Source organism: Paludisphaera rhizosphaerae (assembly GCF_011065895.1).
Lineage (GTDB): Bacteria > Planctomycetota > Planctomycetia > Isosphaerales > Isosphaeraceae > Paludisphaera > Paludisphaera rhizosphaerae.
This window is the reverse complement of the sequence record NZ_JAALCR010000023.1, coordinates 57,672-106,491: the sequence shown is the minus strand read 5'-3', so window position 1 is coordinate 106,491 and position 48,820 is coordinate 57,672. Positions and strand designations below refer to the sequence as shown.

Here is a 48,820-nt window from a genome sequence, read left to right as displayed (position 1 = left end):
ATGGCTGACTTGCAGTGACACGCTGGCCCAACGACCCGTTCACGCCCTGAAGGTGTCCCGATGGCGAAGAAGAAGGCCGCATCCTCCCCCGCGTCGGTCCCCGTGGATTCCCACAAGCACGTCGCCGATCGACGGGCCAACATCCCCACGCGGGAGACGGCCGCGTTCGGCGAGGACGGGATCGGCCGGGCGGTCTACAACCGGGACCGCTCGCTGGACCCTCAGCTCGTCTGGAAGGGGAAGGACGAGCAGGACGCGACCCCGCTGGAGGTCCCCACGGTCCCGCTCCACGTCCAGGAGAAGATCCACCCCCAGGCGATCGTCGAGGATCTCAAACGCCGGGCGAGCCTGGCCGGTTCCGGCCCCGCCGCGGCGAAGCAGCTCGACCTCTTCGCCGACTTCAACGGCCTGGACGACTTCGCCCAGAAGCTGGAGTTCTACCAGCACGACCAGCACTGGACCAACCGCCTGATCCTCGGCGACAGCCTCCTCGTCATGGCCAGCCTCGCCGAGAAGGAACGACTCCGCGGCCAGGTCCAGTGCATCTACTTCGACCCCCCCTACGGCATCAAATTCGGCAGCAACTGGCAAGTCTCCACCCGCAAACGCGACGTCAAGGACGCCAAGGCCGAAGACCTCACCCGACAGCCGGAGCAGATCAAGGCCTTCCGTGATACGTGGGAGTTGGGGATTCACAGTTATCTGACGTACATGCGGGATCGATTGACGGTTGCACGCGAGTTGCTGACTGAAAGCGGTAGCATTTTCGTGCAGATCGGTGATGAGAATGTTCACTTGTTACGATGTTTAATGGATGAGATTTTTGGCAGCGAGAATTTCGTTTCGCTGATTTCATACAAGAAGGCGGCAGGACTAGGGGCCGAACGTCTATCCAACGTTTGCGATTATCTCGTTTGGTACTCCAAAGACCTATCACACGTAAAGTATCGTCCCTTATATCTACCTCGTGATCTGGGATCAGATGAGGCAGACCATTACTCGAACGTCGAGGATTCACAAGGCAACCGGCGTCCTGCACGAGCTGGGGATGCCGCACTTGAAGGAGAAAGCATTCGACATTTCAGGCCCCAGCTGCTCACTTCTCAGCGGCCCTCGGGCGAGGGCGATCTGAAGGTCTTCGAGTTCGAAGGAAAAAGATACTCGCCAGGGGCTGGGACATTTAAGTCAGATTTCAGAGGGTTAACCCGCCTTTCACATGCCGGCCGCCTGCTGCCCACCGGTAACAGCCTGAGCTATCTTCGCTATCACGATGATTTCCCGGTTTTTCCGCTCATGAATGCCTGGATGGACATAGGTGGCGTGCAAAGTCGCAGTGATCCGAAAGTATATGTTGTCCAGACATCGGCCACAGCAATACAACGCTGCATCCTGATGACAACCGATCCAGGCGACCTCGTCCTCGACCCCACCTGCGGAAGCGGGACGACGGCTTACGTCGCCGAGCAATGGGGGCGGCGGTGGATCACGATCGACACCTCGCGGGTGGCGTTGGCGCTGGCACGGACGCGGCTGATGGCGGCCCGGTTCCCGTATTACCTGCTGGCCGATTCGGTCGAGGGCCGCAAGAAGCAGGCGGAACTCTCGGCCGAGATCCCCGACCCCGCCGCGCCGGCCCCGCGGCGCGACCTGCACCGGGGGTTCGTCTACCGGACGGTGCCGCACGTCACGCTCAAGAGCATCGCCAACAACCCGGACATCCAGGAGGGGATGACCCGCGAGCAGATTGACAAGGCGATCGCCCGCCACGCCGAGAGCGAGACGCTTTACGACCAGCCCTATGAGGACAAGAACGTCGTCCGGCTGACCGGCCCGTTCACCGTGGAGAGCCTCTCCCCCCACCGCAACCTCCCCACCGTGGAGACGCCCGACCCGGTCGCCACGATCCCGCCCCCGTCGGTGTCGAACCCGACGTTCGGCCAGATGATCCTGGACAACCTCCGCACGGCCGGCGTGAAAGGAACGGATAAGTCCCAGCGCATCGCCTTCGCCCGCCTCGACCCGTTCCCCGGCGAATACATCCACGCCGAAGGCGAGACCACCACCGGCGCGTCCGTCCGCGTGAGCATCGGCCCCGAGTTCGGCACCATCGGCGACGCCGACATCAAGAAGATCGCCGTCGAGGCCATGAAGGGGAGCCGCTGCGACTTCCTGCTCATCTGCGCCTTCGCCTTCGAGGCGAGCGTCCACGAGCAGACCGCCGAGCTGACCAAGGAGATCCGCCTCGGCAAGACGAGCATCCTCCCCGTCCGCATGAACCCCGACCTGGCGATGGGCGACGAACTCCTCAAGAAGACGGGCGCCGGCAACCTGTTCACCGTCTTCGGCGAGCCCGACCTCGAGCTGAAGCGCGCCGAGGACGGCAAGGTCGTCGTCGAGATCCGCGGCGTCGACGTCTTCGATCCCTCAACGGGCGCCGTGCGCACCGGCGGCGTCGACGACGTCGCCTGCTGGTTCATCGACACCGACTACGACGACCAGAGCTTCTTCGTCCGCCACGCGTATTTCCTCTACGGCGGCAAGAACTCGACCGAAGGCCCCTACGACAAGCTCAAGAAGGCCCTCCACGCCGAGATCGACGAGGCCGAATGGTCCAAGCTCTACAGCGCCGTGAGCCAGCCCTTCGACCCGCCCTCGACGGGGAAGATCGCCGTGAAGGTCATCAACCACTTCGGCGACGAGGTTCTCAAGGTCTACAACGTCTCCGCGGCGAAATAGCCTTCGCCTGAATCCGCCACGCCCGGCCTGATCAGCGGCGACGCCCCCGGGCGGCGGCTTCCTTGTCCTCGGCGACGACGACGCGGTCGAGGCGCGGGGTCAGCTTGTCGATGTTGAAGATCATGTACGGGACGTTGCGCTCCACGAACTCGTAGAGCACGACGTCCGGCTTGTAGTCGCCGATGGTCTTGGGGATGACGTGGTGGTCCCAGATGAAGACCGACGTGCGGAAGTCCTCGGCCAGGAAGTCCATCAGTGCTTCCATGTACGAGTCATGGAAGACCAACGCCTTGGGGAGCGAGGCGTCGTCGGTCTGGTACATCTTCGGAAGGCCCCGACGGCTGGGGACCGGGGTGGTGTCGTAGGGGAACGGCACCGTCTTCGCCTTCGGCTGCCTGAGCTTCACGTGGTAGACCCGCTCACGAACCCAGGGATCCAGCTTCAGCATCATCGTGAGGTCCCCCGGACGCTGGATCTTGACCGTGTCCAGATCGGTCATCTGAAGGGCGCGGATGGACGGGAAGACCTCCTGGAGCCGGTCAGTGACAGCGCCGTAGCCGACGAACGCGCCGCGGGCGTTCCAGTGGGTGTCGTCGCGATAATACAGCGGCTTCCCCTCGTGCTCGGGCGCGTTCTTGGCCCGGAGCAGCGCCGGCCGCATGTCGATGAACTCGACGTCCCCCTTCGCGGTCAGGTAATCGAGGAACTGGTCGGTGACGCTGGGGTTGTCGAGCGGGGCCATCCAGTCGGGGGTGAACTCGGAGTAGACGGTGGTCTTGTCCGGGGCCACGACGAAGATGAATTTCGCCCCCAGGCTCTCCGCCCAGGCCTTGCGCGAGAGCAAGAACTTGTGCATGGCCTGGACGCGGGCGTCGGTGAGCGGCCTCATTCGACGCTGCTTGACGACCTCATGCCCCAGGTCGTAGGTGGGGACGACCGGATCACCCGCGTAGAACAGCGAGCCATGCTTACCGAGGACCACCTGGGGATTCGTGGAGACCCCTAGCCCCCAGACGCGAGCCCGCGAGTTCATCGAGACGAGCGACGGCCTTCCGGCGAACTGATCCTCAAAGAACGACCGGAACTCTTGAACATAGGCCGACGGCTCCGAGAACAGCCTGTGGATCGGCGGCCGGCTCTGCAGGTTCCGATTCTCGCCCCGAGCGCCCTTCGCCGCCGGATCCCGTATGAGGGCCAGCGACGGATAGACGAGGATCGCGAAAACCCCGACGATCAGCAGGACGTCGGCTCGACGATTCGACGGCCTGGGATGAGAAAGGTCGTTCATGGATCAGAACCGGAAATAGATGAAGGGGTTGTAGCTTTTCTGGGCGACGAAGCTCAGGCAGAGCGTCAGGAGCAGACAACAACCCGCGACCCGCGCCAGGCGGATCGGAGCCGGGGCGAACGTCCCCCAGCGCTCCTCCAGCCGCTCCTCGAAGGCGTACAGCCCCTGAAGCAGCCGGCCGGGGAGCGGAGTCGAGAAGAGGGCGGCCAGGACCAGCAACAGCACGATCTCGGCGTCCATGTACAGCCCGACGTTGTAGCGAAGCCCCTCTCCCGTCCCCAGGCCGCACATCGCTCGCAGCAACCCGCCGGCCTCGGAGAGGGTCTCCATCCGGAAGATCACCCAGCCGGCCATGACGACCAGAGCGAGATAAACGTGCTGCAACGGTCGCCAGAGCCGCTCCACGACCTTCGCCAGGCCGAGCCGCTCCACCACGAGGAACGCCCCCTGGTACAGCCCCCAGACGATGAACGACCAACTCGCCCCGTGCCAGAAGCCGCAGAGCAGAAAGACCACCATCAGGTTGGCGTACGTCCGGAAAGCCCCATGGCGATTCCCCCCCAGTGGGATGTAGACGTAGTCGCGGAACCACGAGGAGAGCGAGATGTGCCACCGCCGCCAGAAGTCGGTGACCGAACGCGCCCAGTAGGGGTGGTTGAAGTTCTCGTGGAAGCGGATCCCGAACATGTGCGCCAGGCCGATGGCCATGTCCGAGTAGCCGGAGAAATCGAAGTAGATCTGGAACGTGTAGCAGACGGTCGCCAGCCAGGCCAGGCCCGCGTTCAACTCGCTGGCGGGCAGGGTCAGGACAAGATCGGCCGTGGCCGCGAGTTGGTTGGCGATCAGCAGTTTCTTCGCCATGCCGCCGAGGAACCGTCGAATGCCGTAGGCGAACTCGCTGGTCGTCAGCCCCCGCGACTTGAGTGCGCCGGAGACGTCCGCGTAACGGACGATCGGCCCGGCGATCAGGTGAGGGAAGAGCATGATGTAGAGGGCCAGGTCGAGCGGGTTCCCCTCGCGACGGATCGTCCCGCGGTAGACGTCGGTCAGGTAGGAGACCGTGTGGAAGGTCAGGAATGAGATCCCCAGAGGCAGGGGGATCGTCCCAACGTCGATCGTCGGCAGGCCTGCCCAGGCCAGGGCCGAGTCGAGGTTCGCCACCAGGAACGTCGCGTATTTGAAGTAGAGAAGGAGCGCCAGGTTGGCTGCGACCCCCGTCGCCAGCGTGAGCTTCCTTGCCAGCGGACGTTGCAGATAGCCCAGCAGCAGCCCAAAGAGGTAATTGACCGTGATCGACCCCAGCATGAGGACGACGAATCGGCCCTCGCCCCAGCAATAGAACAGCAGGCTGACGCCGAGCAGCCAGGCGTTCCTCAGCCCCGGCCGCAGCGCGGCGTGGACTAGAACCACAATCGGTAGGAAGAGAAAGAGGAACGTCGGCTCTGTGAACAGCATCGAGTCACCTTCCCTGGAGACGATGCAAAATCCGCCCGCGGTCTCCGATCGACGCGAACCCGGTCGGCGCACGAGCCCCCAGGCGCGAAGGTTCTAGCCCAACGCCGTCGAACCGGCAAGTCGGATTGCGAGCCCCGCGTGCGAACCAGCCTCCGGATGTTCGGCAGAAGTCGCCCGCTCTCGATTCTCCTATGAATCCGCAACCGAGCCCTGGATACGATCCACGCCTGTCGTTCTCGGGATGAAGTTGGAGCGTCGTACCGCTCGGCCTGCTTCTCGCGGCTCGTCGGCGGCTGTACAATCCGGGTCGACCTCAGGTCGGCGGAAAGTCGCCCGATCCACTCCGAAGACGTCCCCGAAGGGAGCAGTCATGTCCTCGCGAAACCTGTTTGACGGGGCGGTCAGCCGCCGTTCGTTCCTCGGCGGAGCCGCGACGGCCGCCGCGCTCGCCGCTCTACCGAAGGTCAGCTTCGGGGCTCCGGCGGTTCGGCCGAACTCGGTCTTCGGCGGCGTGCGGATCGGCGTGAACACGTACAGCTACCGAGGCGAGATCACCTCGGCCGAGGATACCCTCAAGGCCCTCATCGTCGACGGCCTCAGCGAGGTCGAATTGAAGGAGACCCCGATCCAGGCCTACACCGGGCTGTCGGGCGTCGGCCTCAAGTGGCCCAAGCTGACGGACTCCGAGCGCGAGACCATCCTCGCCAAGTGCGCCGCCCTGCGCAAGATGTACAACGACGCGGGCGTCAACATCCACGTCCACAAAATCCCGTTCGGGACGACGGACGAGGCGATCGACATGAACTTCGAGATCGCCAAGGCCCTGGGCGCGGTGGGAATCACGCTGGAGCGGAACGACGCGATCGCCAAGAAGCTCGCGCCGTTCGCCGACAAGCACAAGATCTATCTCGGCTTCCACAACCACACCGAGAACTACCCGAAGCTCGACGACGACGCGTTCCTCGGCCTCAGCCCCTACGTCGGGCTGAACGTGGACATCGGCCACTACTTCGCCGGGACCAAGGGGAAGTCGCCGATCCCCGTCCTGGAGAAGTATCACGACCGGATCGTCAGCCTGCACCTGAAGGACCGCACGGCGGACCAGAAGAACCTGCCGTGGGGCCAGGGCCAGACGCCGATCAAGGAAGTGCTCCAGCTCATGAAGAAGGAGAAGTGGACCTTCCCCGCCGACATCGAGCTGGAATACAAGGTCCCCGCCGGCTCGACGGCCGTGGCCGAAGTCGCCAAGTGCGTCCAGTACTGCAAAGAGGCCCTGGCCTGAGGGTGTCTCGCGTCTGAGAAACCGTCTGAACATCGAGGCGCGGCGATGTACCCGTCTTCCCCCCTGGAGGGGGAAGACAGACCGCGCAGCAGTAAGTTGAGGGGGACGACCGGCGCGGGATCGAGAATGACCCGTCGGCACCACGTCCGACGCCGGTCGTCCCCCTCATCCGGCCCTACGGGCCACCTTCCCCCTCCAGGGGGGAAGGCCGTCGTCGAGGAGACCCGCTCCCGATCAGGTGATCGACTGGACTTCCATCGTCTGGCCTGTATTGATGACGGACTTCGCGCCGTCGGGGTCGGTCACAGTGATGAGAACCTGATAGGTACCGGCCGGCACCGTCTTGACCAATCGCCTCGCGCCGAGATTGACGCGAGTCTGCTTGCCGGCGGCCTTGAGCCGGACGTTCGCCGTGGTGGAGGCGATCGTGACGTCCTCGCCCACGCCCGACGTCGGCGAAAGGACCAACTGGACCCGTTCCTTCTGGGAGACGGGCCCCGAGGCCGCGGTGAGCGTCACCTGCGTCTGCAGCTTCAGCCACCAGCCGGCGATCGCCGAACTGGGAATCATCCCCCGCGCCGTCGCCGTCACGTCGGATGTGGGAGTAGCGGCCGTCGTGGAGGAGGAGGTGGTGGTCGACGTCGTCGTGGCCGAAGTGTCGGCGACCGTGGAGGTCGCGGCGACGTCCGTCGTCTGCGAAACGGCCGCGACGTTCACGACGAACGACTCGGTCGCGGTGCTACCGTCCGATCCATAACCGACGACGGTGATCTTCGCGGTCCCGGCCGAGACCGGCGTCACGACCAGGTTGTTCCCGTCGAGGGACGCCGTGGCCACCGTGGGCGTATCGCTGGCGGCCGAAAACGCCTCATTGGCCATCGTCACGTTCTTGATGAGGACCAGGTTCGACCCCTGGACCGTCGATCCGGCCGTGTAGTTCAGCAACGGGGCCGAGTCGAGCGGCGAGGAGAGCGTGCTGCTCGACGGCACCGGCACGTTCGAGACCGCGTCCATCACCGCCAGTCCCGAATCGCCGACGACGTGCCCGAACACGGTGAAGCCGCCGTTCTGGTTGTCGAGGTTCGAGGCGTTCGAGTCCGACTCGTTGAAGAAGAACTGGCTGGTTGCGCTGTTGGGATCCCCCCCCATCTTGGCCATCGCGATCGTCCCGCGCACGTTCGACGCGCTGAACTCGTTCTGCACGGGCGAATCCGTCGCCGTGGTCGTGATGCTGTTGGTCGACGAGAGCTGATACCCGCCCGCCTGCCAGACGAAGCCGGGGACCGACCGGTGGACGATCGAGTTGGCGTACGCCCCCTTGTTGACGTAGCTCTCGAAGTTCGCGACGGTCTGCGGCGTCGTCGAGGGCGTCAGCAGGACGGGGATCGTCCCCAGCGACGTGTTGAAGAGCGCGAAGTTGGAGGCTCCCGACGAGTCGTCGAAGTGGGTCGTCAGGTCGACGGTCGCCGCGGCCGCACCGGCGGTCGCACTGACGTCCGGCAACGGGGTCGTCGCCGCGATCGTCAACAGGGCTCGGGTCTCCAGGCTCTCGACCTGGCCCAACGTCCGTGGGCGACGGGGTCGCGACTGCTTCTTCATCGACCGTACTCCAGATTGCTCGTAGGGCCTGGCGTACGGAGATGCAGCGACGAGGGAGCTTCAGCCAGGAGGCTTCATTTCAAAAGACGACATGGGGATGGACCCGCCGAACGACGCCGGCGACCATGCCCGAAACACGATGTGGTCCCCGATGAATACCGTTGATCGCGTTTCGAGGACAGCTCAGTTTCCATCGACGATCCCGCGCCGAACCGCGCGCGAATTCTCCCCCCAATTCGGACCACCCTTACAAAGCACCCGATCCTGGGCCATGGTATTTGATGGAGGGCCCAACGTCATCCGCACGCAGCGACGGGGACCGAAGCCCAGAAGCCCGAGAGCGAAAAATGGTCGATCGAACCCAATCCCGGCCGCACGATCTCGCTTCCAAGAGCCGAACTCCACAGCGTTTGCGTCCGATGGGTCGAATCGCGGCGTGTGGAGAACGAACCCAACGTCAGATACCGGCGACGATTCGCGACCTGATCGGCTTCCGATCCAACGCAGGGCTCTTCCTGTCCCTGCTGGTCGTGCTGCACCTGGGGATGACGCCCGGCGCGATCGGCGAGGAGCCGTCGAAGGCGCCGACCTCCGCCCTGGAGTTCATCGACACGAGCATCGAGAACGCGTCGCCGCTCTGGTACGAGGTCGACGCCGATGGCGTGGTCCTCGTCCATCTCATCTATGACCATGAGCGGGCGTCGCCGAACCGGGCGGCAGGTCACATCCACTTCAAGATCGTGGCGAAGCCGGGAGCCACGCTCACGCTCGAGTTCAAGAATCTGGACAACGTCTGGAACGGCCGGCCGGGCTCGGTCGCGAACGAGTTGAAGTCGGCCGTCGTCTCACCGGACGGTCGCACGTGGAAACCTGTTGCGCTCTCAGCCCTCCCCGGCGACCGCGTTCGGCTGACCGTGACGATGCCGGGGCCCGAGTTGCACGTGGCCCGCTGCGAGCCCTATCGGCTCTCCGACCTCGACAAATGGCTCGACTCGATCCGGGGAAACCCGCTGGTGGCGATTGAGACGATCGGCCAGACCGTCGAGGGCCGCCCGCTGGAGATCCTTCGCGTGGGCAAGGAAGACGCGCCGTATCGAGTCTTCCTCCGCGCGAGGGCCCATCCCTGGGAGCCGGGGGGCAACTGGGTCCTCCAGGGGCTCGTCGACCGGCTCCTGAAGGGGGACGCCGAGGCCCAGAAGTACCTGTCGAATTACTGCGTCTACGCCCTGCCGATGGCCAACAAGGACGGCGTCGCCCGGGGACGGACTCGGTTCAACCTGCTGGGGAAGGACCTCAACCGCAACTGGGACCAGCCAGCCGATCCAATCCTTGCGCCGGAGAACCATGCCCTGGAGTCGTGGCTTGAAGCCTCGATCAAGGCCGGGAAACGCCCACATCTGGCTCTCGAACTGCACAACGACGGCCGCGGCCTGCTCCACATCAGCCGGCCGCCCGTCCCGGACCTTGCCCGCCACCTCGACCGGATGAAGACCCTCGAGGAACTCCTGCGGAAGGAGAGTTGGTTCACCGAGGGGAGCACCAGCCCCGAGTTCCGCAACGCGGGGACGCTCGGCGACGGCTGGCTGCAACGGTTCGGGGTCGACGCCCTCGTCCACGAGTTGAGCTGCAACTGGATCGCCGGCCTCAACGACTACCCAACCGCCGCCAACTGGAAGCTCTACGGAGAGCAACTGGCCAAAGTCTTCCACGATTATTTCGACGCCGTGAAGCCGTAACCTGGAATTCCGTCACCGGAGGCCGCCTCAGCGCCACTCAGGGATGAGAGTCGGATGTAAACGTCCCTCGGGAGGCGGTGCGATGAACGCGGCGATCGATGAACGGACCACCGACGAGGAACTCTGGCGACGCGTCTGCGCGGGAGACCGAAACGCCTTCGAGCGGGTCGTCCTCCGTCATCAGGGGATCGTCGCCGGCGTGGCCTACAACGCCTGCGGCGACCTCGCGGCGAGCGAGGACCTGGCCCAGGAAACGTTCTGGGCCGCCTGGCGGAGCCGCGAGTCGCTCGAAGATCCGTCCCGCCTGCGGCCCTGGCTCTGCGGCATCGCCCGCAACCTGGCCGCGAACGCCGCCCGGCGGTCGAACCTCGGCAAGAACGCCGCGACGATCGAAGGGGACGACCTGGAAGGCCACGACCCGAACCCCGCCGACGCGGCCCTTCAGCGCGAGGAGTCGGCCGTGATCTGGGGATCGCTGCGCGACCTGCCCGACCTCTACCGCGAGCCCCTCATCCTCTACTACCGCCAGGACCAATCGGTGGCGGACGTCGCCGAGGCGCTCGACCTCTCGGAGGACGCCGTCAAGCAACGCCTGGCGCGCGGGCGGGCGATGCTCCGCGATCGGCTGGCGGATCTGGTCGAGGACGGCCTGCGACGGTCCAAGCCCGGCAAGACCTTCACCACGGGCGTGATGGCGGGGCTCGGCCTGACGATGGGGACGAAGACGGCGACAGCCGCGACGGGAGCCATCGTCCCTGCCATGGCGACGCCGGGCCTGATTGGCGGGCTTGCGGGAGGATTCCTCGGGATGGCCGGCGGCTGGCTGGGGACGTGGCTCCCAGCCCAGGCGGCGCAGAGCATCGCCGAAAGGGAGATCCTGCTCGGATTCGGCCGCCGCCTGATCGTGGCTTCGCTCCTGTTCATGGCGGCGATTGTCGGGAGCGTCTGGCTTCTTGCGGGGGGCCGCTACTACCTGCCGACCTGGCTGACGCTCATGGTCGCCTTCCAGGCTTATATCTTCTGGGAGTGCTGGCGGATGGCCCGCAGGCTGCGCGAGGCCCGCGCGTCGGCCGTGCTGCCGAGAGACGCCAACCGCACGGCCGTCCGTCGCGGGCTGGGCGGCCTCTCGCGAAAGTTCGAGGGGCGTGTCTACCGGAGTTCGTTCACGCTGCTGGGTCTCCCGCTGATCGACGTCCAGGTGGGCGACCCGCCGGTCCTGGACTCCGACGGAATCGAGATCGTGCCGACGACGGCCCCCCGGCGCGCCATGGGCTGGATCGCCGTGGGCGATGAAGCGGTCGGCGTCCTGCTGGCGGTGGGAGGGAAGGCCCTGGGAGGCATCGCGGTCGGCGGACTGGCGGTGGGGATCGTCAGCCTGGGGGGTGTCGCGGTCGGGGTGGTTGGTCTGGGCGGGCTCGCGGTCGGCCTGCTGGCGATAGGCGGCGCGGCGATCGGGGGGATCGCGGTCGGTGGAGTGGCCATCGGATGGTTCGCGGCCGGCGGCGCGGCGATCGCCTGGCAATTCGCCTTCGGCGGATTCGCCATGGCCTGGGAACTGGCTGTCGGCGGCGGCGTGATCGCACCTCGGACGATTCCGCACGCTGAGTTCCCCAGGTGGCTCGCGGGCCAGACCGGGATCTCGGGAGTGATTGTCCGAGGCCTCGCCCAGGCGGTGGAGCACGTCGGGAAGAGCGGCCCGATCGCCGCACTGATCGCCGTCGGCCTGTCGGCCCTTCAAACGGCCGTGATGTATCGCCGTCGATCCACGGCGAAAGGAGCGATGGGATTCCTCGTCATGGCGGCGCTGACGTCGTCCCTGGCCGGCTGCTCCAGTCCTGTCCAGGCGACCGAGCCGAGCCGGTTCCAACTCGGCAACGGGTTGAGGGTGATGATCCGACCGGTGGCCGGAACCTCGACGGTGGCCGTCGTCACGCTCTTCGACGTCGGCGGCGATCACGATCCCGCGGGACGATCCGGCCTCGCGCATCTGGTCGAGCACCTGTACGTCACGGCGAAAGCCGGCGACATCGCGGCCCGCACGGCGGATGCGTTCTTTCGTCGCTATCCGGCCGGCTGCAACGCTCAGACCGGTGATCGCTATACCGCTATCGCCTCGGTCGTCCCCGCGGGCGAACTCGATGCCGAGTTGCGCGAGGCGGCCGCGCGGATGGGCTCGTTGGAGATCACCGACGCCGACCTGGACCGCGAGCGTCCACGGCTCCTCGACGAGGTCGGCGCCATGTTTGAGCGCGTCCCAACGCTGGCCGCCATGAACAACGCCCGCGAGATCGTCCGGCCCACGCCGCGAGGAGGACGGCGCGGAGGCCTGCCGGCACACGTCGAGAGGCTAACCGCCGAGGACGTCCGCGAACACTGGAGGCGCTACTACAAGCCGCGTAACGCCATCCTCTGCCTGGCAGGCGCGGTCGACCCGGAGACCGCGCGACCTGCGATCGAACGGAGCTTCGGCGCGATCACCGCCGGCGAGGCACCACCGCCTCCCGGCGATCCGGTCCAGTCGCCGGAGGTCCGCGAGAAGGCCGTTGAGTCCATCACGCCCGCCCCCGTCGTGACCGAGGCCGCGGCCGCCCCGCAACCGAGGGACGCGTCCTATCCCGCGTACCTTGTGCTCGGCGTTCGATTGACGAAGGCCGGCATGGATCGATCCAGCGGAGCCCAGGTCTACATGCCCCTGCTCGACGATCCCGCCGTCCTCGCCGTCACGACGACCGCCAGGGCCGGCGAGTCGCCGGAAGAGGTCCGTCGACGGCTCGACGCCTGGCTCTCGCGGACCGTCGAGACCGAGCCGACGGCCGATGAGATCGCGGGAATCGCACCCTTCTTCGGTTTCTTCCTGGAGACGTCCGAACTCCCCGATCAGGCGCTCGGCGGCAACCTGTACGGGACGGCCTTCGCGATGGGGCGGCGCGAACAGCTCGGCGTCGATCCAGCTCGGATGAGGAAGGCCGTCGAGGCCGTGTCGGTCGACGACGTCCGCCGAGCGGCCGTTGCTATCTTCGGCCCACCTCGTCGCGGAGTCGCCCTCCTTAGTTCGAGAAAATGACGACGGATTCTGGACGCCAGCGTCGCGACGCTCTATTAAGATGCTTGATAGATCCTGATACGGGCCTCCCGACATCTCACCTTCTCCACGGGAAAGGACCGATCCAATGAGCAAGCCGAGGACGCGTCGCGAGTTCATGGGAGGCGTTGGCCGGGGGATGCTGGTCGCGAGCGTGGGGCTCGGGACGGCCGTCGACCTGGGCCTGACGACCGCTCGAGCCGGGGCCGATGAAGACGGTCGCATCGACTTCGGCCCGCTCGAACCCCTCGTCAGCCTGATGCAAGAGACGGCGGCCAATGACATCGTGCCAGCTCTCGTCGCTCGTCTGAATGCCGGCGTCGAGCTGAAACAACTCGTCGCCGCGGCGGCGCTGGCCAACGCCCGGACCTTCGGCGGCGAGGACTACGTCGGCTTCCATACGCTGATGGCCCTCGCCCCTGCCCATCACATGGCGAGCGAACTGCCGGAAGCGCGACGAGCCCTACCGGTGTTGAAGGTGCTCTACCGCAACACGCGCCGGATTCAGGAGCACGGCGGTCGCAAGTCCGAGGTCTTGCACCCGGTGAAACCCGGCGCCTCACCGGCAGGCGACGACGCCGGGATCGCTCTCCGGGAAGCCGTCCGTCGCAAGGACCTGGTCGGCGCGGAGGGGACCTTCGCGGCGATCGCAGCCGGTTCGCCCGACGCGGCGCTCGACGATTTGCTCGTCGCCGTGGAGGACCACACGGAGGTCCATCGCGTCGTCCTTCCCTATCGCGCCTGGGAGCTTCTCAGCGTCGTCGGCCCTCAGCACGCCCACACGATGCTCCGGCAATCCGTCCGATACTGCGTCCGCAATGAGAACCCTGGCCACGATGGGGAGGCGCGAACGCTCCTGCCCAGGCTGTTCGACAGTTACGGGCTCCCCCGCACGTCGACCGGTAGGAAGCGGCCCGGCGACGCCTGGGTGGCCGAGATGTGCAAGACGATCTTCGAATCGACCCCGTCCGCCGCCGCCGAGGCCGTCGCCGCCGCGCTGGCCGACGACATCGCGCCCGACGAGATCGGAGAAGCCATCGCGCTGGCCGCCAATCAACTCGTCCTCCGGGACGCCGGCCGTCCTGAACGCTACGCAGCGCCGGGCAAGCCTCCGGGAAGCGTCCACGGCGACTCGGTCGGCGTCCACGCCAGCGACGCCGTGAACGCCTGGCGGAACATGTCTCGCGTGGTCAATCCTCGCAATCGGGCCGCGTGCCTGATTCTGGCCGGTTATGAGGTCGCCCGCGATCGCCAGTCCCGCGGCGCCGACTTCCTCCGCTGGACCCCGCGCCCGGCCGCCGAGTATCTCGACGGGATCAAGGCGACGGACGCCAAGACGCTGCTCGCCGAGACCGACGCCGCGATTCGGGCCAATCAGCAGGAGATCGCCTCGGCCCTGGTGCATCGCTACGGGGAACTCGGCCACGACCCCGCGGCGGTGTTCGCCCTGATGCTGGGCTACGCGGTCAGCGAGGACGGCGCCCTCCACGGCGAGAAGTACTACAACACGGTTCGCGAGGAGTTCGCCTCGACCCGCCCCGCGTTCCGCTGGCGGCAACTGGTGGCCCTCGCCCGGGTGACGGCCAGCGAATGCGGCCGCCCCGCGCCGGGGCTGGATCAGGCTCGGGAGTTGCTCAAGGTCTAGCTGCGAAGCCAAGGCGTCCCAGCAGACCACCTTCCTACCCCGCCGTTCACCGGAAATCATCCGGTCAGCCGCGGGGCGTTTCATCTCTCACATCCCTTGGACGCTGTGCGGCCCATTCCAGCAGCTCGTCCAGGGCCGGACACATCGCCTTGCCCCACTCGGTCAGACCATATTCGACCTTAGGAGGTACCTGGGGGTAGACGGTGCGGCTTACGATGCCGTCGCGTTCGAGCTCGCGCAACTGCTGGATAAGCATTTTCTGCGAGACGCCCGGGATCGACTTCTCCAGCTCCGAGAAGCGGAGGATCCCGCGTGCGAAGAGCTGGAAGATGATCACCATCTTCCAGCGGCCCTCCAACATCCGGAACGCGCTTTCCACGCCACTCGCCGCCATCTGCGGCGTGACGTCCTCAACCTTACCTGTGGGTGAGTACCCCACTTTTTTGTCCGTTCTTCCCATGGTTCCAGTATGGGAAATAATGCCTCCCGAGACAACCAAACGCGGAGGTGACAATGGGAGGCGAACGCGAACTCGAAGGGCTGCGGGCCCTCGTGACGGGCGGGACGAAGGGGATCGGCGAAGCTGTGGCCTCTCGGCTGCTCGAGGAAGGTGCGACTGTTCTGATCGCGGCCCGGAAGCGGCCGAAAGAGCTCGGCGAGGCCTGTCATTTCGTCGAGGCGGATCTCTCGACTGCCGAGGGTTGCTCCGCGGTGGCCGACGCGGTGAATAACCGCCTCGGCGGCGTCGATATCGTCGCCCATGTGGCCGGGGGTTCGTCGGCGCCTGCGGGCGGTTTCGCTGCGCTTGACGATCGCGAATGGCAGCGTGCCTTCGACCTGAACCTGTTCTCCGCCGTCCGCCTTGATCGGGCACTCCTGCCGGCGATGCTGGCCCGGGGCTCGGGCGTGATCCTCCATGTCACCTCGATCCAGCGACAAATGCCTCTGCCCGAGGCCACAATCGCCTACGCAGCGGCGAAGGCGGCGCTCTCGAACTACAGCAAGGCTCTATCCAAGGAAGTAAGCCCAAAGGGCGTTCGCGTCGTCCGGGTCTCACCGGGTTGGGTCGAGACGACCGCCGCCGTCGGTCTGGTCAAGGAGTTGGCGGAGAATCTGGGGACGGACTATGACGGCGCGCGGCAGGCGTTGATGAATTCGTTGGGCGGCATCCCTATCGGCCGGCCGGCGCAGCCACGGGAAGTGGCGGACCTCGTCGCTTTCCTCGTCTCGCCGCGAGCGGCTTCGATCACGGGCGCGGAGTACGTCATCGACGGCGGGACGGTGCCGACCGCGTGAAGCACATCGAGCCTGCTTAGAATGTTCGGAGCCGCCTCCGTTTCCGACTCTCCCACACCGTGGCGGGCGATCTGCCCTTGTCCGCGAGGTGCGGCCGGATTATTCTGTCGGGCCAATGGATTGCCCCTGCGGCCGAAAGGTCGCGCCGAGTCGACATCTAGGAGGGATGCCCCGTGCTCCGGGCCTACACCGAGAATCTGACCGCGGCGAAGCGCACCCGCCTCTGGATCAAGTACCTGATGTTCCCGGGGACCAACTGGGTCAGCCGGGACAAATCCAAGGTCTGCCGGATGTTCCTGACCGGCACGCCCGAAGCGCCGGCCAGGACCCTCGACTGCGGCTGCGGCAACGCGTATTTCTCCCATCAGGCGATCCTCCGCGGGGCCAAGTGCCTGGGGATCACCATCCACGACTGGGAGAAGCACCACTGCGAGGAGATGCGCAGCTTCCTCGGTCTGACCGAGGACGAGCTGGCCATCCGTCGCGCCAGCCTGGAAACCCTCACCGAAGACCCCGCCGAACACGGCCGGTTCGATCAGGTGCTCCTGCTGGACGTGATCGAGCACATCCTCGACGCCCCCAAGGCCCTGCGCCAGATCCACGACCTCCTCGACGAGGACGGCCTGGTCTACATCACGACCCCCGACCGCGACTGGCAGGGGAACGCCGACCGGATCCGCGTCACCCGCTACGAGGACGGCTGGCACGTCCGCAACGGGTTCACCATGGAGCAACTGGAACGGGTCCTGGAGGAGAACGGCTTCGAGCCCGTGGATCGGATGCGGTACGGCACGCTCGGCTCGACGGTCGTGACCTGGATCCAGCACCACGTCTTCCGCTCGCTGATCGACCCGCTGACCGTCGCGACTTTCCCGCTGCTGAAGCTGATCGCCCTGGCTCTCTCGCCGATCCGAGACCCGCACACGATCTTCGTTCTGGCCCGTAAGAAACGGCCTTCCTGAGCCGTCAGGCGAGGAAAACCAAAGAATTCGGGAATACGGCCCCGGAGTTGACCGGGCGGAGGCCGCGTCGTAAGCTAAAGCCCTGCGACGACGACGACTCCGCTCGCACCTCCCGCCCTCTTGCGCATCTTCAGAATAAAGGCTGAGTTTCATGAACGCGTCCGATCCCCGCCCGCCGTTCTACCTGGGCATCGACCTCGGGGGGACGAACATCAAGAGCGGGGTGGTCGATGACACGGGTCGTCCTCTGTCGTCTGTGAGCATCGAGACCCTGGCCGACCGCGGGCCCGAAGTCGGCGTTGAAAACCTGGCGAAAGCGGGACGGCTCGCCGTGGAAGCCAGCGGCCTGCGGTGGGAGCAGATCAAGGGCGTCGGTCTGGGATCGCCGGGGACGATGGACCTTTCTCGAGGGATGCTGCTTCAGCCCCCGAACCTCCCCGGCTGGAACAACCTTCCGATCCGCGACCTGCTGGCGGCGAAGCTCGACAAGCCGACGGTCCTTCAGAACGACGCCAACGCCGCCGCCTACGGCGAGTACTGGGCCGGCGCGGGGCGAAACACCCGGAGCCTGGTCCTGTTCACGCTCGGGACGGGCGTCGGCTGCGGGATCATCACCGAAGGGAAGATCATCGAGGGCCGACACAGCCACGGCGGCGAGTGCGGCCACATCATCATTCAGATGCAGAACGGCCGGCGCTGCGGCTGCGGCGCCTACGGCCACCTTGAGGCCTACGCATCGGCGACCGCCCTGGTGAAGCGGGCTCAGGAACTCCTCGAGGAGGAGTCGATCGAGAGCTCGCTCCGGAAACTCCCGCCCGACGAGATCACGAGCCGCGCGATCAGCGAGGCCGCCGACGCCGGCGACGAGGCGGCTCGCCGCCTGATGAAGGAAACCGCCTATTACCTGGCCGTGGGCGCGGTGAGCCTCTTGCACACCATTGACCCGGACATCGTCCTTTTCGGGGGCGGCATGATCGCCGCCGGCCAGGGATTCCTGGACGACATCCGCCAGCACGTCCAGTCGATGGCCTTCCCGGCCGTGGCCAAGGGGACGCGGATCGAGTACGCCGAGCTCGGCGGGGACGCCGGCTTCATCGGCGCCGCGGGATGGGCCCGCGAGATCTTCGGCCGTTGATTCGAAACGACGAGGCCGTTCGAGGGAGCGACCCTCGGACGGCCCGTTGCAATTCGTCAGGTTCGATCAGACGGCCGCGGCGGCCTTCTTGACCTTCTTGACTTTGTCCACCTTGGCCTTCGCCGCTTCCCCCGCCTTCTGCTTGGCGCGGAGGGTTTTGAGGTCGGACTTGTCGATGACGCCGTTGTGGTCGGTATCAAGCCGATCGAACATGGCGGGCCGGCCCTTGAACTCATCCCGGGTGAGCTTGCCGTCCTTGTCCAGGTCCATCGCCTGGAAGCGCTGGATGAACTGGCCAAGCCTCTCGCCGTCGGCCGCGTTCGGCGTCTCCGGCTTGGCGGGCTCCGGCTTGGCGACTTCGGGCTTCATCTCGGCCTTGGGGGCGTCGGGTTTGGCGGCTTCGGGCTTCGCAGCCTCGGCGGGCTTGTCGGCCTTCTTGGCGTCCTTCCGGGCAGTGAGAGCCTTCTGAGCGAGCGTCTCGAACTCCTTGGAGTCGATCTTGCCGTCGTCGTTGGCGTCGCCGTGGGCGAGAAGCTTCTTGAACGCCGGCTTGTTCGCGCCGTCGATCTCCGATTGGTCGATGACGCCGTCGTGGTTGACGTCGATCTCGGCGAAGATCTCCGCAACCCGCTTGGCGACGCCTTTCAGCTCTTGGCCGCGCGAGGCTGCGGGCAGGACGATCAGGGCGAGGCCGATGCCGGCCGCGGTCGCGAATCGCGAATTCATCGTAGGGCTCCTGGGGTTCGACGCCGCCCGGCGATGCTCGCGGCGGCTGATCATCTAACCCCGGCGACGCTCTCCGGTGTCGCGACGCCCACGCCGGAAGCGACCGGCTCGGCGACCGCCGGCGGAACGCCGGGGACGAGCATATCCTTGATCTCAAGCTGCACCCGGCGCTGGCCCTGCCACTCGTCGATGCTCGGCTGGAAAACGACGCTGCACTCGACGCCGTGGGCAAGCCCCTTGAACCGCTCGGCCATGCTCCAGCCGACCGCCTTGAAGACGGAATCCCCCTGCCCCAGCTTGAGCTGAAGGTGCTTCCCGTCCGCTCCCACCGCGCGAGGCTCGCCGACGACCCGCACGTTGCTGGCCAGGAACATCGGCCGGGGATTCCCCATGCCGTGGGGTTCAAGTTTCTCCAGGTCCTCGATCACGCTGAGATTCAGCATCGCCAGGGGGACCTCGGCGTCGATGTTCAGCACCCGCTCGCGAAGCTCGGGGGTGAGGACCGTCTGGCAGTGGGTGGAGAAGCGTTCGGCGAAGACGGGGAAATGGTCCTCGTGCATCCGGACGCCCGCCGCCGCCGAGTGGCCGCCGAACCCGATCAGGCCCTCGGAGCACTCCTTGACGGCCTCGTAGAGGTTGAAGCCCGGAACCGACCGCGCCGAGCCCTGGGCGAACTCCTGGCCGAAGGCGATCAGGATGGTCGGCCGATGGTAGATCTCCACCAGCCGGCTGGCGACGATCCCGATGACGCCCGGGTGCCAGTCCTTGCAGCCGAGCACGATCGCCCCGCGATCCTTGAGCCCCCCCTCGGTTCGGATCTGCTCCTGAGCCTGGCGGAGGATCTCAGCCTCGACCTCGCGGCGACGGCGGTTGACGGCGTCGAGTTCGTCGGCGATCTCATCGGCGAGTGCGTGGTCGGCCGTGGTGAGCATCTCCACGGCCCGCATCGCCCGCTCCAATCGGCCGGCGGCGTTGATGCGAGGAGCCAGGTGGAAGCCGACGGAGCCGGTGGTGACCTTCGATCGCTTCAGGCAGTCGGCCACCCGCATCAGGGCCCGCATGCCGGGAGTGGGCGCTCCCATGATCCCGGCAAGGCCGTGTCGCACGAGGATCCGGTTCTCGCCGTGAAGCGGCACAACGTCAGCGACCGTCGCCATTGCGACCAGCCCGAGCGACTCGACGAGATAGTTGCGCAGGTGAGGCGACGCCTTCTTGCCGTCGCCGAAGCTCTTGCAGACCTGCCAGGCCAGCTTGAACGCCACCGCCGCGCCGCAGAGATCGCCGAACGGGTACGAACCGCCCGGGAGCCGAGGGTGGACCAGGACGTCGGCCTCGGGAAGCTCATGGCCGATGGTGTGGTGGTCGGTGATGATGAATTCCAGGCCAAGCTCGCGGGCGAGCCGGGCCTCGGCCACGGCCGAGATGCCGCAGTCGACCGTGACCACCAGCGATCTAGGATGCTCGGCGGCGATCTTCCGGAGGGCGTCGGCGTTGACGCCGTATCCTTCCTGCACCCGGTGAGGGATGTAATACGAGACCGCCTTCGCCCCGGCCAGCTTGAGCGCCGCCCAGAGGACGCTCACGCCGCAGACGCCATCGACGTCGTAATCCCCGTAGATGACGATCGAACGCCCTTCGCGGACAGCACGGACCAGCCGATCGGCCGCGTCGACCGCGCCCGGGAGCAGTTCAGGGTCGTTGAGACCGTTCAGCCGGGCTTCCAGAAAGGCTCGCGCCGCGTCCGGCTCGCCGACGCCTCGATTCAGCAGCACCTGAGCCACCAGCGGAGCCACCCCCGCGGCGCGACTCAGCGCGGCGATCCGATTGCGGTCGAACGGTTGGACTCGCCAGCGGGTGGACATCCCTCGCCCCTTCCCGGCCGTCGCTCCTCGCCTCCCCGGCGCGCGACACGGCCTCTAGCAAGTATATCCCACGCCAGGACGTCGAGTGACTCCAAGTCATGCCTGTTTGGCTTCCGCTTCCCGACCAGGACCACCACAACCGAGCCGGTGGGTTCGAACGGCTTCGATCGCAGCCCGTCCCGACCGAAGCCGTCGTCGCAACCTTAAGCAACCACCAAACTTGAATGCGTCGTCGTAGATCGGTGGGCGGGTTCGTTTGACAAGTTCATCGTGACGTCTCACTCCCCCGCTCGTCCAGTTTCAGGGACGTTGACGCGTTCGCGAAGAGGCGAGGGGGTCGTGCATCGATCTTTGAACTAAATTCGGGGTCGCCTGGGTTCGATTGGCTTTCATCGCTCCATCGCAAAACCGAAGACGCCGACTATAACTCATTATAAGCCAATGGTTTAGTTCCTCATTGACAGCCCGTGAAATGGCTTCGTTCGACCGAATTTCGCCGATGCCCTGCTGAGAAGGCCTTCCTTCGCCCGCATTACCAACGGCCGAATTGTCAGAGAGCGCCTCTATCAAAACAGTGGTCGCCACGGGCGATCTCGGTTCGAGAATCCGCCCTCCTCTGGCACCGCCTTGGGACGATGACGCCGGTGATATCGGTTGTCTGGAATAAGCCGATACCAGGGCACGCCGAATTCGCGAGCGAAGAAGGCAGAAAACTGAACTGACACCGATTACCTGTGTGACACCGATTACCTGTGCGCCGAATTCGCGAGCGAAGAAGGCAGAAAACTGAACTGACACCGATTACCTGTGCGAGCGAAGAAGGCAGAAAACTGAACTGACACCGATTACCGAACTGACACCGATTACCTGCTCGGTCAAGCGCGGGGGGGAGCGGCGGGGCGAGCGTCGGTGGACATGAGATGGCTCCAGGCGGTCCCGTCAGGCGTTCTCGACACCATGCGGCCAGCTCAGGCAGCGCCGCGACGTCGATGGTAATCGCTCGCCCGGACTCCCCTCCACCTTCGCCTTGAGGTGTAGTTTGATTGGTCTTTCTCCAGGCTGAAGCGATCGGCGATCGTGGTAAGGACGTCGGCGACCGTGGCGGCCGGGTCGGTGCAGAAGTAGGCCCGCCAGCCGGTCGGCTCGTCGACCAGCACCACGCGGATCACGCCGCCGGCGGGCCGCCAGGTCGCCAGGAACGTCTTGTAACGCTTCACGGCCGTCCCGACGTAGAGGTCAAAGCAGCCCCACGACCAGCCTCGTTTCTGGCCGGCCCGCTTGGCCAGGTCGATCACCTTCGCGCCGTAGGTCGGCGCGGGGCCGCGTCAGCCGACGGGCTTGGGGCCGGGGAGCGTCCGCAACGCCGCGTCCTTGCGGAGCCGGCTGACGACCGTGATCCCCAGATCCTTCGCCGCCTTCAGCACGACCCTCTAGCCGGACAGCCTGGCCACGCACCTAAGACAGCCATTTTAGCCGGACAGCCTGGCCACGGCGAAGACAGCCTGGCCAAAGACAGCCTGGCCCCCTTTCCAAGTCCCCCTGCCAAACCGCCGGATTTGCCAGTTTCTTCTTGACCTTGCCACGCCCAGCCTCAGAGAATTCTTCCTAAATCGGCGTGGGGCAAAGAGGCGAAAAGTGGGAAGAGGTCATGAGGAGGCGATCGATGGTTCCGGATGATATCTTTAGAAAGGCCGTGGACGCGGCCAAGAGCGTCAGTCAACATGCCTACGCTCCCTACTCAAAGTTTCCTGTCGGGGCCGCAGTCATTACGGAGGACGGCTCGATCATCACTGGTTGTAACGTTGAAAATGCGTCTTACGGCCTGACCATATGCGCCGAAAGAAACGCGGTCTTCCATACCGTCTCGCTAGGATTGACCCGAATTGTGATGGTCATTGTCTATACTCCGACGGAGACGCCCACAGCCCCCTGTGGGGCCTGTAGACAAGTAATCAATGAGTTCGGTCCACAGGCAGAGATTGTATCCATTTGTGACAAACCGGATCGGCGGTTGCAGGATCGACTCGACGCACTTCTAAAAGACGCATTCGGACCGCGAAATCTTCAGAAGTGAGGAAACGAGATGCGGACCGTTCGGATGTTTGTCGGATCGTCAAGCGAATCTTATGAAGCGGCTATTGCTTTTGGCCAATCTCTTAGGGCTTTCGCGCGGGACACCAGGAGGCGGGCCGACCAGACAGATATCGTGACGAGGCCTTGGAAAATTGAGACCAAGAAATTGGACCAAGACATACTTGGAAATTTGATTTCCTCATTCAATGAATGCGAGTATGGAGTGTTCTTCTTCTCCCCGGACGATGCCACGAGAATTCGCGGCAACGATGTTTTTGTGGTGCGTGATAATGTGGTGTTCGAGTTGGGACTTTTCGCAGGCATAAATGGGCGAGGAAGCGTTGCTTTACTTGTACCTAAGAATCCAGAACAGTCGGGGCCTAATCTCCACATTCCGAGCGATTTGTCTGGTGTAATTTATGAGACGTTTGAAGGATCCGACGATAATCAGGTTATCGAAAATGCGGAACAAGTTTTTCAGTCTTGCAACCGCAATATACTCGCCAACATGGTGAGGATCGTTGATACTACCAGAAAGGTAAAGCTAGATCAGGCTAAGGAGCAAATCAACATCCTCCTAGAAGTCGTGGCTAGGTCGTGTGCTGATCAATTAGGTGTGAATCCCGCCTCCGTTCGCGCCTTCTGTCACCGCAACAGTTCTGACGACACCCAATTAGTTGGCTTGGCGTGCTTCGCGGCTGACGACATCTACACGGCAGATTTAGACGCGATTATCCCGTGTTCAGGAACCGCCAATGGCGTCATGCAAGAAATCGAGGACTGGTTCATAATTTCCAAAGTGAAAAGAGCTGGGAATTTCATGTGCTTGCACATCGATAAAACCTTCCGGAGTGAACATCACGCTTACATTCAGAAGTTAGGACATATTAGAGACGATTTGATCTTCGTGGCGGGCCATCCAATACGCCCTTTTGGTACCATGAATAAACCCATTGGCACTCTTAGCGTGGATTGTAGCCAGTTTCCAGAGAAGGCATCGTTATCCGATTTCTTTGACGACAATAGAATGAAGGCGTTGCTACACAAAGTCTCCGGAAGAATACACGAACTATTAAAGGGCCTTCCACTTCCATCAGCCAAGGGAATGCCCTCTTATCAGCAGTAGGCGGACGATGTCGACGATTCCGTAGTGCTTCTCGCCGGAGAGGGGAGGTAGCCCAGGCTCGTGGCCACGAGGCCACGGTCAGTCGATTAGGTAGACCAGGCGAATATCAGGATGGCCACGCGAAAAATGCGTGCATGTCATGACAACGGGTTGACAAGGATTGCCAACGCCGATAAGATGGAGCAGAGGAGGCAGCTTTATGGACACCATGAACGTGGCGTTGCCGGAATCGATGAAGAGTTTCGTGCAGGAGCAGGTGACGGAAGGCGGATACAGCAGCGTGAGCGAATATATCCGCGAGTTGATCCGTGCCGACCAGAAGCGGAAAGCTGAAGAGCGGATCGACGCCCTCCTGCTGGAAGGCTTGGATTCCGGCGAACCGATACCGGTCACGCCGGAATATTGGGCGGCGAAGAAGCAGAAGCTGGCCGAACGGCTTGATAAAGCCATCCGCCCGCGATGACGCCGCGATTTCGGCTCCGCCCTGCGGCCGACAGGGACGTCGACGAGCAGGCGGCTTACCTGGCTCAAGAAGCCAGCCTGGAAACGGCGTTCAGGTACTACGATCACGTTTTCGCGACGCTGGAAGCCATCTGTGACATGCCGGGGATCGGCGAACGTCGGGAGAGCAGCAATCCACGCCTGGAAGGCCTGCGGGGGTGGCGAGTGCAAGGCTTCGAGAAGCACTTGATTTTCTACCTGGAAACGGCTCACGGAATCGATGTCGTCCGGGTCCTGCACGGTGCACGCAACATCGCCCGAATCCTGGATGCGGAATCGCCCGATGAGTGATGCGAAGGCCGCGGCGCCCGCTCAACCGCCACGATTCCAGCCTAGAACCACCCCCAGCGTTTCAGCATCGCCAGGATGGCGACGGGCGAGAGCAGCATCACGGACAGCGAGCCGAAGAACAGGAGCCATTTCGGCATCCAGACGTCCAGTTCCAGCGAGCCGCCGAAGAAGTTCATGCCGAAGAAGCCGGTGATGAACGACATCGGCAGGAACATCACCGTGACCACGGTGAGCGTCTTCATGATCTCGTTGGTGCGGTTCGAGATCACCGAGAGGTAGGTGTCGAGCGTGCCGGCGATCAGGTCGCGGAGGCCTTCGGAGATGTCGTGGATCCGGACGATGTGGTCGTAGACGTCCCTGAAGTAAATTCGGTGCTTCTCCTGGACGACCTTGTACGGGTCGCGCGACAGCTTGTTGAGGACGTCGCGCTGGGGGCCGAACGTCTTCTGAAGCTGAATCGCCGACCGCTTGATCCGAAAGATCTGCTGGAGCGTTTGGGGGCCCAGGTCGTCCATGACCGCGTCCTGAACGTCGTCGATCCGCTCGTCGAGCACCTCGATCGCAGCCAGGGATTGGTCGACCGAACGGTCGAGGAAGCGAAAAAGCAGGTGGTCCGCGCCGTCCTTCATGCGGTCGCGAGGGTCCGCCTCGATCGCCTTTCGAGCCTCGGTCAGGTATTCCAGAGGCTCCTCATGATAGGTGACGAGATAGTTGGGCCCGAGGAAAACGTCGAGTTCCTGAAGACGGAGGTCGTCGGATTCGGGATCGATCTGACTGGAGTGAAAAACGAGGTAGAGATACCCGTCCCAGTCGTCGATCTTGGGGACGTGCGTCTCCTTGAGAGCGTCGTCGACGGCCAACGGGTGAAAGCGGAAAACCTCGCGCAGGATGGTCTCGGCCAGCGGACACGGCGTATCGGCCTCGTTCTCCATGTCGAGCCAGAGCGTACCCGCACCGCTGTGGATGGCCTCGCCCAGACGTTCGAGCGGCCAGTTCAGGTGCAATTCACCGGCGCCGTCGCGGTAGAGGGCCCGAGCCCGACAGGTGGCGGAAGCGGTGGGGAGCGAGCGTTCGGGCTCGGTCGTCATCGACCGGCTCCCGCCTGGCTCAACTGGTGACGGTACAGCTCGTCCGCGATGTCGATCCGCATCGGCGGCCCCTCCGGAGATTGCGTCTCGCGGCGGATCGGCGAGCGGGTCCGCAGCAGCCAGATCGCCCCTTTGGCTTCGAGCGGCACGTCGAAGAGTCGGACGACGACCTTGCCGACGGGGGCCCGATCGAATCGGAAGCTTCCGTCAGGACCGATCCGGGCCGAAGTGGGATCGCCCAGGGCCCCGTCGTAAGGCTGAAGCTCCACCCACCCCTGGGTCATCGGACGGTTCGAAAACGTGACGACGCCGGAGGCCGTGGTGGTGGGGATCGACTCCGGACCGAGTTCCTCGGAACAGCCCGCGGCGGTCAGGCAGACCGACAAGCCCATCGCCAGTCTGACGCCACGGGTCCAGCCCACTTCAGCCCTCCCAGCCGGGATGCGAGGAGTGCAGCGCGATCAGCTCAAGCGCCTGCTCCACGATGCCGCCGTCCGACGGACCGAGAAGCCGCCGGCCTCCTCGTGCGTTGAGCCCGAAATGAGGGATGGCTTCAGGTACAGCAACGGCGAGAACGCCGCCCGACTGTCGTTCGCCGGCCATCGGTCCGACATGGTCCAACAAGACCATCTCGCCGCCGGTCATCCCCAGCCCCGCGCGAGGGCCGACCCGCTTCGCGGCCACGATCAGGCCGCCGGACATCCGATAGCCGACCGCCGTTCCGGTCGCTCCCAGCAAGAGCAACGTCCCGGCCCGCAATCCCGAGCCCGCGCCGTCGGCCGAAACGCCGCGACAGACGATCGTCAGGCCGGGGGCGTCGAGCCCGGCCGCCAGTTCGGGCCCAGCCTGGCCGGCGACCTCGACGACGGCGCGCCAGGGGCCGCTCAGGCCGGCCAGGAGCAGGCGATGCCCGGCCGGCCCTTCAAGGCGAACGAACGAGGCCCCCCGATCAAGGCGTCGGACGGCCTCGGCGTTGATCTGATGGTAGTCGCGAAGCTCAGGGACCAGAATCGGGGCCGATGGGTCCCCGCCCGGGTCATTGCCCACGGCGCGGGCCACCGGCTTCGGCCTGCCGCGGAGCGGCCTCGCCCGGTCCGTTGTAGCTCGGCCCGCCGGGGAAGAGATTCGGGTCGGCCGGCGCGGCTTTGGCCAGGTCGGCCTTGTACTTCTCAACCTTGGCCTTGAGGTCGGCGGTGAGTCCCGGGATCTGACCCGCCGGAGCGTTGTTGCCGAGCGCGGCGGCCGCCATGGCGACTGGCTTCAGGGCGTCGAAGTACTTCTGGACGTCCGCCTTGTTGGCGATGGCCGAGTTGTTCAACAGGCCGCTGTCGCGGACGCCCGGCTGCCCCTCGAACGTCTGGAAGATAGGCCCGACGAGGACCGCGGTCAATTCCTGGGCCCGCGTGGAGTTCTCGCTGAAGCCGTCGGCGATCCTCTGGACGATCGACGCGGCGAGCTGCGCCGTCGCATAAGCGGTCAGCTCGAAGTTGAACTTGGGGACGGCCGTCGTGATCTGCATCGCGCCCAGGGCGCGAGCGGCCTCGGCCCGGACTTCGGGGCGGAGCTTGTCGTCGATGAGATACTGGAAGGCGACCGCGGCCATGTCGACCGTCCGGGGCGAGTTGGTCAAATACCCCTGACGCAGGGCCGCCAGGGCCTCAAGGCCCCGGAACTGGACCCACCAGGGCCATTCCTTCCCCTTGAGGAGCTGGTCGGAGATGGTCTTGGCCGCCTCCATCTCCTGCGAGGCCGCCAGCCGATTGGTCAGCAGCTTGACGTTGGTGACGCCCCGGAGCGCCCAGAGCTTCACCCAGACGGTCTGGTTCGGGTTCTTGATCTCGTCCAGGAAGATCTTCAGCGCGTCGGGATTGGCGGTCTCCGCCAGGATGATCATCGCGTGGATCCGCGCGACGAGCTGGTGCTTGAGGAGAGGCGGAAGCTTCTGGAGCAGGATCTTGTTGTACTGCGTCTGAAACGCGGCGTTCTTCGCGTTCCGCGAGGTGATCACCGGCTCGACGAGGTTCTGGAAGGCGACCTGCACCGCCGTCTGGACGGCCGTGTTCTTCTCGGCGCCCGGGTCCCGGATCGCCTGGAGGTTACGGGTGCTGGTCATCTCGCCGACCATGGCGTTGACGACGTTCGTGATAAGATTGACGTCGACCGAGACGATCGGGTTGGAGGCCATCGCCTTGAGCTGGGCGATCTCCTGAGACGTCGTCGATTTGGGAGAGCGGATCTCCGGAAACTTCTTGGGGTCGAGCATCCCCTCGACGAGCGGATCCTTGTAGAGCTCTCGGGTCGAGGTTCGGTGGGTGGCGGAGGGGTCCTGAAGCGGCTTGGGGGCCTCTTCCGCCTCGCCGGCCGGGGCCGCATCAGCCTTGGCGGGTTCGCCGGGGGGCTGCTGGGCCAAGGCAGGGACGACGCTCGTCCAGGACCAGGCTAGGAGCGCGAACAGGCCGACCGGTACGCCCCCCAGACGCGACGCGGAGCGCCCCGGGGCGGTGAACATCGTGATCATATCGGCGAACCTCGTGAAATGCCCGTTCAGACGCTGGCTCGGCCCAGGGTATGGAGCCTCAGCCCCCATCGGGAGACCTGCAGCCTCGACGACGACGGCCCCGCCGGAGAGGCAGGCCGAACTTCGACGCCGAAGACTCGGTCGGGACGTGGAGGAAGGGGCTTCGGCGACGCTCCGCCCACGGCGATCGAATTCGCGCCGCCGCAACGAAGAGCTTCGTCGTCGTCAACTCATCTCTTCTGGATCATGGAACTTCCAACGACGGAGCCTGGATTCAGGCTAACCCGCGTACGGGCCTCTGTCAAGTCGCCGGCCGCGACCTTGCGGACGGTGTTGAGCCGTCGCCTCGGCCGCCCTAGAATCAGGGAACGCCCGTCGCCCGCACCTCCCCCGCGCCGCAAGGGTACGGCTGGACCCGAACTCCCCTTGCGGCCTCCCGAGAGTGGATGCTTGAAATGGCCCAACGCCGCTATTTGTTCCCCAACGTCATCGAAATGAACTACCAGGCCCGCCGGCGGATGGGGGTCAACGTCTACCTCATCGACGGCGGCGACGAATACGTCCTGATCGACGTCGGCTTTCTCGAAGACGCCGTCGCCGTCCTCCAGTTGATCCGAGAACTCGGCTACAGCTTCTCGGCCTGCAAGATGATCGTCGCGACCCACGCCGACGTCGACCACACTCAGGGGCTCGCCCGCGCCCGCGACGTTCTGAAGTGCCCGATCGCCGCCCACCCCAAGAGCGTGCCGGCCATAGAGTCCGGCGACGAGCTGTTCACGTTCGCCCGGATCGACGCCCAGGGGATCAGCATCCCCATGCCCAAGTGCAAGGTGGACGTCGAGGTCGACGAAGGGTCGAAGATCCAGGTCGGCGATCGGACGCTGGAGGTCTGGAGCACCCCGGGCCACGCCGCCGGTCAGCTCGCCTTCCGCATGGGCGACCTGCTCTTCTCCGGCGACAACATCTTCCGCGACGGCTGCGTCGGCGCCATCGACGCCCACCACGGCTCGAACATCCCCGATTACATCGCCAGCCTGAAGCGGATCCGCGACTCCGACGTCAAATTCCTCCTCCCTTCCCACGGCCCGATCTTCCGCAAGGACAACGCGATGATCGACAAGACCATCGCCCGCCTGGAAGGCTACTCCCACATGTCCGACTTCGGCACCTGCGCAGTCGACTGGCCGCTGATGGACGCCTGGGAGGACGAGCTGGTCCAGGAACACGTCGATTTTGGCTGACAGTCTCGGCAATCGGCGGGAGGTGACCTTCGGCCTCGAGGAGCCCCCCGATCACAGGGCTATTGGGGAAGACCAAGGACGAGGCCCCTCCCCTCCCCCCCGAGGAGGGCGGATAACTGAACTGACACCGATTTTCGACACGCGAGGAGGGCGGATAACTGAACTGACACCGATTTTCGACACGAGGCCCCTCCCCTCCCCCCCGAGGAGGGCGGATAACTGAACTGACACCGATTTTCGACACGAGGAGGGCGGATAACTGAACTGACACCGATTTTCGACACGAGGAGGGCGGATAACTGAACTGACACCGATTTTCCGGATAACTGAACTGACACCGATTTTCCCCCGAACTGACACCGATTTTCCCCCCCGATTTTCCCCCTGACACCGATTTTCCCTTGCCAGCCGAGACCTAAAATGAAAACAAACGATGACAAGAAAGGCCGGTCCGGCATTCACTCGGCTTTGGTAGGTTCATGGCGATCAACCCATGAAGTTTCAAGTAATGGTTCTTTCGTGCCCATAATTCCTCGATTCGCCTTCTTCATGACACTGAGGATGGATGGCGCGGCAGACTACCGAAACGCCTCAAATGAATGGAGCCAAGTCGCACCTCCTTCTCTACCTTTTAGCGCCGCCTGGAGCATTAATGAATCAATGACGCTAACCATAAAACTCCCCGTAAGTCCCATGCCTGAATATGGCATTCTTGAGTGGACACATGAGTCGTTATGTTATGATGTTGTTGATATAAGCGAGAACGCGATTACTTTAAGCAATCGCGCGCACGACGGAGAATCGATAATCTTAATGAGCCGCGAAAATCCGAGAGATCATCATTGACGACCGGGACGGCTGACGGGCCGGGTCGCCCGAGGGGATTGCTCCCCCCGGGCCGGATATTCGGTGTCAGGCCGGATATTCGGTGTCAGTTCAGTTCCCGCCTTCCTCACTCGCGCGAAGGCGTCCTGCCCTGATGCCCGTTCATCCCGGATGAGCGTACTTACCGGAGTCATCGTCTATCCACAGCCGCACTGCTCCCTCAGGCGCATTCCCCGGCAGCCTCGATGATACCGATCCTCGGCGCCGGACGAGCCTTCTCAGCACCTGTGGCGTAGGCGTGCCGACCGAAGAGGGCTATGGGGATGGTCCGCAGCAGGATGGATAGGTCCAGCCACAGACTTTCCTGCTCGACGTAAACGACGTCCCAGGCGATCCGTTCGCTCCAAGGGATCGCGTTCCGCCCATTCACCTGCGCCAGGCCGGTGAGCCCGGGCCGGACGTGCAGACGCTGGGCCTCTCGACCTTCACAGAGCGCATTCTCCCAGGCGAGGAGCGGACGTGGGCCGACCAGGCTCATCTCGCCCCGGAGGACGTTCGCCAATTGAGGAAGTTCGTCGCATCCCGTCCGCCTCAGCCAACGCCCGACCGCTGTGATCCGGGGGTCGTCGGTCTGCGTCTCCTTGCCGACCACGAACGCGGGCGGACCGGTCATCGTGCGGAATTTGTAGAGGCGGAAGGGCTTTCCGTTCTTCCCCGTCCTCTCCTGGGCGAACAGGACTGGGCCTCGTGAAGTCGACCGGATCGCCGCCGCGATCGCCAGCAGGAGAGGCGTGAGCAGAGCGAGCGCGATCACGGCACCGACGATATCGATGACCCGCTTGACGCTCCGTGACAACGGCGACCTGGAAGAACAGGCCATGGAGAAGATCCTCGGGGGGCTTTCCCAACTAGGATGTTCGGGGTTGGATGAAACCATTTATCCCAACACCGCCATCTCGTCAATCTGGACGCCCTGGCCGGGATGATTCACATGAACATCCTCACAGATAAAACCTTCCGTCGATCCCCCATCGAATCTGGCTGTCATAGCCACTTTGGGGACGATCCATGACCTTCGAGACGCTCGACATCGCATCTTGGACCTGGTCGAAGGGCGGATAATCCTTGTGAGCTTGAATGCCACGAAGTTAAGCCGTAAGTCTTGCTGAATAAAAGCTTTGTGCATGGCGACTCGGAAGGCAAATTTTCTGTTTCCGAAAGGTGCTCTCTGGAAAACCCGGGGAATACACGACCTGCCAACCCCTGGCCACAGTCAGTTGCTCTGCCGCAACATATTGAATTTCAGCGATTTGCGTCCTAGCTTCGTGGCATTCGAACCGACGCCGATTATCGAACTCGAGGAAGGCGGAAGACTGAACTGACACCGATTTTCGACACTGACACCGATTTTCGACACCGATTTTCGGACACCGATTTTCGACACCTGAACTGACACCGATTTTCGACCATCCCTACAAACGGTTCAACCTGCAGAACCAAACGAACCGATAAAGACAGCGTGTCTTCGCGGCTGGAGGCGATCCCGGGCAGGAGGTGGGGCGTGCGGAATCTGGCTTTCGGCATCGTCGCCACACTCGGCCTGTCGGGCTGTACCAACGAGCAGCTCCGCTGGAGCACCGTCCGCCAGGCGATGACCCTAAATGAGATCCAGCATCGACAAGTGATGCAGAACCTCGCCACCTTCGCGGCCAACCAGTATGCCATCCCCCGCCATGTGACGCTGAAGGATGGAGCCGCGCAGATCACCGACAGCGGCACGATAGCCGGACAGGTAATCAGCGATTCGTTCCTAAATCTTGGCGCGGGACGGTCGGTCACCGACCTGTGGAACATGGAGCCGGTGACGAACGACGTTGAGTTAAGGATGCTCAGGGTTGCCTATCGCCGGGCATTCGGGGCCGAAGACGACCTGTATACGGATGGTTTGGCGAATGACCTGGCGCATGAACTGAAGGAGCAGACGTACCAGATCGACGACCTCAGAACGAGCCTAGCCAACGCGGAGGTCACAAAGCGCGGAGGATTCTTTGGAAACCTCCTGAAGACGGACGAGCCTGACACGGTGGCCGGTCCAGACTACGTTGGAACGGTTGATAAGCCTACTGCTGAGGTCAAGACGGAGCAGAGCGACGGCAGGGATTTTACCATCACAACTAAGCGTACTGTTCCCGAAAAATCAGTCACCCATGATGATATACCTGGCATTAGCACGCAAAAAGCGAAGGAGAGACGGGACAAATTCAACAAGCTGGTTTCTGGAAACCACGTTGACATTATCATGCCTTGGGAAAGGGTCGAACCCGATACCCTCCTGACAGTTCCAACGGGCAAGCTCGATGCGTATGGAAATATGATCTTCCGAGAATCTACCCCGCTCGTAGTCGAACTCCGTCGGCAGATCTACGACACGAACAACGAACTCGAAGAGATTACCTCCGGATGGCTCGGGTGCAGCCGCGACAAGCACGACGTGCCGAAGAACGCCTGCTACGTCGCGTACGCCAAGGAGTGCGGATCTGGCTGCTATGTCTGGGTATGCCCGGATCATATGCGAGAGTTTGAGGACTTTACTCTCAAGATCATGGGTCTGTCCGGCTTGATCAGGGAGCCGAACGTCACCGGATCTACTGGGGTTAGGTTCACGCCGACCGGTGGCGGGGCGGGAGCAGTCGGCGGCATGAGGTGATCCGGGGTCTATGGCACGCTGGGATATTCGGGCCGGGTCGCCCTGGGGATTACTCCCCCCAGGGCTCCCACAGATCCGGACGTGCGCACGATATTCGGTGTCAGTTCGGTTTCCGCCTTCCTCACTCGCGCGAAGGCGTCCTCTCCTGATGCCCGTTCATCCCGAATGAGAGTACTTACCGGAGTCATCGTCGCAAGGCGGTGCCGGAGGCCCCCGGATTCTCGCACCGATATCGTCCGCGGCGAACATTGTTTTGATAGAGACGCTCTTTGACAATCTGGCCGTCGGTCTTGCGGGCGAAGGGAGGCGTTCCGGCAGGGCTTGGGCGAAATCCGGCCGAACGAAGCCGTTTAACGGAGTATGGATGATGTTCTAAAGCCCATATCGACAGGGAGTTGGGATCAGCGTTCTCGGTTTCGCGACGGAGTTATCGAAGCCAATCGAACCCAGGCGGCTCCGAATCTCGCTTCGAGGATCGATGCTCGACGCCTCGGCTTCTCACGGACGCGTCTACGCCCCTGGAACCGGATGAGCGGGAGAGTGACAGGTCAGGAGAAATTCGTCGAACGAACCCGCCCATAAAACCACAATGCCGTCCTCAAACTCCATGGACGCCAGAGGTTGCGACGACGGCTTCGGCCAGAGTGGGTGACGAGCGAAGCCGACCGAACCCGCCAGATCCGTCGTCGTCCCAGTAGGCCGCCGGGGGCCCTCCTCCATGTCGACTCTATTCTGGTTGGCGGAGACGACGCCGCCTGTTAAACTTTGATCGAACCTCTGCGCCACAGTCTCCCCGCCCGACGACCCCACCGCCCGGAGCCGCCGATGACATCGCCGGGGATCCCCCCAATCCTGGCCGCATGGACTTGCCTCGTCCTCTCCCCGCTCACCCTCGCCGAGGAGCCCGCCGCGTCGTCGACCGCCCCTGAGTCGGTTCGCGCCGTTTTCACCAAGTACTGCGTCACCTGCCACCGCGGGGAGAAGTCCGAGTCGGGCTTCGACCTGGACAAGCTGATCGCCAAGGGGCCGCCGTCCGCGAACCGCAAGCCCTGGGGCCGACTCAAGGAGCAGGTGGCCGGCGGCACGATGCCCCCCGAGGACCATCCGCAGCCCACCCAGGACGAGGTCGCCGCGCTCACTTCGTGGATCGACGTGGAGTTGAAGCGAGTCGACTGCGGCCTGACGGTCGACCCCGGCCGCGTGACGATCCGCCGCCTCAATCGAGTCGAGTACAACAACACGATTCGCGACCTGACAGGCGTCGACTTCCAGCCGGCCGACGACTTTCCTTCGGACGACGTCGGCTATGGGTTCGACAACATCGGCGACGTCCTGAGCCTGCCGCCGATCCTCATGGAGAAATACCTCGCCGCGGCCGAGTCGATCGCCTCCCAGGCGATTCTCGTCGGAAACGGCGGACGACCGCCCGTGAAGACGTACGACGGCCCGGCCCTCGACGCCGCCGGCGGGTCCTCCCATTCAACCGACGGCCGGTTTCTCGGCACCAACGGCGAGGTCGCCGTCCCCCACGCCTTCCCTCGCGACGCCACTTACATCATCCGCGTCAAAGCCTGGGCCCAGCAGGCCGGCCCGGAGCCCGCCCGGATGGCCGTCAAGATCGACGGCAAGTCGATCCGAACCTTCGACGTGAAGGCCGTCGAGGGATCGACCGCCTCCTACGAGATCAAGGAGAAGCTCCGAGGCGGGCCCCGCAAGATCTCGGCCGCGTTCCTCAACGACTTCTACGACCCCAAGATCCCCGACCCGAAGAAGCGCGACCGCAACCTGTGCGTCCAGGCGATCGAGGTCGAGGGGCCGATCACCATGAAGGGGGACGCCCCCCCGCCGAGCCAGAAGCAGATCATCTTCCGCACGCCGACGGGCCCTCAGGACGTCGCCGCCTGCACCGAGGCCGTCCTCGACCGTTTCCTCCGACGGGCCTACCGCCGCCCCGTGACCGGCGGCGAGGTCGCCAAGGTGATCCGCCTGGCCGAACTGGCTCGTGAGAACGGCGAGAGCTACGAGCGCGGCATTCAACTGGCGGTGCAGGCCGTCCTGGCTTCCCCTCAGTTCCTCTTCCGCGTCGAGCTGTTCCGGCCCAAGCGCGACAGGAACGGCAAGGTGATCCCCGTCGAAGGAGGGATGCCGCTCAACGACTTCGAGGTGGCGTCCCGGCTCTCCTACTTCCTCTGGAGCAGCATGCCCGACGACGAGCTGTTCAAGCTCGCTCTGGAAGGAAAACTCCATGAGGAAGCGACTCTGGAGAAGCAGGCCCGCCGGATGGTGTTGGACCCCAAGGCCCAGGCGTTCGTGGAGAACTTCGCCGGCCAGTGGCTCCAGCTCCGGAACCTGAAGACGGCCAACCCCGACCGCAAGCAGTTCAAGACCTTCGACGAGCCTCTCCGTGAAGCGATGCAGACCGAGAGCGAGATGTTCTTCAGCTCCATCCTTCGAAACGACCGCCCGCTCCTCGACTTCCTCGACGCCGACTACACGTATCTGAATGAACGGCTGGCCAAGCACTACGGGGTCGCCGGCGTCCAGGGGCCGGAGTTTCGTCGCGTCGCCCTCAAGAACGGCGATCGCGGCGGGCTCATCACCCAGGCCAGCATCCTGACCGTGACTTCCAACCCCTCGCGGACCTCGCCGGTGAAGCGTGGGAAATGGATCCTGGAACAGATCCTCGGCACGCCGCCGCCGCCCCCCCCGCCGGACGTCCCCGACCTGGCCGACGACTCCAAGGGGCAGCTCACTGGAACGCTCCGCCAGCGAATGGAGCAGCACCGAGCGAACCCCAGTTGCGCCTCGTGCCACGCGCGGCTCGACCCTCCCGGATTCGGCCTGGAGAACTTCGACGCCGTCGGCGCCTGGCGCGACAAGGACGGCGGCCTGCCGATCGACGCCTCCGCCAAACTTCCCACCGGCGAGTCGTTCCGCGGCCCGGCCGAGTTGAAGTCGGTCCTCAAGTCTCGCAAGCAGGAATTCACCCGCTGCCTGGCCGAGAAGATGCTGACCTACGGCCTCGGCCGGGGCCTTGAAGACGCGGACGCCTGCGTCGTCGACAAGATCGTCAAGAACGTATCCGCCGATCAGTACAGACTCTCCCGCATGGTGCTGGAGATCGTCAAGAGCGAGCCCTTCCTGCGCCGCCGCGGTTGAGAAAGTCGGTTCAAAAGGGCCGGGGACTGTCCCAATTTTGCGGAGTCCACGGAGCAAAATGGGACTGTCCCCCTCTCTCAGGTCCTTTTGAACAGGCGTTTCAGCGGCCCGCAACGACCCCGCGACTGGAGCCGACCCATGAGCCGAGCGAAGATCTCCCGCCGGACCCTGTTGCGAGGCGTCGGCGCAGCCATCGCCCTCCCCTGGATGGAGTCCATGGCGGTCGCGGCTGCTCCCGCCGCCAAGGGACCCGCCGGCCCCCGCCGCATGGCCTTCTTCTACGTCCCCAACGGCGTCCACATGCAGGACTGGAAGCCCGGCGCTGAGGGCCGCGACTTCCAGATCCCCTGGATCCTGGAACCTCTCGCGCCTCTGAAGCAGGACATGCTCGTCCTCACCGGTCTGGCTCAGGACAACGCCCGCGCCAAGGGAGACGGGCCCGGCGATCACGCCCGGTCGCTCTCGTGCTTCCTGACCGGCGTCCACCCAGTCAAGACGGACGGCGCCAACATCCAGGTGGGCGTCTCGGTCGACCAGGTCGCGGCTCAGAAGCTCGGCTCGGCGACCCGGCTCCCCTCGCTGGAGCTGGGCATCGAACGCGGCGGCCAGTCGGGCAACTGCGACTCCGGCTACAGCTGCGCCTACTCGTCCAACATCTCCTGGCGGTCGCCGACGACGCCGTCGTCCAAGGAGATCAATCCCCGCCTCGTCTTCGACCGGCTTTTCGGCAACCGCAACCTCACGGGTTCCGAGGCCGACCGCAAGAAGCGCAGCCTGTATGAGCGGAGCATCCTCGATTTCGTGCTGGAAGACGCCGAGGCCCTGAAACGGCGGATCGGCCAGAACGACCGCCGCAAGATGGACGAATACCTCACGGCCGTCCGCGAAATCGAGCAGCGCATCGCACGGGCCGATCTCGACGACGAGCGTCCGACGGACCTGAACGTCGCTCGTCCGGCGGGCGTCCCCAAGGACTACGCCGAGCACGTCCGGCTGATGTTCGACCTGATGGTTCTGGCCTTCCAGACCGACACGACCCGCATCTGCACCTTCATGTACGGCAACGAGGGGAGCACCCGCCCGTATCCATTCCTGGATATCCCCGAAGGCCACCACGACCTTTCACACCACGCCAACGACCCGAAGAAGCACGAGAAGATCCGCAAGATCAACCGCTTCCACATCGAAGAATTCGCCCGCATGCTCAAGAAGCTAAAGGAGAGCAAGGAGGGCGAAGCCTCGATCCTGGACAACTCGATGATCGTCTACGGCAGCGGCATCTCCGACGGCAACCGCCACAACCATGACGATCTCCCCGTCCTGGTCATGGGCAGGGGAGGCGGCACGATCGACTCCGGTCGGCACGTCGTCCATAAGCCCCAGCCGCTCAACAACCTGTTTCTCTCGATGCTCGACCGAATGGACGTCCCCTGCGAACGCCTCGGGGACAGCACCGGCCGGCTCGACAAGCTCTCCTGAGCATCCCTGGCACTGGGGCGAGTCGGTAATCGCCGAGGTCGAGTCTCCAACCCGTGGGCTGGGGCTCGACCCTGCCTGCCAGGCTGTCCATTCCATTACTCGGCTCAAGGGCGCGCCGAATGAGCGTGATCAGCGACGCCGAGTGGCCCTTCGGCGACCATTTGTCCCCCGACAAGGCCGGAGAATGGGCCGCCGTCCAGGCCCAGCTCGCTGTCGGAGAGTCAGTCCGAGGTCCCGTGATCGCCCGACGACCATTCGGGGTGTTTGTGGATATCGGGGTAGGCTTCCCGGCGCTACTCGAAGTCATCCAGTTTCTGGATGCGCGCCAGCGACGGTACAGCCTCGATGATTATCCTGCGATCGGCGAAACGATCACGGCCCGGGTGGTGGCGTTTAACGATCAGAATCGGCAGGTTTGCTTGACTCAACTCACCCCGCACCCCTACCTGGACGCATCGCGATAATCCCACTATGCCATTGGGACCGCGAACCGCTACGTCTCATACCTCCAAACCCACGGCCCGCATCAGGGCAAGGGCGTTGGAATGCGTGACGACTCCCGGATGGATCCGGTAGTCGAACCGCATGACTCCGTCCTCGAAGTGGTCCTCGAAGTGGACGTTGAGCGTGCGGGGACCGAGACCGGCCACGATCTCGGCGAGCGCCAGGTCGTGAGTCGTCAAAAGGCCGACGGCGCCGCGGTCGAGGAGGCCGCGGATGACCGCCTCGGCCCCGACGCGGCGATCGTGGGAGTTCGTGCCGCTGAACAGCTCGTCGAGCAGGAAGAGCAAGGGCAACGGCCCGCGGGAGACGTCCACGATCTGTCGGACGCGGGTGATCTCGGCATAGAACCGCGACCGCCCGGCCTGGAGCGAATCCTGCACGCGGAGAGTCGCCCCCACGGCCAACGGCGACAACCTCAGACGAGTCGCCCGCACCGGAGCTCCCGCCAGACCGAGGACCGTCGCCGCGCCGATCGCCCGCAACAGCGTGCTCTTGCCCGACATGTTCGATCCGCTGACGACGATCGCCGTCGTCTCCTCGCCGAGAGAGACGTCGTTCGTGACGCACTGCGCCCGAGGGATCAAGGGATGGCCCAGTCCCTCGGCGATGAACAGCGCCGGGCCGGGGACGACCTCCGGGAAAACGTCTTGCGAGTTCTCGGCCGCATAGCAGGCCAGAGCCGAGAGGGCCTCGAAATCCCCCACGGCTGCCAACCAGCCGGCGATCTGGGGGCCGTTCTCGGCGCGCCAGGCGTCGACCTTCATGGCCAACTGCGTCCGCCAGAGCATCACCAAAGCGAACGGCTGGAAGAACTGGTTCGAGCCCGAATCCAGCAGGTTCAACAGCTTACCGAGCGATCGGATCCGCTCTGACGCCGGTCGGCCGCCGGTCTCGAGCGACTCGCGCAACGATCTCAGCAGCGGGGCGCTCATCGGCTCGCGTTCGATGCGGTCCAGCAGGCCCGAGAGGATGTGCAGGTCGTGGGCCTTCTCGTCGATCCCCTCCAGAACGGCGTCGACCCGCCGCGACACCCTCCAGGCGAAAAGGCCCTCAACCGCCAGGATCAGCATGAAGAGGAGGAACCGAGGGAAGTCCTGCATGTAGATCCAGAAGATCAGGGCAGCCGATCCCAACGCGGCCAGGATGAAGGCGACGACGCGCACCGGCCGCGTCGGGAAGACGCGGGGGGTCTCCCCCCAGGCCGACAGCGACGCCGGATGGATCCCCGCGCGGACGTCGGCCCCGAGCAGTTCCAGATCCTCGCGCAGGTCCAACCGCGGACGCAACTCGACGACCGCCTCGCGACGCGCCGCGATGACCTCGGGAGAAGCCGGCGCCAGCAGCCAAGAGGCCAGCGCCTCCTCGCCGGCCCTGGTCCTCGCGAGGCAGAGCCTCTCGAACAGCGAGCCGACGCCGAAGACGTCCAGGTCGGCCGCATAGGGATGTTCGACGTCCAGGAAGGCCAGCCCGGTCTCACCGGTTCCAGCCCATCGGTCCTCCAGCCGGGCGAGCCCTCGCTTGTAGAATTCGATCGTCCTCGCGGAACGATCGGCGAGACGGCTGATCGGCTCGTGGGCCAGCACCAGCGCGACGAACGCCGCAATCGGGGCCGCCAGCCACCACCACGACGGCACGCCCTGGAAGTAGATGTAGGCCGCTAGGGCGGCTCCCGCGACGAACACCGCCAGCCGCAGGTCGGCCACACGGGCGTCGAATCGGTCCCAGCGGGCGCGGGCGGCTTCGTGCAGGGCGAGTCGACGCGAATACTCGGCGTGGAGGTCCGGCGGGAGGGCGGTCGGTGCTTCGGCGAGTCGGTGAGTCATGATGGCGGTCGTCGCGAGTGGGTCGAGCGGAGTTAGGGACCAACCGTAGCCGATCGCTCCCGCCGGCTCAAGGAGTCCCCGAAGCGCTTCGGCCGCAGGGACATCCCCAAGCCACGACCGATCGCTTAGAATGGGTTCATCCCGTCGGCGAACCACCCCGCACCACGTAGATTTCTCGGGGGGCCATCGAACAACGCCATGAGCAGCCAGGCTGAAGTCCATTCGATCGACGCCCTGCGCGAGTTTCGGACCGCGCTGGCGCTTTACGGCGAGGACGTGCTCGCCGCCCTCGGCGCGGCCGACGCGGAGATCCGTCGGACCGTCCAGTGGCTCCAGCAAGAGCGGCCGATGTACTGGCAAGAGCAGATCAAACGCCGACGGGAGCGAGTAGCCGCCGCCAAGGCCGAGCTCTTTCGCCTCAAGCTCCAGAAGACCCCCGAACACCATCCGTCTCTAGCCGAGCCCAAGGAACGGCTCCGCAACGCCGAGGCCTCGCTCCAGGACGCGGAAAAAAGGCTGATGGCCGTTCGCAAATGGCAGCCGGCGCTCAACCAGGCGGTGCTCGAATACCACGGCTCGGTGCAGCGTCTCAAGGATCTGTCCGCGTCCGACGTTCCCCGGGCCGTCGCCCTCCTCGCCCGGATTGTCGAGGCGCTGGAAGCCTACCTCCAGGTCCATCCCCCGTCTGGCGGCGGAACGCCTGGGCCGACCGAGGGGGGGATCGCCCGCGCGACGCCCGAGTTGGAAGCCGTCGCTCGCGAGGTCATCGACAAGGACGAGCCGGTCGATTCCGCCCCGAACCAGCCCCCTGCCCCGACGGAGTCTTCCTGACGTGGCGAACGCGAAGGTTCTCGCCGGGGCGACCCGGCTCAAGCAGACGATCCGGATCCTCAACGACCATTGGCTCGTCACCGAGGCCACGTGGAGCGACGTCGTCCGTCGTCGGTTCGAAGAGCGGCACCTCGAACCGCTGTCGCCGGCCGTCGACGCCGCCGTCGTCGGCCTCCAGAAGCTCGCCGAAGTGCTCGACAAGGTCCGCCGCGACTGCTCGGATCGGAGTGAACTCTCGTGACGCCGACTTCCCTCAGAGCCTCGGACGAAACCTCGGCCGACGCCCCGAACACAGCCGACCTGCTCCGCGCCCAGCGCGACGCGCTCCGCGCCCTGGCTGCGGCCGTCGCCGAGCGTGCCGAGACCGAGGCCGCCGTCAAGGCCGCACGCCGGACCAAGGACGCCGAGGCTGATCACGAGTACCACTCGAAAAAGGACTCCCTCGCCCGCCGCATCGAGCAACTCGACAAGGAGGCTGCCGCCGCCGGAGAGAACGGCCGGCGCGAGTTGGCCGAGACGGCATCCGCCGCGGAGTCCCAGGCCAAGAACGAGTTCGCGATGGGGAGCCGCCGCATCGCCGCCGAGTTCGACTCCCTCCGACAGTCGGCCAAGTCGAAGCTTGCCCGCGACAAGCAGGACGCCGTCGCCGCTCACGACTCCGGCCAAAAAGTCGCCATGAAGGAGCGGGCCGTCGCGCTCAAGCCCGTCCAGGACGCTGTCGAAATCCTCAACTCCTATCGCGAGCGGCTCGCCGTCCTCGCCGACGAGTTCCGTAAGTTCGGCCTCAACCCTGATCCACCGCCTCCCACCCGCGAGAACTACGCCAAGTTCACCGAGCCCAGCGACGAACTGTTCGAACGCCTCTCCCGCATGGGCCCGCCGCTCAAACTGCTGGAACGGCTTATCATTCCGCGCTCGCTGGAGGGGGCCAAGGAAGCGTGGGTCTACGCCACGACGACCGTGCTGGGCGCGCTGATCGGTCTCTTCCTCAGCGGCGACCCGACGATTATCGCCGTCCTGGCGGTCGTCGGCTTGGCGCTGGGGCTGGCGCTCCGAATGAAGCTGATCGCGCTGGCGAAGCAGCAGCTTGAACGCTTGTACGTCCCGTTGATGCAGTCGGCGGCCGACGCCGGCGGGCTGGCGGACTACTGCCGGGCGCAGATCGACGGCAAGTTCCAGGAAACGCTGAAGACCCTCGCCGCACGCCAGGAGAAGGAGACCGAGCAGGCGAAGGAACGACACACCCTGGCCATCGCCCAGGGAGAGGCCGATCGCGACGAGCGTCTGCGCCAGATCAACGAGGTCTACGGCCGCAAGCTCCGCGAGAATCAGGAAGCCCACGAGCGCCGCGAGCGTGAGACCGCTGAGGCCCACCAGCGCAAAACGGCCGACCTGAAAGCCAAGGCCGAAGCCGGCGCGACCCGGTTGGAAGCGGATCACAAGTCCCTCAAGGAGCAGGCCCGGGCCGTCTTCGACACCGACCGCCGCGCGAACGCGTCCCGATGGCGCGAGGCCGCGACCTCGGCCTTCGCCGCGATCGATGAGGTCGGCCGCTTCGCCGACGGACTGGGGATCGACTGGAACGACTCGACGGCCGACGAGGCGGATCTCCCCAGCGCCATCCCGCCGGCCCTGCGGTTCGGCACCGTGAACGTCGACCTGGCGAGCCTCCCCGGCGGCCTGCCGGCCGACCCGGACCTGATGGAAGGGCTCCCCAACCAGCTCCGGATCCCCGCGCTCCGGCCCTTCCCCTCAGCGGCGAATCTCCTGATCGAGACCCCCGCCGAGGGTCGTGCGGCCGCCTCCACGGCCATCCAGGCGGCCATGCTCCGGCTGTTGACCACCGTGCCGCCCGGCATGGTCCGATTCACGATCGTCGATCCGATCGGTCTGGGCCGAGGCTTCGGCGCCTTCATGCACCTGGCCGACTTCGACGAGGCGCTCGTCAACAACCAGGTCTGGACCGACGCCCGCCAGATCGAGGAGCGGCTCGCCGACCTCGAAACCCACATGGAGCACGTCACCCAGAAGTTCCTGCGGAACGAGTACGCCTCCATCGAGGAATACAACGCCGTGGCCGGCGAGGTCGCCGAGCCTTATCGCGTCCTGGTCGTCGTCGACTACCCGACCAAGTTCGATGAAAAGGCCGCAGCGCGTCTGGCCTCGATCGTCGCCGGCGGCCCCCCTTGCGGCGTCCTGACGCTGGTCGCCGTCGACGAGGGCCGCGAGATCCCCGCCAGTTGCCGCCTGGCCGACCTGCGCCCGTATTGCACGCGACTCACCTGGAATGACGGAGCCCTCGCCTGGGACGACCCCGAGCTAGGATCGTACCCCTTCACGCCAGACTCGCCCCCAACTGGCGACGCCGCCACCCGGCTCATCCAGCGCATCGGCGAAGCAGCCAAAGCGGCCAAGCGCGTGGAGGTCCCCTTCGAGTTCATCGCGCCAGCGGCCGACTCCTGGTGGACCTGCGACAGTCGCTCGGACATCGACGTCCCCCTCGGCAAGGCGGCGGCCTCCAAACGGCAGCACCTGATGCTGGGCAAGGGAACGTCTCAACACGTCCTGATCGCCGGTCGAACGGGCTCGGGCAAATCGACGTTGATGCACGCCTTGATCGTCAACCTGGCGCTCGCATACAGCCCGGACGAGATCGACCTGTATCTGATCGACTTCAAGAAGGGCGTCGAGTTCAAGGTTTACGCCTCTCACCATCTCCCCCACGCGAGCGTCGTGGCCATCGAGAGCGAGCGCGAGTTCGGCGTCAGCGTCCTGACCCGTCTCGACGCCGAGTTGAAGATCCGCGCCGATCGCTTCCGGGCGGCCGGCGTCCAGGACGTCCAGGGCTTCCGCAACACGCCCGGCGCGCCCCCCCTGCCCCGCATCCTGCTGGTGGTCGACGAGTTCCAGGAGTTCTTCGTCGATGAAGACAAACTGGCGCAGGAGGCCGCCGGCCTGCTCGACCGCCTCGTCCGCCAGGGTCGAGCGTTCGGCATTCACGTAATCCTCGGCTCGCAGAGCCTCGGCGGCGCGTTCACGCTGGCGAGGAGCACGCTCGGCCAGATGGCCGTGCGAATCGCCCTCCAGTGCAGCGACACCGATTCACACCTGATCCTCTCGGAGAGCAACCCCGCAGCCAAGGCCCTCTCCCGTCCCGGCGAGGCGATCTACAACGACGCCAACGGCGCTCCCGAGGGGAACCACGCCTTCCAGGTCGTCTGGCTGGGCGAGGAACGTCGTGAAGACTACCTCGACAAGATCCGCGAGCTGGTCGACTCCCACCCGAAGGTGACCGCTCGCACGGCCATCGTCTTCGAGGGCGACGCCCGCGCCGATTTCGCCGCCAATCCCAGGCTGCTGGAACGGCTCGACGCCCCCTCCTGGCCCGACTCTCCCCGGTCGGCGCAGGCGTGGCTCGGCGACCCGGTGGCCATCAAGGACCCGACGGCGGCCCTCTTCCGCCGTCAGGGGGCGAATCACCTGCTGATCGTCGGCCAGAACGAGGAAGGGGCCCTCGGCGTGACGGCCTCGGCCCTGGTTAGCCTGGCCGTGCAGTTCGCGCCGGCAGGCGACGACCTTGTCCGCGAGGGGGCGCGATTCTGGATCCTCGACGGCACCCCCGAGGACGCCGAGCACGCCGACGCCCTCCGCAAGGTCGCCGAGGCGCTCCCGCACGGCGTCAAGGTCGGCGGTTGGCGTGAAGCGGTCACGTTCACGACGGAAGTCGCCGCCGAGTTGAACCGCCGCCGCGAGCCCGACGCCGACGACGGCCCCAAACTGTTCCTCTTCGTCCACGACCTCCCGCGCTTCCGGGACCTCCGCCGACGTGAGGACGACTTCCACTTCGGCGAGCGCGAGCAGGAGACCCCGGCCGACCTGATCGACCTGATTCTCCGCGAAGGCCCCGGCTACGGCGTCCACCTGATCGCCTGGTGCGACACGGTGAACAACCTCAATCGCTGCGTCTCCATGCAGCAGCTCCGCGAGTTCGGCATGCGGGTCCTCTTCCAGATGAGCCCCACCGACTCCGGCCACCTGCTCGACAACCCGGCCGCCGCCAAGCTCGGCGCCAACCGGGCCCTCTACTACAGCGAGGAACACAACCGGATCGAGAAGTTCCGCCCCTACGCCCCGCCGGACGCGGCCCTACTGGCCCGGATCCGGGAGAAACTCGCCGAGCGCTGAGGCTTGACGCATCGTCCGTACGGACTCAGCCGACGATCGCCCTGGGCATTCGGCATGTCGTGTGCTATAGGTTGACTGAACGCCTGAACCAAAGGAAAGCCCGCGGAGCTTCCGCCATGAGCACCGCCAAGCCCGACCCGCGACCAGCCCCGGAGATCGTTCTGCTCGACCCGCCGTTCTGGGACGCTTACGACCCGAGGTTCCCCGACAGCGACGGCAAACCGATGGCCGATAGTACGATCCAGTATCGCTGGATGGTCACAATCGCCGAGAACCTCGAGGAACTCTTCGAGGACCGACTCGACGTTCTGGTGGCCTGCGACCTGCTCTGGTACTTCGACCAGACGAACCCCAAGAAGTGCATCGCCCCGGACGTCTTCGTCGCCTTTGGCCGCCCCAAGGCGCACCGGCATTCGTACAAGGAGTGGATCGAAGGGCACGCGCCGGAGGTCGTCTTCGAGATCCACTCCCCGTCCAACACAGCCAGGCGGATGCGGGAGAAGCAGGAGATCTACGACGAACGGGGGGTCGAGGAGTATTACTACTACGACCCCGAGACCGGCCGCTTCCAGGGCTGGCTGCGCGGCGAGGGGGGCCTGGAGTCGATCGAGGCGGTCGATAGCTGGACGAGTCCGCGGCTGGGCGTGACTTTCGAGCCCCATCCGGGAAAAGAGGCCTTGGTGATTCGCCGCCCCAACGGCGAGGCGTTCCAGCACGTCCAGGACATCATGCGCGACCGCAGAGTCGCCCTCCGCGCCGCCAAGATCCAACGCCGGCGTCGTCGTGAGGCCGAGCGCCGCGCCGATCTCGAACACGAGCGAGCCCAAACCGAACGCCGACTTCGCGAGGAAGCCGACCATCTTACGCGCGCCGAACGCCAACGAGCCGAGACCGAACGCCAACGAGCCGAGACCGAACGCCTGGCCCGCGAAGAAGCCGACGCCGTGGCTCGCGCTGAACGCGAGCGGGCCGATCGACTCGCCGCAAAACTGCGTGAATTGGGGATCGATCCTGAGTGAACACCGCATCGGACGCCTGGGTCGAGTCTCGGCCGGCTCGGTTGTGGTCTTTCGTTCGTCTGGATACAATCCACGTTCACCGTTGCGATTACCTCTCGCCGTGACCGACCGCCCGGAGCGTCGTCGATATGGCCGATTCGTCCCCGTTGAAAACTCCCCTTTTCGATTGGCATGAGGCCAACGGCGGCCGGATGGTCGATTTCGCGGGATGGTTGATGCCCGTCCAGTACACGAGCATCGTCGAGGAGCACCAGAAGGTCCGGAACGGCGTCGGCCTGTTCGACGTCAGCCACATGGGCCGACTGGCCTTCGACGGCCCCAAGGCGCTCCCCTGGATCAACACGGTCGCCACCAACGACGCCGCCAAGCTGGAACCGGGGAAGATCCAGTACAGCCTGCTGGCCAACGACCTCGGCGGCCTGATCGACGACATCCTCGTCTACCGTCTGGACAAGGGATATTACGTCGTCTGCAACGCGTCCAACCGCGACCGCGTCGTCGCCCAGTTCGCTGAACATCAGGAAGGCTTCAAGGCGACGCTCGCCGACAAAACCCTGGAGACGGCGATGATCGCCGTCCAGGGGCCCTCGGCCGCGGCGACCCTCCAACCGCTGGTCAACGTCCCGCTCGACGGCCTGAAGTACTACCATGTCGTGGCGGGCCGGGTGAGCGGCGAGGTTGAGGCTCTCATCAGCCGCACGGGCTACACCGGCGAGGACGGCTTCGAGCTGATCGTCCCCGGCCCCGAAGCCCTCAAGGTCTGGCTCGCCCTGCTCGACTCCGGCTCCGCGTTCGGCGTCGCTCCGATCGGCCTGGGAGCGCGAGACACGCTCCGGTTCGAGGCCGCGATGCCCCTGTACGGCCACGAATTGTCGGACTCGATCGACCCCTTCGCCGCCGGCGTCGGCTGGGCCGTGAAGCTCGACAAGGGGGACTTCGTCGGGGCGGAGGCGCTCAAACAGCAGCAGCAGAACCCCGGCTCGAAGCGGATCGGCCTAAAGCTGGACGGCAAGCGGATCGCCCGCCAGGGGGCGACGGTCACCAGCGACGACCGCACCCTGGGGACGGTCACCTCCGGCACGTTCGCGCCGACGCTCCAGCAGAGCCTGGCGATGGCCCTGATCGACCCCGAGTTCGCCAAACCGGGGACAAAGGTCGTCGTCGACGTCCGGGGCAAGGCTGAGCCGGCCGAGGTCGTCCCACTTCCCTTCTACAAGCGGCCGAAGGTCTGATCCATCTCCCAGACCCAGCCGCAACGACTTTCGCATTCCAACGCAGGACCAAGGACCCGATCTCATGGATCCCAAAAACCTCCGCTACGCTCCGACGCACGAGTGGATCGACGTCGAGGGGGACACCGCCGTCGTCGGCCTCTCGAAGTTCGCCGTCGACCAGCTCACCGACCTGCTGACCATCGACCTTCCCAAGGTGGGCGACCGTCTGACCGCCGGCAAGAGCTTCGGCGAGGTTGAGAGCGTCAAGTCGGTCAACGACCTGTACGCGCCGGTGAGCGGCGAGGTGGTCGAGGTCAACCAGGCCGTGGTCGACGACGTCCAGGTCCTCTCCGAAGACCCGTACGCGAAGGGCTGGCTGGTGAAGATCAAGGTCGACGACCCCGCCGATGCCGGCAAGCTGCTGGACCACGCGGCCTACGAGACCAAGATCGCCGAAGACGAGCATTGATCGGATCGATCGAGACGCGGCGTCCGCGAGTCGGCTGCGACGCGTTCCTCACCCTGGGAGAAACATGGCTTATATCGCGAACACGCCCGACGACGTCCGCGTGATGCTGGCGGCCGTCGGGCTGGACTCTCTGGATCAGCTCTTCGACATGGTCCCGCCGGAATTCCGGCTCGACCGCCCCCTCCAGATCCCTCCCGCCCTCACCGAATTCGAGCTGACCAACAAGGTCGGCGGCCTCCTCGCCCAGAACGAGGGGGCTGACCGGCGCGTCTGCTTCCTCGGCGCGGGGAGCTATGACCACTTCGTCCCGGCCGTCGTCGACGACCTGGCCGCCCGCGGCGAGTTCTACACCGCCTACACCCCCTACCAGCCGGAAGCCAGCCAGGGGACGCTCCAGGCCGTTTTCGAGTACCAGACGCTCGTCGCCCAGCTCACGGGGATGGACGTCTCCAACGCCAGCCTCTACGACGGCGGATCCGCGGCGACCGAAGGCATCTTGATGGCCCTGGCCACGAACCGTCGGTCGGGCCGGATCGTCGTCGCCGGTTCGGTTCACCCTGAATACCGGCGCATCCTTCAGACCTACCTCGAACACCTGGATGCAGAGGTCGTCACCGTCCCGGCCGTGGCCGGCGGCGTCGACCCGAAGGAGTTCGCCGCGGCGATCACTCCGGACACGGCCGCCGTGCTGATCCAGTACCCGAACTTCTTCGGGAGGCTGGAAGACGTCGAGGCCCTCGTCAAGGCCGCCCACGCGCAGGGCGCCGCCGTCGTCGTCAGCGTCGACCCGATCTCGCTGGGCGTCCTGAAGCGGCCCGACGCCTACGGCGCGGATGTGGTCGTGGCTGAGGGTCAGGGGCTGGGGAACTACATGTCGTTCGGCGGCCCGTATCTCGGGATGCTCGCCTGCAAGCAGGAGTTCCTCCGCAAGCTCCCCGGCCGAGTCGTCGGCCAGACGACCGA

Annotated in this window: 38 protein-coding genes (1 of these 38 running past the window's edge); 25 read left to right on the top strand and 13 right to left on the bottom strand. The window is 65.1% G+C overall.

All coding sequences use genetic code 11. The features are described from left to right. Positions 1–60: 60 nt before the first annotated feature. Positions 61–2,736, top strand: a complete 2,676-nt coding sequence (locus G5C50_RS24685) for a site-specific DNA-methyltransferase (protein ID WP_165073634.1) — start codon at positions 61–63, stop codon at positions 2,734–2,736. A gap of 31 nt (positions 2,737–2,767) precedes the next feature. Here the strand turns inward: G5C50_RS24685 and G5C50_RS24680 are convergent, their stop codons facing one another. After that, positions 2,768–4,024 (bottom strand): alginate O-acetyltransferase AlgX-related protein, encoded by a 1,257-nt coding sequence (locus G5C50_RS24680; protein WP_165073633.1) that lies wholly within the window; start codon positions 4,022–4,024, stop codon positions 2,768–2,770. A 3-nt stretch (positions 4,025–4,027) separates the two neighbouring features. Next, on the bottom strand, positions 4,028–5,479 hold the full coding sequence (locus G5C50_RS24675) for an MBOAT family O-acyltransferase (protein ID WP_165073632.1): 1,452 nt from the start codon (positions 5,477–5,479) through the stop codon (positions 4,028–4,030). 370 nt (positions 5,480–5,849) lie between these two features. On the opposite strand from G5C50_RS24675, the gene G5C50_RS24670 reads away from it, so the two are divergent. Next, positions 5,850–6,761, top strand: a complete 912-nt coding sequence (locus G5C50_RS24670; protein WP_165073631.1) for a sugar phosphate isomerase/epimerase family protein — start codon at positions 5,850–5,852, stop codon at positions 6,759–6,761. A gap of 234 nt (positions 6,762–6,995) precedes the next feature. Here the strand turns inward: G5C50_RS24670 and G5C50_RS24665 are convergent, their stop codons facing one another. Beyond that, positions 6,996–8,360: a peptidylprolyl isomerase gene (locus G5C50_RS24665; RefSeq protein ID WP_240907350.1), complete on the bottom strand. Its 1,365-nt coding sequence runs from the start codon at positions 8,358–8,360 to the stop codon at positions 6,996–6,998. Positions 8,361–8,779: 419 nt separating this feature from the next. On the opposite strand from G5C50_RS24665, the gene G5C50_RS24660 reads away from it, so the two are divergent. From G5C50_RS24660 to G5C50_RS24650, 3 genes are all read left to right on the top strand, one after another. Then, a complete protein-coding gene (locus tag G5C50_RS24660; RefSeq protein ID WP_165073630.1) occupies positions 8,780–10,096 on the top strand; it encodes a M14 family zinc carboxypeptidase in 1,317 nt (438 codons plus the stop codon). Between the two features lie 82 nt (positions 10,097–10,178). After that, positions 10,179–13,160, top strand: a complete 2,982-nt coding sequence (locus G5C50_RS24655) for a sigma-70 family RNA polymerase sigma factor (protein ID WP_165073629.1) — start codon at positions 10,179–10,181, stop codon at positions 13,158–13,160. A gap of 106 nt (positions 13,161–13,266) precedes the next feature. Then, positions 13,267–14,823, top strand: a complete 1,557-nt coding sequence (locus G5C50_RS24650) for a hypothetical protein (protein ID WP_165073628.1) — start codon at positions 13,267–13,269, stop codon at positions 14,821–14,823. Positions 14,824–14,887: 64 nt separating this feature from the next. Here G5C50_RS24650 and G5C50_RS24645 read toward each other — a convergent pair whose 3' ends face one another. Continuing rightward, positions 14,888–15,283, bottom strand: coding sequence for a winged helix-turn-helix transcriptional regulator (locus tag G5C50_RS24645; RefSeq protein ID WP_165073627.1), 396 nt, complete (start codon positions 15,281–15,283; stop codon positions 14,888–14,890). Positions 15,284–15,336: 53 nt separating this feature from the next. On the opposite strand from G5C50_RS24645, the gene G5C50_RS24640 reads away from it, so the two are divergent. The 3 genes from G5C50_RS24640 (at position 15,337) to G5C50_RS24630 (ending at position 18,216) form a co-directional block, all read left to right on the top strand. Next, entirely contained in the window at positions 15,337–16,119 is a 783-nt protein-coding gene (locus G5C50_RS24640; RefSeq protein ID WP_165073626.1) for an SDR family oxidoreductase, read from the top strand. Positions 16,120–16,292: 173 nt separating this feature from the next. Further along, positions 16,293–17,081: a class I SAM-dependent methyltransferase gene (locus G5C50_RS24635; RefSeq protein WP_165073625.1), complete on the top strand. Its 789-nt coding sequence runs from the start codon at positions 16,293–16,295 to the stop codon at positions 17,079–17,081. Between the two features lie 151 nt (positions 17,082–17,232). Then, a complete protein-coding gene (locus tag G5C50_RS24630; protein WP_165073624.1) occupies positions 17,233–18,216 on the top strand; it encodes an ROK family protein in 984 nt (327 codons plus the stop codon). 66 nt (positions 18,217–18,282) lie between these two features. On the opposite strand, the gene G5C50_RS33055 is transcribed toward G5C50_RS24630, so the two are convergent. From G5C50_RS33055 to G5C50_RS24615, 3 genes are all read right to left on the bottom strand, one after another. Further along, entirely contained in the window at positions 18,283–18,942 is a 660-nt protein-coding gene (locus tag G5C50_RS33055) for an EF-hand domain-containing protein (protein ID WP_165073623.1), read from the bottom strand. A 50-nt stretch (positions 18,943–18,992) separates the two neighbouring features. Further along, positions 18,993–20,804, bottom strand: a complete 1,812-nt coding sequence (recJ, locus tag G5C50_RS24620; RefSeq protein ID WP_165073622.1) for a single-stranded-DNA-specific exonuclease RecJ — start codon at positions 20,802–20,804, stop codon at positions 18,993–18,995. Positions 20,805–21,772: 968 nt separating this feature from the next. After that, positions 21,773–22,099, bottom strand: coding sequence for a hypothetical protein (locus G5C50_RS24615; protein WP_206107837.1), 327 nt, complete (start codon positions 22,097–22,099; stop codon positions 21,773–21,775). A 368-nt stretch (positions 22,100–22,467) separates the two neighbouring features. Here G5C50_RS24615 and G5C50_RS24610 point away from each other — a divergent pair, with 368 nt between their 5' ends. The 4 genes from G5C50_RS24610 to G5C50_RS24595 all read left to right on the top strand — a co-directional run bounded on the left by G5C50_RS24610 (position 22,468) and on the right by G5C50_RS24595 (position 24,795). After that, a complete protein-coding gene (locus G5C50_RS24610) occupies positions 22,468–22,878 on the top strand; it encodes a cytidine deaminase (protein WP_165073621.1) in 411 nt (136 codons plus the stop codon). A 9-nt stretch (positions 22,879–22,887) separates the two neighbouring features. Next, positions 22,888–24,003: a TIR domain-containing protein gene (locus tag G5C50_RS24605; RefSeq protein ID WP_165073620.1), complete on the top strand. Its 1,116-nt coding sequence runs from the start codon at positions 22,888–22,890 to the stop codon at positions 24,001–24,003. A gap of 199 nt (positions 24,004–24,202) precedes the next feature. Further along, the gene (locus G5C50_RS24600; protein WP_165073619.1) at positions 24,203–24,466 is read left to right on the top strand and encodes a type II toxin-antitoxin system ParD family antitoxin; all 264 of its coding nucleotides are present in this window, start codon (positions 24,203–24,205) and stop codon (positions 24,464–24,466) included. Further along, complete coding sequence (locus G5C50_RS24595; protein ID WP_165073618.1) at positions 24,463–24,795, top strand: type II toxin-antitoxin system RelE/ParE family toxin; 333 nt, start codon at positions 24,463–24,465, stop codon at positions 24,793–24,795. Before G5C50_RS24600 ends, G5C50_RS24595 begins: the two co-directional genes overlap by 4 nt. Positions 24,796–24,836: 41 nt before the next feature. Here the strand turns inward: G5C50_RS24595 and corA are convergent, their stop codons facing one another. Genes corA through G5C50_RS24575 form a run of 4 tightly spaced genes read right to left on the bottom strand, consistent with a single transcriptional unit; the run spans position 24,837 to position 28,401 of the window. Further along, on the bottom strand, positions 24,837–25,883 hold the full coding sequence (gene corA, locus G5C50_RS24590; RefSeq protein WP_165073617.1) for a magnesium/cobalt transporter CorA: 1,047 nt from the start codon (positions 25,881–25,883) through the stop codon (positions 24,837–24,839). Next, positions 25,880–26,305, bottom strand: a complete 426-nt coding sequence (locus G5C50_RS24585; protein ID WP_165073616.1) for a hypothetical protein — start codon at positions 26,303–26,305, stop codon at positions 25,880–25,882. Before G5C50_RS24585 ends, corA begins: the two co-directional genes overlap by 4 nt. Position 26,306: 1 nt before the next feature. Continuing rightward, positions 26,307–26,930 (bottom strand): glutamate synthase, encoded by a 624-nt coding sequence (locus G5C50_RS24580; protein WP_165073615.1) that lies wholly within the window; start codon positions 26,928–26,930, stop codon positions 26,307–26,309. Further along, the gene (locus tag G5C50_RS24575) at positions 26,920–28,401 is read right to left on the bottom strand and encodes a hypothetical protein (protein WP_165073614.1); all 1,482 of its coding nucleotides are present in this window, start codon (positions 28,399–28,401) and stop codon (positions 26,920–26,922) included. The genes G5C50_RS24580 and G5C50_RS24575 overlap by 11 nt, the downstream gene beginning before the upstream one ends. 455 nt (positions 28,402–28,856) lie before the next feature. Here G5C50_RS24575 and G5C50_RS24570 point away from each other — a divergent pair, with 455 nt between their 5' ends. Then, on the top strand, positions 28,857–29,642 hold the full coding sequence (locus G5C50_RS24570; protein ID WP_165073613.1) for an MBL fold metallo-hydrolase: 786 nt from the start codon (positions 28,857–28,859) through the stop codon (positions 29,640–29,642). Positions 29,643–30,062: 420 nt separating this feature from the next. Next, positions 30,063–30,488 (top strand): hypothetical protein, encoded by a 426-nt coding sequence (locus G5C50_RS32405; RefSeq protein WP_206107835.1) that lies wholly within the window; start codon positions 30,063–30,065, stop codon positions 30,486–30,488. A gap of 199 nt (positions 30,489–30,687) precedes the next feature. Here G5C50_RS32405 and G5C50_RS24565 read toward each other — a convergent pair whose 3' ends face one another. Then, positions 30,688–31,347 (bottom strand): sugar transferase, encoded by a 660-nt coding sequence (locus G5C50_RS24565; RefSeq protein ID WP_165073612.1) that lies wholly within the window; start codon positions 31,345–31,347, stop codon positions 30,688–30,690. Between the two features lie 681 nt (positions 31,348–32,028). Between G5C50_RS24565 and G5C50_RS24560 the strand changes: the two genes are divergently transcribed. The 4 genes from G5C50_RS24560 (at position 32,029) to G5C50_RS24545 (ending at position 38,276) form a co-directional block, all read left to right on the top strand. Beyond that, positions 32,029–33,174, top strand: a complete 1,146-nt coding sequence (locus G5C50_RS24560) for a hypothetical protein (RefSeq protein WP_165073611.1) — start codon at positions 32,029–32,031, stop codon at positions 33,172–33,174. A gap of 825 nt (positions 33,175–33,999) precedes the next feature. Beyond that, complete coding sequence (locus G5C50_RS24555; protein ID WP_165073610.1) at positions 34,000–36,333, top strand: DUF1592 domain-containing protein; 2,334 nt, start codon at positions 34,000–34,002, stop codon at positions 36,331–36,333. Between the two features lie 138 nt (positions 36,334–36,471). Beyond that, positions 36,472–37,812 carry a DUF1552 domain-containing protein gene (locus G5C50_RS24550; protein ID WP_165073609.1) on the top strand — a complete coding sequence of 447 codons (1,341 nt, stop codon included), beginning with the start codon at positions 36,472–36,474 and terminating at the stop codon, positions 37,810–37,812. A 119-nt stretch (positions 37,813–37,931) separates the two neighbouring features. Next, positions 37,932–38,276 (top strand): S1 RNA-binding domain-containing protein, encoded by a 345-nt coding sequence (locus G5C50_RS24545; RefSeq protein WP_165073608.1) that lies wholly within the window; start codon positions 37,932–37,934, stop codon positions 38,274–38,276. Positions 38,277–38,312: 36 nt separating this feature from the next. Here G5C50_RS24545 and G5C50_RS24540 read toward each other — a convergent pair whose 3' ends face one another. Then, positions 38,313–40,139, bottom strand: coding sequence for a MutS-related protein (locus G5C50_RS24540; RefSeq protein WP_165073607.1), 1,827 nt, complete (start codon positions 40,137–40,139; stop codon positions 38,313–38,315). Between the two features lie 198 nt (positions 40,140–40,337). Here G5C50_RS24540 and G5C50_RS24535 point away from each other — a divergent pair, with 198 nt between their 5' ends. The 7 genes from G5C50_RS24535 to gcvPA form a co-directional block, all read left to right on the top strand. Beyond that, positions 40,338–40,970: a hypothetical protein gene (locus tag G5C50_RS24535; protein WP_165073606.1), complete on the top strand. Its 633-nt coding sequence runs from the start codon at positions 40,338–40,340 to the stop codon at positions 40,968–40,970. A gap of 1 nt (position 40,971) precedes the next feature. Continuing rightward, a complete protein-coding gene (locus G5C50_RS24530; RefSeq protein ID WP_165073605.1) occupies positions 40,972–41,211 on the top strand; it encodes a hypothetical protein in 240 nt (79 codons plus the stop codon). Further along, positions 41,208–45,155, top strand: coding sequence for an FtsK/SpoIIIE domain-containing protein (locus G5C50_RS24525; protein WP_240907348.1), 3,948 nt, complete (start codon positions 41,208–41,210; stop codon positions 45,153–45,155). Before G5C50_RS24530 ends, G5C50_RS24525 begins: the two co-directional genes overlap by 4 nt. A gap of 116 nt (positions 45,156–45,271) precedes the next feature. Next, positions 45,272–46,174, top strand: coding sequence for a Uma2 family endonuclease (locus tag G5C50_RS24520; RefSeq protein WP_165073604.1), 903 nt, complete (start codon positions 45,272–45,274; stop codon positions 46,172–46,174). Between the two features lie 128 nt (positions 46,175–46,302). Beyond that, positions 46,303–47,406 carry a glycine cleavage system aminomethyltransferase GcvT gene (gene gcvT / locus G5C50_RS24515; RefSeq protein ID WP_165073603.1) on the top strand — a complete coding sequence of 368 codons (1,104 nt, stop codon included), beginning with the start codon at positions 46,303–46,305 and terminating at the stop codon, positions 47,404–47,406. Positions 47,407–47,470: 64 nt separating this feature from the next. Beyond that, entirely contained in the window at positions 47,471–47,857 is a 387-nt protein-coding gene (gene gcvH / locus G5C50_RS24510) for a glycine cleavage system protein GcvH (protein ID WP_165073602.1), read from the top strand. A gap of 64 nt (positions 47,858–47,921) precedes the next feature. Then, a protein-coding gene (gene gcvPA, locus G5C50_RS24505; RefSeq protein ID WP_165073601.1) for an aminomethyl-transferring glycine dehydrogenase subunit GcvPA crosses the window boundary here: on the top strand, positions 47,922–48,820 show its 5' portion. Its footprint extends 451 nt past the window's final position; the window shows 899 of its 1,350 coding nt (coding positions 1–899); it begins with the start codon at positions 47,922–47,924; the stop codon falls past the right edge of the window.

Coding starts and splice junctions, on each gene's coding strand:
- G5C50_RS24685 (WP_165073634.1), top strand. CDS start 61: ATGGCGAAGAAGAAGGCCGCATCCTCCCCCGCGTCGGTCCCCGTGGAT.
- G5C50_RS24680 (WP_165073633.1), bottom strand. CDS start 4,024: ATGAACGACCTTTCTCATCCCAGGCCGTCGAATCGTCGAGCCGACGTC.
- G5C50_RS24675 (WP_165073632.1), bottom strand. CDS start 5,479: ATGCTGTTCACAGAGCCGACGTTCCTCTTTCTCTTCCTACCGATTGTG.
- G5C50_RS24670 (WP_165073631.1), top strand. CDS start 5,850: ATGTCCTCGCGAAACCTGTTTGACGGGGCGGTCAGCCGCCGTTCGTTC.
- G5C50_RS24665 (WP_240907350.1), bottom strand. CDS start 8,360: ATGAAGAAGCAGTCGCGACCCCGTCGCCCACGGACGTTGGGCCAGGTC.
- G5C50_RS24660 (WP_165073630.1), top strand. CDS start 8,780: ATGGGTCGAATCGCGGCGTGTGGAGAACGAACCCAACGTCAGATACCG.
- G5C50_RS24655 (WP_165073629.1), top strand. CDS start 10,179: ATGAACGCGGCGATCGATGAACGGACCACCGACGAGGAACTCTGGCGA.
- G5C50_RS24650 (WP_165073628.1), top strand. CDS start 13,267: ATGAGCAAGCCGAGGACGCGTCGCGAGTTCATGGGAGGCGTTGGCCGG.
- G5C50_RS24645 (WP_165073627.1), bottom strand. CDS start 15,283: ATGGGAAGAACGGACAAAAAAGTGGGGTACTCACCCACAGGTAAGGTT.
- G5C50_RS24640 (WP_165073626.1), top strand. CDS start 15,337: ATGGGAGGCGAACGCGAACTCGAAGGGCTGCGGGCCCTCGTGACGGGC.
- G5C50_RS24630 (WP_165073624.1), top strand. CDS start 17,233: ATGAACGCGTCCGATCCCCGCCCGCCGTTCTACCTGGGCATCGACCTC.
- G5C50_RS33055 (WP_165073623.1), bottom strand. CDS start 18,942: ATGAATTCGCGATTCGCGACCGCGGCCGGCATCGGCCTCGCCCTGATC.
- recJ (WP_165073622.1), bottom strand. CDS start 20,804: ATGTCCACCCGCTGGCGAGTCCAACCGTTCGACCGCAATCGGATCGCC.
- G5C50_RS24610 (WP_165073621.1), top strand. CDS start 22,468: ATGGTTCCGGATGATATCTTTAGAAAGGCCGTGGACGCGGCCAAGAGC.
- G5C50_RS24605 (WP_165073620.1), top strand. CDS start 22,888: ATGCGGACCGTTCGGATGTTTGTCGGATCGTCAAGCGAATCTTATGAA.
- G5C50_RS24600 (WP_165073619.1), top strand. CDS start 24,203: ATGGACACCATGAACGTGGCGTTGCCGGAATCGATGAAGAGTTTCGTG.
- G5C50_RS24595 (WP_165073618.1), top strand. CDS start 24,463: ATGACGCCGCGATTTCGGCTCCGCCCTGCGGCCGACAGGGACGTCGAC.
- corA (WP_165073617.1), bottom strand. CDS start 25,883: ATGACGACCGAGCCCGAACGCTCGCTCCCCACCGCTTCCGCCACCTGT.
- G5C50_RS24575 (WP_165073614.1), bottom strand. CDS start 28,401: ATGATCACGATGTTCACCGCCCCGGGGCGCTCCGCGTCGCGTCTGGGG.
- G5C50_RS24570 (WP_165073613.1), top strand. CDS start 28,857: ATGGCCCAACGCCGCTATTTGTTCCCCAACGTCATCGAAATGAACTAC.
- G5C50_RS32405 (WP_206107835.1), top strand. CDS start 30,063: ATGAAAACAAACGATGACAAGAAAGGCCGGTCCGGCATTCACTCGGCT.
- G5C50_RS24565 (WP_165073612.1), bottom strand. CDS start 31,347: ATGGCCTGTTCTTCCAGGTCGCCGTTGTCACGGAGCGTCAAGCGGGTC.
- G5C50_RS24555 (WP_165073610.1), top strand. CDS start 34,000: ATGACATCGCCGGGGATCCCCCCAATCCTGGCCGCATGGACTTGCCTC.
- G5C50_RS24550 (WP_165073609.1), top strand. CDS start 36,472: ATGAGCCGAGCGAAGATCTCCCGCCGGACCCTGTTGCGAGGCGTCGGC.
- G5C50_RS24545 (WP_165073608.1), top strand. CDS start 37,932: ATGAGCGTGATCAGCGACGCCGAGTGGCCCTTCGGCGACCATTTGTCC.
- G5C50_RS24540 (WP_165073607.1), bottom strand. CDS start 40,139: ATGACTCACCGACTCGCCGAAGCACCGACCGCCCTCCCGCCGGACCTC.
- G5C50_RS24535 (WP_165073606.1), top strand. CDS start 40,338: ATGAGCAGCCAGGCTGAAGTCCATTCGATCGACGCCCTGCGCGAGTTT.
- G5C50_RS24520 (WP_165073604.1), top strand. CDS start 45,272: ATGAGCACCGCCAAGCCCGACCCGCGACCAGCCCCGGAGATCGTTCTG.
- gcvT (WP_165073603.1), top strand. CDS start 46,303: ATGGCCGATTCGTCCCCGTTGAAAACTCCCCTTTTCGATTGGCATGAG.
- gcvH (WP_165073602.1), top strand. CDS start 47,471: ATGGATCCCAAAAACCTCCGCTACGCTCCGACGCACGAGTGGATCGAC.